General features: G+C 71.9%; 49 protein-coding genes (2 of these 49 running past the window's edge). 24 read left to right on the top strand and 25 right to left on the bottom strand.

The window, feature by feature from the left end; genetic code table 11:
* Positions 1–223, bottom strand: the 5' portion of a protein-coding gene (locus tag IE207_RS02075; protein WP_190182245.1) for a glycoside hydrolase family 13 protein. Its footprint begins 1,385 nt before the window's first position; the window shows 223 of its 1,608 coding nt (coding positions 1–223); its start codon is at positions 221–223; its stop codon lies off the left edge, out of view.
* Between the two features lie 222 nt (positions 224–445).
* Between IE207_RS02075 and IE207_RS02070 the strand changes: the two genes are divergently transcribed.
* The 5 genes from IE207_RS02070 to IE207_RS02050 are packed head-to-tail and all read left to right on the top strand — an operon-like array spanning position 446 to position 6,245.
* Positions 446–1,720, top strand: coding sequence for an extracellular solute-binding protein (locus IE207_RS02070; protein WP_190182244.1), 1,275 nt, complete (start codon positions 446–448; stop codon positions 1,718–1,720).
* 8 nt (positions 1,721–1,728) lie between these two features.
* Positions 1,729–2,751: a carbohydrate ABC transporter permease gene (locus tag IE207_RS02065; RefSeq protein WP_190182243.1), complete on the top strand. Its 1,023-nt coding sequence runs from the start codon at positions 1,729–1,731 to the stop codon at positions 2,749–2,751.
* Positions 2,748–3,605, top strand: coding sequence for a sugar ABC transporter permease (locus IE207_RS02060; RefSeq protein ID WP_190182242.1), 858 nt, complete (start codon positions 2,748–2,750; stop codon positions 3,603–3,605). Before IE207_RS02065 ends, IE207_RS02060 begins: the two co-directional genes overlap by 4 nt.
* A 46-nt stretch (positions 3,606–3,651) precedes the next feature.
* Positions 3,652–5,241: a glycoside hydrolase family 13 protein gene (locus tag IE207_RS02055; RefSeq protein ID WP_190182241.1), complete on the top strand. Its 1,590-nt coding sequence runs from the start codon at positions 3,652–3,654 to the stop codon at positions 5,239–5,241.
* Entirely contained in the window at positions 5,229–6,245 is a 1,017-nt protein-coding gene (locus IE207_RS02050; RefSeq protein WP_229873241.1) for a LacI family DNA-binding transcriptional regulator, read from the top strand. Before IE207_RS02055 ends, IE207_RS02050 begins: the two co-directional genes overlap by 13 nt.
* Positions 6,246–6,298: 53 nt before the next feature.
* Here the strand turns inward: IE207_RS02050 and IE207_RS02045 are convergent, their stop codons facing one another.
* The 3 genes from IE207_RS02045 to IE207_RS02035 form a co-directional block, all read right to left on the bottom strand.
* Entirely contained in the window at positions 6,299–6,634 is a 336-nt protein-coding gene (locus IE207_RS02045; RefSeq protein ID WP_190182239.1) for an SCO5918 family protein, read from the bottom strand.
* A gap of 48 nt (positions 6,635–6,682) precedes the next feature.
* On the bottom strand, positions 6,683–8,161 hold the full coding sequence (locus tag IE207_RS02040; protein ID WP_190182238.1) for a DEAD/DEAH box helicase: 1,479 nt from the start codon (positions 8,159–8,161) through the stop codon (positions 6,683–6,685).
* A 316-nt stretch (positions 8,162–8,477) separates the two neighbouring features.
* Positions 8,478–8,681 (bottom strand): cold-shock protein, encoded by a 204-nt coding sequence (locus tag IE207_RS02035; protein WP_053678014.1) that lies wholly within the window; start codon positions 8,679–8,681, stop codon positions 8,478–8,480.
* 539 nt (positions 8,682–9,220) lie between these two features.
* Here IE207_RS02035 and IE207_RS02030 point away from each other — a divergent pair.
* Positions 9,221–10,912 carry a carbohydrate-binding module family 20 domain-containing protein gene (locus IE207_RS02030; RefSeq protein WP_190182237.1) on the top strand — a complete coding sequence of 564 codons (1,692 nt, stop codon included), beginning with the start codon at positions 9,221–9,223 and terminating at the stop codon, positions 10,910–10,912.
* Positions 10,913–10,934: 22 nt separating this feature from the next.
* Complete coding sequence (gene pulA, locus IE207_RS02025; protein WP_229873240.1) at positions 10,935–16,286, top strand: pullulanase-type alpha-1,6-glucosidase; 5,352 nt, start codon at positions 10,935–10,937, stop codon at positions 16,284–16,286.
* Positions 16,287–16,341: 55 nt separating this feature from the next.
* Here pulA and IE207_RS02020 read toward each other — a convergent pair whose 3' ends face one another.
* The 7 genes from IE207_RS02020 to IE207_RS01990 all read right to left on the bottom strand — a co-directional run bounded on the left by IE207_RS02020 (position 16,342) and on the right by IE207_RS01990 (position 23,335).
* Entirely contained in the window at positions 16,342–16,869 is a 528-nt protein-coding gene (locus IE207_RS02020; RefSeq protein ID WP_190182236.1) for a GNAT family N-acetyltransferase, read from the bottom strand.
* Between the two features lie 37 nt (positions 16,870–16,906).
* Positions 16,907–17,611 carry a TetR/AcrR family transcriptional regulator gene (locus tag IE207_RS02015; protein WP_190182235.1) on the bottom strand — a complete coding sequence of 235 codons (705 nt, stop codon included), beginning with the start codon at positions 17,609–17,611 and terminating at the stop codon, positions 16,907–16,909.
* Between the two features lie 52 nt (positions 17,612–17,663).
* Positions 17,664–18,707 (bottom strand): PDR/VanB family oxidoreductase, encoded by a 1,044-nt coding sequence (locus IE207_RS02010; protein ID WP_190182234.1) that lies wholly within the window; start codon positions 18,705–18,707, stop codon positions 17,664–17,666.
* Entirely contained in the window at positions 18,704–19,663 is a 960-nt protein-coding gene (locus tag IE207_RS02005) for a metal-dependent hydrolase (RefSeq protein ID WP_190182233.1), read from the bottom strand. Before IE207_RS02005 ends, IE207_RS02010 begins: the two co-directional genes overlap by 4 nt.
* Before the next feature lie 75 nt (positions 19,664–19,738).
* Positions 19,739–21,670 (bottom strand): hypothetical protein, encoded by a 1,932-nt coding sequence (locus IE207_RS02000; protein WP_229873238.1) that lies wholly within the window; start codon positions 21,668–21,670, stop codon positions 19,739–19,741.
* A gap of 122 nt (positions 21,671–21,792) precedes the next feature.
* Entirely contained in the window at positions 21,793–22,593 is an 801-nt protein-coding gene (locus IE207_RS01995) for a tyrosine-protein phosphatase (protein WP_190182232.1), read from the bottom strand.
* Between the two features lie 67 nt (positions 22,594–22,660).
* Positions 22,661–23,335 carry a rhomboid-like protein gene (locus IE207_RS01990; RefSeq protein ID WP_190182231.1) on the bottom strand — a complete coding sequence of 225 codons (675 nt, stop codon included), beginning with the start codon at positions 23,333–23,335 and terminating at the stop codon, positions 22,661–22,663.
* A 65-nt stretch (positions 23,336–23,400) separates the two neighbouring features.
* On the opposite strand from IE207_RS01990, the gene IE207_RS01985 reads away from it, so the two are divergent.
* Both IE207_RS01985 and IE207_RS01980 read left to right on the top strand, forming a co-directional pair.
* Positions 23,401–24,111, top strand: a complete 711-nt coding sequence (locus IE207_RS01985) for a hypothetical protein (RefSeq protein ID WP_229873237.1) — start codon at positions 23,401–23,403, stop codon at positions 24,109–24,111.
* 62 nt (positions 24,112–24,173) lie between these two features.
* Complete coding sequence (locus IE207_RS01980) at positions 24,174–25,652, top strand: PepSY-associated TM helix domain-containing protein (protein ID WP_190182230.1); 1,479 nt, start codon at positions 24,174–24,176, stop codon at positions 25,650–25,652.
* Positions 25,653–25,721: 69 nt separating this feature from the next.
* Here the strand turns inward: IE207_RS01980 and IE207_RS01975 are convergent, their stop codons facing one another.
* Positions 25,722–26,315: a winged helix-turn-helix domain-containing protein gene (locus tag IE207_RS01975; protein ID WP_190182229.1), complete on the bottom strand. Its 594-nt coding sequence runs from the start codon at positions 26,313–26,315 to the stop codon at positions 25,722–25,724.
* A gap of 542 nt (positions 26,316–26,857) precedes the next feature.
* A complete protein-coding gene (gene glnII / locus IE207_RS01970) occupies positions 26,858–27,877 on the bottom strand; it encodes a glutamine synthetase (protein ID WP_190182228.1) in 1,020 nt (339 codons plus the stop codon).
* 210 nt (positions 27,878–28,087) lie between these two features.
* Here glnII and IE207_RS01965 point away from each other — a divergent pair, with 210 nt between their 5' ends.
* Positions 28,088–29,020: a Gfo/Idh/MocA family protein gene (locus tag IE207_RS01965; RefSeq protein WP_190182740.1), complete on the top strand. Its 933-nt coding sequence runs from the start codon at positions 28,088–28,090 to the stop codon at positions 29,018–29,020.
* A gap of 58 nt (positions 29,021–29,078) precedes the next feature.
* Here IE207_RS01965 and IE207_RS01960 read toward each other — a convergent pair whose 3' ends face one another.
* Together IE207_RS01960 and IE207_RS01955 are read right to left on the bottom strand one after the other, a co-directional pair.
* Positions 29,079–29,600, bottom strand: coding sequence for a hypothetical protein (locus tag IE207_RS01960; protein WP_229873236.1), 522 nt, complete (start codon positions 29,598–29,600; stop codon positions 29,079–29,081).
* A 157-nt stretch (positions 29,601–29,757) separates the two neighbouring features.
* A complete protein-coding gene (locus IE207_RS01955; RefSeq protein ID WP_190182227.1) occupies positions 29,758–30,126 on the bottom strand; it encodes an ArsC/Spx/MgsR family protein in 369 nt (122 codons plus the stop codon).
* Positions 30,127–30,233: 107 nt separating this feature from the next.
* Between IE207_RS01955 and IE207_RS01950 the strand changes: the two genes are divergently transcribed.
* A complete protein-coding gene (locus tag IE207_RS01950) occupies positions 30,234–30,488 on the top strand; it encodes a hypothetical protein (protein ID WP_190182226.1) in 255 nt (84 codons plus the stop codon).
* Between the two features lie 35 nt (positions 30,489–30,523).
* Here the strand turns inward: IE207_RS01950 and IE207_RS01945 are convergent, their stop codons facing one another.
* Entirely contained in the window at positions 30,524–31,618 is a 1,095-nt protein-coding gene (locus IE207_RS01945) for a PP2C family protein-serine/threonine phosphatase (RefSeq protein ID WP_229873235.1), read from the bottom strand.
* A 79-nt stretch (positions 31,619–31,697) separates the two neighbouring features.
* Between IE207_RS01945 and IE207_RS01940 the strand changes: the two genes are divergently transcribed.
* From IE207_RS01940 to IE207_RS01930, 3 genes are all read left to right on the top strand, one after another.
* Positions 31,698–32,399 carry a VIT1/CCC1 transporter family protein gene (locus tag IE207_RS01940; RefSeq protein WP_190182225.1) on the top strand — a complete coding sequence of 234 codons (702 nt, stop codon included), beginning with the start codon at positions 31,698–31,700 and terminating at the stop codon, positions 32,397–32,399.
* Between the two features lie 41 nt (positions 32,400–32,440).
* Positions 32,441–33,334 carry a TIGR01777 family oxidoreductase gene (locus IE207_RS01935; protein ID WP_190182224.1) on the top strand — a complete coding sequence of 298 codons (894 nt, stop codon included), beginning with the start codon at positions 32,441–32,443 and terminating at the stop codon, positions 33,332–33,334.
* 183 nt (positions 33,335–33,517) lie between these two features.
* Entirely contained in the window at positions 33,518–34,780 is a 1,263-nt protein-coding gene (locus tag IE207_RS01930; RefSeq protein ID WP_190182223.1) for an FAD-dependent oxidoreductase, read from the top strand.
* A gap of 28 nt (positions 34,781–34,808) precedes the next feature.
* Here IE207_RS01930 and IE207_RS01925 read toward each other — a convergent pair whose 3' ends face one another.
* Entirely contained in the window at positions 34,809–36,245 is a 1,437-nt protein-coding gene (locus IE207_RS01925) for an NsdA family TPR-like regulatory protein (protein WP_190182222.1), read from the bottom strand.
* A 279-nt stretch (positions 36,246–36,524) separates the two neighbouring features.
* On the opposite strand from IE207_RS01925, the gene IE207_RS01920 reads away from it, so the two are divergent.
* The 6 genes from IE207_RS01920 to IE207_RS01895 all read left to right on the top strand — a co-directional run bounded on the left by IE207_RS01920 (position 36,525) and on the right by IE207_RS01895 (position 41,188).
* A complete protein-coding gene (locus IE207_RS01920) occupies positions 36,525–37,424 on the top strand; it encodes an HNH endonuclease (protein ID WP_190182221.1) in 900 nt (299 codons plus the stop codon).
* A 172-nt stretch (positions 37,425–37,596) separates the two neighbouring features.
* Positions 37,597–37,851 (top strand): hypothetical protein, encoded by a 255-nt coding sequence (locus tag IE207_RS01915; RefSeq protein ID WP_229873234.1) that lies wholly within the window; start codon positions 37,597–37,599, stop codon positions 37,849–37,851.
* A 75-nt stretch (positions 37,852–37,926) separates the two neighbouring features.
* Positions 37,927–38,724, top strand: coding sequence for a lipoyl(octanoyl) transferase LipB (gene lipB, locus IE207_RS01910; protein ID WP_190182220.1), 798 nt, complete (start codon positions 37,927–37,929; stop codon positions 38,722–38,724).
* Between the two features lie 108 nt (positions 38,725–38,832).
* Positions 38,833–39,786: a lipoyl synthase gene (gene lipA / locus IE207_RS01905; RefSeq protein WP_190182219.1), complete on the top strand. Its 954-nt coding sequence runs from the start codon at positions 38,833–38,835 to the stop codon at positions 39,784–39,786.
* A gap of 495 nt (positions 39,787–40,281) precedes the next feature.
* Positions 40,282–40,479 (top strand): SCO2195 family GlnR-regulated protein, encoded by a 198-nt coding sequence (locus IE207_RS01900; protein WP_136215599.1) that lies wholly within the window; start codon positions 40,282–40,284, stop codon positions 40,477–40,479.
* Positions 40,480–40,489: 10 nt separating this feature from the next.
* The gene (locus IE207_RS01895) at positions 40,490–41,188 is read left to right on the top strand and encodes a DUF4191 domain-containing protein (RefSeq protein ID WP_190182218.1); all 699 of its coding nucleotides are present in this window, start codon (positions 40,490–40,492) and stop codon (positions 41,186–41,188) included.
* Positions 41,189–41,304: 116 nt separating this feature from the next.
* On the opposite strand, the gene IE207_RS01890 is transcribed toward IE207_RS01895, so the two are convergent.
* Positions 41,305–41,772, bottom strand: a complete 468-nt coding sequence (locus IE207_RS01890) for an RDD family protein (protein WP_190182217.1) — start codon at positions 41,770–41,772, stop codon at positions 41,305–41,307.
* Between the two features lie 185 nt (positions 41,773–41,957).
* Here IE207_RS01890 and glnA point away from each other — a divergent pair, with 185 nt between their 5' ends.
* Positions 41,958–43,367 (top strand): type I glutamate--ammonia ligase, encoded by a 1,410-nt coding sequence (glnA, locus tag IE207_RS01885; RefSeq protein WP_190182216.1) that lies wholly within the window; start codon positions 41,958–41,960, stop codon positions 43,365–43,367.
* 147 nt (positions 43,368–43,514) lie between these two features.
* On the opposite strand, the gene IE207_RS01880 is transcribed toward glnA, so the two are convergent.
* Positions 43,515–44,177 (bottom strand): TetR/AcrR family transcriptional regulator, encoded by a 663-nt coding sequence (locus IE207_RS01880; RefSeq protein WP_190182215.1) that lies wholly within the window; start codon positions 44,175–44,177, stop codon positions 43,515–43,517.
* A gap of 86 nt (positions 44,178–44,263) precedes the next feature.
* On the opposite strand from IE207_RS01880, the gene IE207_RS01875 reads away from it, so the two are divergent.
* Positions 44,264–45,034: an SDR family NAD(P)-dependent oxidoreductase gene (locus tag IE207_RS01875; RefSeq protein ID WP_190182214.1), complete on the top strand. Its 771-nt coding sequence runs from the start codon at positions 44,264–44,266 to the stop codon at positions 45,032–45,034.
* Positions 45,035–45,056: 22 nt separating this feature from the next.
* Here IE207_RS01875 and IE207_RS01870 read toward each other — a convergent pair whose 3' ends face one another.
* From IE207_RS01870 to IE207_RS01845, 6 genes are all read right to left on the bottom strand, one after another.
* A complete protein-coding gene (locus IE207_RS01870; RefSeq protein ID WP_190182213.1) occupies positions 45,057–45,575 on the bottom strand; it encodes a DUF4240 domain-containing protein in 519 nt (172 codons plus the stop codon).
* A 199-nt stretch (positions 45,576–45,774) separates the two neighbouring features.
* Positions 45,775–48,456 carry a pyruvate dehydrogenase (acetyl-transferring), homodimeric type gene (gene aceE, locus IE207_RS01865; protein ID WP_190182212.1) on the bottom strand — a complete coding sequence of 894 codons (2,682 nt, stop codon included), beginning with the start codon at positions 48,454–48,456 and terminating at the stop codon, positions 45,775–45,777.
* A 219-nt stretch (positions 48,457–48,675) separates the two neighbouring features.
* Positions 48,676–49,299, bottom strand: a complete 624-nt coding sequence (locus tag IE207_RS01860; protein WP_190182736.1) for a GntR family transcriptional regulator — start codon at positions 49,297–49,299, stop codon at positions 48,676–48,678.
* Positions 49,300–49,527: 228 nt separating this feature from the next.
* Positions 49,528–51,333 (bottom strand): 2-oxoglutarate dehydrogenase, E2 component, dihydrolipoamide succinyltransferase, encoded by a 1,806-nt coding sequence (gene sucB, locus IE207_RS01855; RefSeq protein WP_190182211.1) that lies wholly within the window; start codon positions 51,331–51,333, stop codon positions 49,528–49,530.
* A gap of 54 nt (positions 51,334–51,387) precedes the next feature.
* Complete coding sequence (gene lpdA / locus IE207_RS01850) at positions 51,388–52,776, bottom strand: dihydrolipoyl dehydrogenase (protein WP_190182210.1); 1,389 nt, start codon at positions 52,774–52,776, stop codon at positions 51,388–51,390.
* Positions 52,777–53,099: 323 nt separating this feature from the next.
* Positions 53,100–54,641 (bottom strand): leucyl aminopeptidase, encoded by a 1,542-nt coding sequence (locus IE207_RS01845; RefSeq protein WP_190182209.1) that lies wholly within the window; start codon positions 54,639–54,641, stop codon positions 53,100–53,102.
* A gap of 353 nt (positions 54,642–54,994) precedes the next feature.
* Between IE207_RS01845 and IE207_RS01840 the strand changes: the two genes are divergently transcribed.
* Positions 54,995–57,028 carry a hypothetical protein gene (locus IE207_RS01840; RefSeq protein ID WP_190182208.1) on the top strand — a complete coding sequence of 678 codons (2,034 nt, stop codon included), beginning with the start codon at positions 54,995–54,997 and terminating at the stop codon, positions 57,026–57,028.
* Between the two features lie 127 nt (positions 57,029–57,155).
* A protein-coding gene (gene pelF / locus IE207_RS01835) for a GT4 family glycosyltransferase PelF (RefSeq protein WP_190182207.1) crosses the window boundary here: on the top strand, positions 57,156–57,671 show its start. 999 nt of this gene lie beyond the right edge of the window; the window shows 516 of its 1,515 coding nt (coding positions 1–516); the start codon lies at positions 57,156–57,158; its stop codon lies beyond the right edge, outside the window.

The raw sequence follows: 57,671 nt of genomic DNA, 5'->3' as shown, positions 1-57,671 counted from the left end.
GCGAGACGTAGAAGGGGGTCAGCCACAGGGCGTCGACCCCGAGCCGGGCCAGGTGCGGGAGCCGCTCGCGGACGCCGCGCAGGTCGCCCACGCCGTCGCCGTCGCTGTCGGCGAAGGACCGTACGTACACCTGATAGATGACGGCATCGCGCCACCAGCCGCCGTTCGCGGTCCCGTCGCTGGAAGCGCTTGCAAGCCGGGACGCGGTCAGCTCATGGGTCATATCGGGGTCAACGCGAGCACCCGCCCCCTGGTTGCGGGCCCGACGACTCGAAGGTGGGGCGAACCAACAGCAAGCGGCGGCAACCGTACGGACACACGGATGTAACGATCACCAGCACTTGCAGAAAGTTGCCGCAAGGTCTTTCGGTCGGCTTTCAGTCTTGTTACGTTCCTGGCAACTCGGGACCGCGAGGAAGCGGCCGGGATCATCGAAGGAGTTCATATGCGGCGTGGCATAGCGGCCACCGCGCTGGTCGCGACCCTGGCGCTCGCGGCGACGGCTTGCGGTGGGGACACCAAGGACAACGGCGGCGACACCCAGTCCGGCGGCGAACTCTCCGGGACCGTCACGTGGTGGGACACCTCCAACGACGCGGAGAAGGCCAGCTTCCAGAAGATCGCCGAGGCGTTCACCGCGAAGCACCCGAAGGTCACCGTCAAGTACGTCAACGTGCCCTATGGCGACGCCCAGAACAAGGTCAAGAACGCCTTCAGCAGCGGTTCCGAAGCCCCTGACGTGATCCGCGCCGACGTCGGCTGGGTCGCCGACTTCGCCTCGCTCGGCTACCTGGACGAGGTCCCCGCCGACACGGTGAAGAAGGTCGACGCCGAGTTCCTGCCGCAGGCCGCCGCCAGCGGCAAGTACGAGGGCAAGACCTACGCCGTCCCCCAGGTCATCGACACCCTCGGCCTGTTCTACAACAAGAAGATGCTCGCCGATGCCGGCGTTCAGCCCCCCAAGACGCTGGAGGAGGTCAAGACCGCCGCCGCCGCCATCAAGGCCAAGACCGGCAAGGCCGGCCTCTACCTGCGCGGCGACGACTCCTACTGGTTCCTGCCGCTGATCTACGGCGAGGGCGGCGACCTCGTCGACGCGAAGAACAAGACGGTCACCGTCGACAACCCGGCGGGCGTCAAGGCCTTCAAGACGGCCCGTGACCTGGTCACCTCCGGCGCGGCGATCACCAACGCCACCGACGGCTGGACCAACATGCAGACCGCCTTCAAGTCGGGCGAAGCCGCCATGATGATCAACGGTCCGTGGGCCGTGGCCGACACCTACGCGGGCGACCAGTTCAAGGACAAGACCAACCTCGGCGTCGCGCCCGTCCCGGCCGGCTCCGTCAAGGCCGGCTCCCCGCAGGGCGGCCACGACCTCGCCGTCTACGCCGGTTCCAAGAACCGCGCCGCCTCGCACGCCTTCGTCGAGTACATGACCTCGCAGGAGGTGCAGGTCCAGTCCGCGAAGGAGCTGAGCCTGCTGCCGACCCGCACGGCCGCCTACGAGCAGCCGGACGTCAAGTCCAGCGAGATGGTCCAGTTCTTCAAGCCGGCCGTGGACAAGGCCGTCGAGCGCGCCTGGATCCCGGAGAACGGCTCGCTCTTCGAGCCGCTCAAGGTCGAATACACCAAGGCCGTCACCGGCGCGGCGACCCCCGAGGACGCGGCCAAGGCGGCCGGCGTCGAGTTCCGCAAGATCCTCAAGGGCTGGAAGTAGAAGAGAAGATGGCTGCTCACACCAGCCAGTCGGTGGCGAAGGCCGCGGACGACGAGGGGCCTGACGCCCCCGCCGTCCGCGGCCGGAGCCGCATGACTGACAAGCGCGGCGGAGCGAGGCGCGCCCTCGCCACCCACTGGTACGCCTGGGCCATGATCGCCCCGGTGGTGCTCGTGCTCGGCGTGATCATCGGCTGGCCGCTCGTGCGGGGCGTCTACCTCTCGCTGACCGACGCCAACGAACGCAACGTCGCCCGCACCATCGGCGCCAACCACATCGAGGCGACGTACAAGTTCGTCGGTCTCGACAACTACGCGGACGTCCTCGCCGACCCGGTGTTCCTGCAGCGGCTGGTGTGGACCATCACCTGGACCGTCCTGTGCGTGTCGATCACCTTCGCGCTCGGACTGGCCCTCGCCACCATGCTCAACCGCCAGTTCCGCGGCCGCGCCGCCTACCGCATGGCGCTCATCCTTCCGTGGGCCGTCCCCGGCTTCGTGTCCGTCTTCGCCTGGCGGTTCCTCTTCAACCGCGACAGCGGCATCCTCAACAAACTCCTCGACGGAGGCGGGATCTCCGCGATCCCGTGGCTCGACGACCCGACCTGGGCCAAGGTCTCCGTCATCGCCGTCAACGTCTGGCTCGGCGTCCCCTTCATGATGGTCGCCCTGCTCGGCGGACTGCAGTCCATCCCCGGCGAGCTGTACGAGGCCGCCGAGATGGACGGGGCCGCGCCCTGGCAGCGGTTCCGGCACATCACGCTGCCCGGGCTGCGGGCGGTGAGCATGACCGTGATCCTGCTCTCCACCATCTGGACCTTCAACATGTTCCCGGTGATCTTCCTGCTGACGCGGGGCGGACCCGGCGACTCAACGGAGATCCTCGTGACCCAGGCCTTCCGCGAGGCCTTCGTGTCCAGCCCGCGCGACTTCGCCGGCTCCGCGACCTGGGGCGTGCTGATCCTCGCCCTGCTCATGATCTTCGCGCTGGTCTACCGGCGCTCGCTGCGCAAGCAGGGAGAGGTGTGGTGACCGTGACGACCGACGTTTCCGTGCGCAAGCGGGGCGAGCGCTCACCGCTCGCGTCGACAGGTCTGCACGCCACCCTGATCGTCGCCTCCGTGATCGCCGTCTTCCCGGTGCTGTGGGTCGTGCTGACCTCCATCAAGCCCGCGAAGCACGCCATCTCCACGGACTTCGTGAAGGAACCCACCCTCGACAACTACCGCTACCTGGTGGAGTCGACCTCCTTCTTCACCTGGTTCGGCAACTCCGTCCTCGTCGCCGGCATCACCACGGTCCTCGGCGTGTTCATCGCCGCCACCACCGGATACGCGGTCAGCCGGTTCAAGTTCCCCGGCATGAAGCCGCTGATGTGGACCCTGCTGATCACGCAGATGTTCCCGATGGCCATCCTCATCGTCCCGCTGTACAACCTCATGGGACAGCTCGGACTGCTCAACCAGCCCCTCGGCCTGATCATCACCTACCTGACCATCGCCGTGCCGTTCTGCGCCTGGATGATGAAGGGCTTCTTCGACACCATCCCGGTGGAGATCGACGAATCCGGCCGCGTCGACGGGCTCAACCCCTTCGGCACCTTCTGGCGCCTCATCCTGCCCCTCGCCAAGCCCGGCCTCGCCGTCACCGGCTTCTACGCCTTCATCACCGCGTGGGGCGAAGTCGCCTACGCCTCCGCGTTCATGGTCGGCGACGAGCACCTCACCCTCGCCGGGGGCCTGCAGACCTTCGTCACCCAGTACACCTCCAACTGGGGTGCGATGAGCGCCGCTTCCGTCCTCATCGCCATCCCCGCGGCGTTCTTCTTCCTCTTCGCCCAGCGTCACCTCGTCGCCGGTATGACAGCGGGCGCGACCAAGGGCTGACCACCCTGCCCGCTTCCCGTTCCGGCCCGACCTCTCCAAGGACACCATGACCCAGCACCTCGCCGACGCACTCCCCGCCACGACCGCCACGCGGCCCGGCTGGTGGAGAGAAGCGGTGATCTACCAGGTCTATCCGCGCAGCTTCGCCGACTCCAACGGGGACGGCATGGGGGACCTCGAAGGCATCCGCAGCAGGCTGCCCTACTTGATGGAACTGGGCGTCGACGCCGTCTGGCTCAGCCCCTTCTACGCCTCCCCGCAGGCCGACGCCGGCTACGACGTGGCCGACTACCGGGCCATCGACCCCATGTTCGGCACCCTGCACGACGCCGACGCCGTGGTCCGCGAAGCCCACGCCCTGGGCCTGCGCATCATCGTCGACCTCGTCCCCAACCACTGCTCCGACCAGCACGAATGGTTCAAGCAGGCACTGCGCGAGGGGCCGGGCAGCCCGCTGCGCGAACGCTTCCACTTCCGGCCCGGGCGCGGGCCCGGCGGCTCACTGCCCCCGAACGACTGGGAGTCGATCTTCGGCGGGCCGGCCTGGACCCGGGTGGCGGACGGGCAGTGGTACCTGCACCTGTTCGCGCCCGAGCAGCCCGACTTCAACTGGGAACACCCCGCCGTCCAGGACGAGTTCCGCTCCATCCTGCGCTTCTGGCTGGACCTGGGCACCGACGGCTTCCGCATCGACGTCGCCCACGGCCTGGTCAAGGCCCCCGGCCTGCCCGACCTCGGCCGCGACGAGCAGCTCAAGCTGCTCGGCAACCAGGTGCTGCCGTTCTTCGACCAGGACGGGGTCCACGAGATCTACCGCTCCTGGCGCAAGGTGCTCGACGAGTACGCCGGCGACCGCATCGGCGTCGCCGAGGCGTGGACCCCGAGCGCGGAGCGGACGGCCATGTACCTGCGGCCCGACGAGCTGCACCAGGCCTTCAACTTCCACTACCTGAACACCGGCTGGGACGCCGTCGCGCTGCGCGGCGCCATCGACGACTCGCTGGACGCGATGCGGCCGGTGGGGGCGCCGACGACGTGGGTGCTGTCCAACCACGACGTCGTACGGCACCGGACCCGGTTCGGGAGCCTGGCCCGGGCGCGGGCCGCCGCGCTGCTGATGCTGGCGCTGCCGGGGTCGGCGTACGTGTACCAGGGCGAGGAACTGGGCCTGCCGGAGGTGGTGGACCTCCCGGATTCCGTGCGCCAGGACCCGTCGTTCTTCAAGGAGAACGGCCAGGACGGACTCCGCGACGGCTGCCGCGTGCCGATCCCGTGGTCCGGGACCGAGGCCCCGTACGGCTTCGGCGACGGTGGCAGCTGGCTGCCGCAGCCGGCCGACTGGGCGGGGCTGAGCGTCGAGGCGCAGACCGGCGACCCCTCCTCCACGCTGGAGCTGTACCGGGCGGCGCTGCGGATCCGCCGGGAGCGGGCCGAGCTCGGGGCGGGCGACGCGGTGCAGTGGCTGGACGCGCCCACCGGCGTACTGGCCTTCCGCCGGGGCGGGTTCGTGTGCACGGTCAACACGACGGGCGAGGCCGTACGGATGACCCCGCCCGGCACGGTGCTCCTCGCCAGCGGCGACGTGGCGGACCCGGGCGTCCTGGAAGCCGACACGGCGGTGTGGTGGCAGGGGTGAACTCCCCGCTCCGGCTGACGGACATCGCCGCGCAGGCCCGGGTCAGCGAGGCGACCGTCAGCCGTGTGGTCAACGGCAGGGCGGGCGTGGCGGCCGGCACCCGGCACAGGGTGCTGGCCGCCATGGACCTGCTGGGCTACGAGCGGCCGGTGCGGCTCAAGCGGCGCAGCAACGGCCTGGTGGGGCTGCTGATACCGGAGCTCACCAACCCCATCTTCCCCGCGTTCGCGCAGGTCATCGAGCAGGCGCTGGCGGGGCACGGGTACACGCCGGTGCTGTGCACGCAGACGCCGGGCGGGGCCACCGAGGACGAGCTGGTGGAGCAGCTGGAGGAGCGGGGGGTCACGGGGATCGTCTTCCTGTCGGGGCTGCACGCGGACTCGACGCTGGACCCTTCGCGCTACCAGCGGCTGTCCTCAAGGGGCGTCCCCTTCGTCCTGATCAACGGCTTCAACGAGCACGTCAACGCCCCGTTCATCTCCCCGGACGACCGGGCGGCCGCCGACATGGCCGTACGCCACCTGGAGGACCTGGGCCACCGGCGGATCGGGCTGGCGATCGGGCCGACGCGCTACGTCCCCTCGGCCCGCAAGGAGGCGGCGTTCGCCACCGCCGTGCCGGGGGCGGAGGGGCAGGGCCTGATCCAGCGCACGCTGTTCACGGTGGAGGGCGGGCACGCGGCGGGGGGCGCGCTGCTGGACCGCGGCTGCACGGGCATCGTGTGCGGCAGCGACCCGATGGCGCTCGGGGTGATCCGCGCGGCCAGGGAACGGGGCCTGCGCGTCCCCGAGGACGTGTCGGTGGTCGGCTACGACGACTCCCCGCTGATCGCCTTCACGGACCCCCCGCTGACGACGGTCCGCCAGCCGGTCCGCGCGATGGCCACGGCGGCGGTGGGAGCCCTCCTCGAAGCGGTGGCCGGCACCCCGGTCCAGCGCACGGAGTACGTCTTCCAACCGGAACTGGTGGTCCGTGGCTCGACGGGCCAGGCGCGGGCGCTGTAGCGCCCCCGCCCGGCCCCGGTGTGCCGCCGTGCGGCACACCGGCGCGCAGAGCGCTACACCGTCTGCAACCCGTCCGACACCGCCCCCGCAGAGGTCAGGCCGAGGAGGGCCGAGGCCGTCTGGAGGGGGGTGAGGGGGGTGGCCGGGCGGAGCGGGGTGGCGGAACGGCACGTGAAGCCGAGGGCCTTCATGGCCCGGGTGACCTCCGCGGAGCTGAAATCGCGGCGGTCCTGGCGGGTGACGGCCTCACCCACCTGCTTCACGGGGTACTGGCGTCGCCCGATGATGACGGAGTCGCCGGTGACCGGTTCGGGCTTGACGCCCTTCATCGCGTCCAGCACACCGTTCTTGGTGAGCTCGAACGGGAAACGGGCGATGACGCAGCGCATGGGACCTCACAGGGTGGGAGGGAACTGCCGGGAGGGGTGTGAGTCGTCCTAGGCGGCTGCGCCGAAGGACCGGCGGCGGCCGCGGCGGGCCGCGCCGCCGCGGCTGGTGCGCGCGGCAGCAGGCGCCGTGATGGTGACGGGAACGCCCGACGGGGCCTGGGCGCCGGTGATGCGGTTCAGTTCGGCCTCGCCGGAGCGCACCTGGGTCGTCTGGGGGGTGATCCCGGCGGCGGCCATCAGCCGCACCATGTCCCGGCGCTGGTTCGGGGTGACCAGGGTGACGACGCTGCCCGACTCCCCGGCGCGGGCGGTGCGGCCGCCACGGTGGAGGTAGTCCTTCGGGTCGGTCGGCGGGTCGACGTTGACGACGAGGTCGAGGTTGTCGACGTGGATGCCCCGGGCCGCGACGTTGGTCGCCACCAGGACGGTGACGTGCCCGGTCTTGAACTGCGCGAGGGTGCGGGTGCGCTGCGGCTGGGACTTGCCGCCGTGCAGCGCCGCCGCCCGTACACCGCTGTTCAGCAGGTCCTGCGTCAGGCGGTCCACCGCGTGCTTGGTGTCCAGGAACATGATCACGCGTCCGTCGCGGGCGGCGATCTCGGTCGTGGTGGCCTGCTTGTCGGCGCCGTGGACGTGGAGCACGTGGTGCTCCATCGTCGTGACCGCGCCGGCCGAGGGGTCGACGGAGTGCACCACGGGGTCGGTCAGGTAGCGGCGGACCAGCAGGTCGACGTTGCGGTCCAGCGTCGCGGAGAACAGCATCCGCTGTCCCTCCGGGCGCACTTGGTCGAGGAGGGCCGTGACCTGCGGCATGAAGCCCATGTCGGCCATCTGGTCGGCCTCGTCGAGCACGGTGATGCCCACCTGGTTCAGCCGGCAGTCACCCCGTTCGATGAGGTCCGCGAGCCGGCCCGGGGTCGCGACGACGACTTCGGCGCCGCCGCGCAGCGCGCTCGCCTGCCGGCCGATGGACATGCCGCCGACGACGGTGGCCAGCCGCAGTTTCAGCGAGCGGGCGTAGGGCGTCAGGGCGTCGGTGACCTGCTGCGCCAGTTCGCGGGTGGGTACGAGGACGAGCGCGAGCGGCTGACGGGGTTCGGCGCGCTGTCCCGCGGTGCGGGCCAGCATCGCGAGACCGAAGGCCAGGGTCTTGCCCGAGCCGGTGCGGCCGCGGCCCAAGGCGTCGCGTCCGGCGAGGGTGTTGGGGAGCGTCGCGCCCTGGATCGGGAACGGCACGCAGACCCCCTCGGCGGTGAGGGCGGCCAGCAGCTGCTCCGGCATGTCCAGGTCGGCGAAGGCCTCGACGGCCGGGAGCGCCGGCGTGTGGGTGACGGGCAGGGCGAATTCGCCCTGGAGCGCGGAGGGACGGCGGCCGTAGCCGCCGCCACCCGAGCGGCCGGTGCCTGCCGAGCGGCCCGCGCCGCCGGAGCGGGCGGGGGCCGGGGAGCCGAATCGGCTGCCGCGGCCGGCGGAGCCGGCGCTGGTGCGGGTGCGGGAAGAGCGGTCGTTCGTGCGTGTGCGGTTCATGCTGAACCTTCCTCGATACGGGGCGGCACGCGTCGAGGAAATTCAGCGGCGAAATAGTCGCGCGAATTCACAGGAACGAGCCGATTGAATGCGGACGGCGGTGGCGGCGTCGAATGCCGACCGAAATGCCGTGGTGCGGGGCGCCGTCGTGGATGCCGGGGTGCGACCGCTTTTCGGGCGGGAAATCCGGGGGGAGACAGGCGCCCCGTGCGTGCTCGCGCGGGCCGTCGGAGGCGGGCGGAGGCGGGGGGTAACGCAACGAGCTGGGGCCCGCACCCCAAGGTGCGGGCCCCAGCTGCGTGGTGATGCGTCAGCGTCAGGCGGTGACGATGTTCTCGGCGGTCGGGCCCTTCTGGCCCTGCGCGATGTCGAAGCTCACCTTCTGGCCTTCCTGGAGCTCACGGAAGCCCTGGGAGGCGATGTTCGAGTAGTGGGCGAACACGTCGGGACCGCCGCCCTCCTGCTCGATGAAGCCGAAGCCCTTTTCCGCGTTGAACCACTTCACGGTGCCATTAGCCATGTTGAATCTCCTTCGGGGCACAGCCCAGAGTCCGCACTGTGCGGATCTCAAGTCGCCGCGATGATCGCCCTCCCGGAAAATTCCGGCACACACGAGCCTTCCGCCGGATTTTCGTCCGGCGGTGGGGCTGAAAGTTTTGGGAACCACAACTGCAACTGAAATCACAGTAGCACGGTATGGCGGAGCAGGCGGCGGAAAAATGCCCGGTTGCGCCAGGAGGGGGGAAATGCTCATCGGGCCCGCTCCGCAATTCTGTGCTTGCCGCGACAGGTATGGGAAAAATTCGGGGGCGGATTTCCCGCAATATTCGGGGGCCGCGGCGGTCGGTGCGCGGGCGTGGCGGGGTGCCGGGCCCACCGACCCGCCCGGTGGGGCGCGGGAGCGTGCTCCCGGGGGCGACACGCGTAGGAAACATTTCTGCAATGTCTTGCGCAAGGTCTTGCAGGTGGTCCGTCCGGCACCTACGGTCGCTGCAATCCCCGCCTGTTCGATGCCTGTTCCCCGTCTGTTCTGCGCCTCTTCCGCCAGGAGGACCCCCCATGCCCGCAACCCCGCGCGTCCCCAGAGCCCTGCTCGCCGGCGCCGTGCTCGCCGCCGCGAGCGTCACGATGACCGCTCCCGACGCGGTGGCCGCCGCGCCCGGGGTGAAGGACGTCACCGCCGTGATGTTCGAGTGGCGGTTCGATTCCGTCGCCAAGGCCTGCCGGGAGGCCCTGGGGCCCGCCGGGTACGGGTACGTGCAGGTCTCGCCGCCGCAGGAGCACATACGGGGCGCGCAGTGGTGGACCTCGTACCAGCCCGTCAGTTACAAGATCGCCGGGCGGCTCGGGGACCGGGCCGCCTTCAAGGGCATGGTGGACGCCTGTCACGCCGCCGGGGTGAAGGTCGTCGCCGACTCCGTCATCAACCACATGGCCGCCGGCGACGGGACCGGCACGGGGGGTTCTTCGTACACGAAGTACGACTACCCCGGCCTGTACTCCGGCTCCGACATGGACGACTGCCGGGCGACGATCTCGAACTACACCGACCGCGCCGACGTCCAGAACTGCGAGCTCGTTCAGCTGGCCGACCTGGACACCGGCGAGGACCACGTGCGGGGGCAGATCGCCGGGTACCTCAACGACCTGCTCTCCCTCGGCGTCGACGGCTTCCGGATCGACGCGGCCAAGCACGTGCCCGCCGCCGACCTCGCCGCGGTCAAGTCCCGGCTGACCAACCCGAACGCCTACTGGAAGCAGGAGGCGATCTACGGGGCGGGGGAGGCCGTCCAGCCGAACGAGTACCTCGGCAACGGCGACGTCCAGGAGTTCCGCTACGGCCGCGACCTCAAGCGGGTCTTCGAGAACGAGAACCTGGCGTACCTCAAGAACTTCGGCGAGGCCTGGGGGTACATGCCCAGCGGGCAGGCGGCCGTGTTCGTCGACAACCACGACACCGAACGCGGCGGCGACACCCTCAACTACAAGTACGGCGCCGACTACACCCTCGCCAACGTGTTCATGCTGGCCTGGCCCTACGGCTCACCCGACGTGCACTCCGGCTACGAGTGGACCGACAAGGACGCCGGTCCGCCGAACGGCGGGACCGTCAACTCCTGTTACTCCGACGGCTGGAAGTGCCAGCACGCCTGGCGGGAGATCTCCTCCATGGTCGCCTTCCGCAATACGGCGCGCGGCCAGGCCGTCACCGACTGGTGGGACAACGGCGCGGACCAGATCGCCTTCGGGCGCGGGGCGAAGGCGTACGTCGCGATCAACCACGAGACCTCGGCCCTGACCCGGACCTTCCAGACCTCCCTCCCGGCCGGCGCCTACTGCGACGTGCAGAGCGGGCGGACGGTCACCGTCGGCGCGTCCGGGCAGTTCACGGCGACCCTCGGCGCGAACACGGCCGTCGCGCTGCACGTCGGGGCCCGCAGCTGCGCGGGGGCCGCCCCGGCCGGCGCCTCGTTCGCCGTGAACGCCACCACCGTCCCGGGCCAGAACATCTACGTCACCGGTGACCAGAGCGCCCTCGGCAACTGGAACACCGGCAGCGCCCCGCTGCTCGATCCGGCGGCGTACCCCGTCTGGAAGCTCGACGTCACCCTCCCGGCCGGGACCGCCTTCGCGTACAAGTACCTCCGCAAGGACGCGGCCGGGAACGTCACCTGGGAGAGCGGTTCCAACCGCACCGCCACCGTGCCCGCCGACGGCAAGGTCACGCTGACCGACGCCTGGCGCGGCTGACCCCCTTCCAAGGAGATCCGCAGTGATACGCCCCGTCGTCGCAGGAGTGCTCGCGGCCGCCCTGGCCGTGACGTTCCTGCCCGCCCTTCCGGCGGCGGCCGCCGCCAAGGCGCCACCGCCCCCGCCCCCGGACGCGAAACTCGCGGCCGAGCCCGCCCGCCACGACCTGACCCGGGAGCAGTTCTACTTCGTCCTGCCCGACCGGTTCGCGAACGGCGACCCGCGCAACGACCGGGGCGGCCTGACCGGCTCCCGGCTGGAGACCGGCCTGGACCCGACGGACAAGGGCTTCTACCAGGGCGGTGACCTCAAGGGGCTGACGGACCGGCTCGACTACATCAAGGGGCTCGGCACCACCGCCATCTGGATGGCGCCGATCTTCAAGAACCAGCCGGTGCAGGGCACGGGCAACGACGTCTCGGCCGGCTACCACGGCTACTGGATCACCGACTTCACGCAGGTCGACCCGCACTTCGGCACCAACGCCGACCTGGAGCGCCTCATCGACAAGGCGCACCAGAAGGGGATGAAGGTCTTCTTCGACGTCATCACCAACCACACCGCCGACGTCGTGGACTACCGGGAGGGCTCCCACGACTACCTCTCGAAGGGCGCCTTCCCGTACCTGACCAAGGACGGGGTGCCCTTCGACGACCACGACTACGCCGACGGGAAGCGGAAGTTCCCCGCGACCGGCCCCGGCTCCTTCCCGCGCACCCCCTTCGTCCCCGAGGCGAAGAAGAACCTCAAGTCCCCGGCCTGGCTGAACGATCCGTCGATGTACCACAACCGCGGCGACTCGACCTTCGCGGGCGAGTCCGCCGAGCAGGGCGACTTCTCCGGCCTGGACGACCTGTGGACCGAGCGTCCCGAGGTCGTCAGCGGCATGGAGAAGATCTACGAGAAGTGGGTCGCGGACTTCCGTGTGGACGGCTTCCGCATCGACACCGTCAAGCACGTCGACACCGGGTTCTGGACCCAGTGGGCGACCGCGCTCGACGCGTACGCGGCCCGGCACGGCCGGAAGAACTTCTTCATGTTCGGCGAGGTGTACTCCGCCGACACCGCCGTCACCTCCCCCTACGTGACCCGCGGCCGCCTCGACGCCACCCTCGACTTCCCGCTCCAGGACGCGATCCGCGCCTACGCCTCCCAGGGCGCGGCGGCCGGGCGGCTGGCCTCCGTGTTCGGCGACGACTACCGGTACACCACCGACAAGGCCAACGCCTACGAGCAGGTGACCTTCCTCGGCAACCACGACATGGGCCGCTTCGGTTCCTTCCTGGAACAGGACCGGCCCGCGGCGACGGAGCAGGAACTGCTCGCCCGCTACCGCCTCGCCAACGAACTGATGTTCCTCTCCCGCGGCAACCCGGTGGTCTACTCCGGCGACGAGCAGGGCTTCACAGGCTCCGGCGGTGACAAGGACGCCCGCCAGCCGCTGTTCGCGACGCGCATCGCCGACTACCTGGACGACGACCAGCTCGGCACCGCCCGCACCCACGCGAGCGACGCCTACGATCCGCAGCACCCGCTCTACCGGCAGATCAGCGCCCTCTCGAAGCTGACCAAGGACCACCCCGCCCTGCGCGACGGCATCCAGAGCGAGCGGCTCGCCGACGGCTCCGTGTACGCCTTCGCCCGTACGGACGCCCGCAGCCGCACCGAGTACCTGGTGGCCGCCAACAACGGCGACCAGCCCCGCACCGTCACGCTCGACGCCCCGGCCGGCGCCCTCTACCGCACCCTGTACGGCGGCTCCGCCACCCTCCGCGCCGACGCCGCCGGGAAGCTCACCGTCACCGTCCCCGCCCTCGGCTCGGTGGTCCTCCAGGGCGCCACGCCCCTGCCGGCCCCCGCCGGCCGGCCCGCCGTCACCCTCAAGGCCCCGGCGGCGGCCACCGGCACCGTCGAGCTCACCGCCGACGTCACCGGCGGCGCCCTCGACCGCGTCGTCTTCGCCGCCCAGAGCGGCACCGGGCCGTGGCAGGTCCTCGGCTCCGCCGACCACGCCCCGTACAAGGTCACCCAGTACGTGACTGCGCCCGCCGGCACCCCCCTGCGCTACAAGGCCGTCGTCATCGACGCCTCCGGCCGTACCGCGAGCGCCATGGCCGCCTCCACGGCCGGGCAGGCCCCTCCCGTGGACGTCCCCACCGCCACCGCGCGCGACTACGCCGTCGTGCACTACCACCGGCCCGACGGCGACTACACGAACTGGCGGCTGTACGCCTGGGGCGACCTCGCGGACGGGGAGGCGACGCCCTGGCCCGCCGGACACGACTTCACCGGCCGTGACGCGTACGGCGCCTTCGCCCACGTCCGGCTGAGGCCCGGCGCGTCCTCCCTCGGCTACCTCGTGATCGACAAGGACGGCACCAAGGACGTCTCCGCCGACCGCACCCTTGACGTGACGAAAACCGGCGAAGTCTGGCTCGAACAGGGCCAGGAAGCCGTCCGCACCGACCGCCCCGCCTACCCGCCCCAGGACACCACCAAGGCGGTCCTCCACTACCAGCGCCCCGACGGCGCCTATGACGGCTGGGGCCTGCACGTCTGGACCGGGGCCGCGAACCCGACCGACTGGTCCCAGCCGCTCACGCCCACCCGCACCGACTCCTTCGGCGCGATCTACGAGGTCCCCCTCGCCGCCGGCGCCACCAGCCTGAGCTACATCCTCCACAAGGGCGACGAGAAGGACCTCCCCACCGACCAGTCCCTCGACCTGAGGGCCACCGGCCACGAGGTGTGGATGCTGGGCGGCCGCGAGAAGTACCTCCTGCCGCAGCCCGCCGGTTCTGCCGCCGCCCTGGACCTCACCAAGGCCGAGGCCGTCTGGATCGACCGCGACACCGTCGCCTGGAACGCCCCCGCGGCCGCCGCCTCCGTACAGCTCCTCGCCTCCCGCGAAGGCGCCGTCACCGCGGCCGACGGCATCCTCCACGAGGCCGGCGCGCAGTGGCTGCGGCTGAACCGCTCCCAGCTCACCGCCACCCAGAAGCAGAAGTTCCCGCACCTGGCCTCGTACGCCGCCTACACCGTCGACCCCCGCGACCGCGACCGCGTCCGGGGTGCCCTGCGCGGCCAGCTCGTCGCGAGCGCCCGCGCCGCGAACGGCGCCGTCCTGGCCGCGACCGGAGTGCAGCTCGCCGGGGTCCTGGACGACCTGTACGCCACCACCACCCCCCTCGGCCCCGTCTTCAAGGACGGCCGCCCCACCCTGTCGGTGTGGGCGCCCACCGCCCAGCAGGTCTGCCTCGAACTCGACGGCCGGACCGTCGCCATGCACCGCGACGACACCACCGGCGTCTGGTCGGTGCGCGGCGAGCGGAGCTGGAGCGGCAAGCGCTACCGCTACGCCGTCACCGTCTGGGCCCCGGCCGTCCGCCAGGTGGTCCGCAACCTGGTCACCGACCCGTACTCCACCGCCCTGACCACCGATTCGACCCACAGCCTGGTCGCGGACCTCGCCGACCCGAAGCTGGCGCCGCCCGGCTGGCGCGAGCTGCGCAAGCCCGCGCCCGTGCCCTTCACCTCCGCGCAGATCCAGGAACTCCACATCCGGGACTTCTCGATCGCGGACCGCACCTCCGCCCACCCCGGCCAGTACCTGGCCTTCACCGACACCGGCTCGGCCGGCGTGCGGCACCTGCGCGAACTGGCCGCGTCGGGCACCTCGTACGTGCACCTCCTGCCGGCCTTCGACATCGCCACCATCCCCGAGAAGCCGTCCGACCGCACCGAACCGGCCTGCGACCTCAAGGTCTACGCCCCCGATTCGGAGCAGCAGCAGGCCTGCGTGGCGGCCGCGGCCGCCAAGGACGCCTACAACTGGGGCTACGACCCGCTGCACTACACGGTGCCCGAGGGCTCGTACGCCAGTGACCCCGAGGGCACCGCCCGCACCGTGGAGTTCCGGCGCATGGTGCAGTCGCTGAACGGGGCCGGGCTGCGCACCGTCATGGACGTGGTCTACAACCACACGGCGGCGTCGGGCCAGTCGGACAAGTCCGTCCTGGACCGCATCGTCCCCGGCTACTACCAGCGGCTGCTCGCCGACGGCAGCGTCGCCACCTCCAGCTGCTGCTCCAACACGGCCACCGAGAACGCCATGATGGGCCGTCTCGTCGTGGACTCCGTCGTCACCTGGGCCAAGCAGTACAAGGTCGACGGTTTCCGCTTCGACCTGATGGGCCACCACCCGAAGGCCAACATCCTCGCCGTGCGCGCCGCCCTCGACGCGCTGACCGTCGAGAAGGACGGCGTCGACGGCAAGAAGGTCATCCTCTACGGGGAGGGCTGGAACTTCGGCGAAGTCGCCGACGACGCCCGCTTCGTGCAGGCCACGCAGAAGAACATGGCCGGCACCGGGATCGCCACCTTCTCCGACCGCGCCCGTGACGCGGTCCGGGGCGGCGGCCCCTTCGACGACGACCCCCGAGTCCAGGGCTTCGCCTCCGGCCTGTTCACCGACCCCAACACGGCCCCCGCGAGCGGGAGCCCCGAGCAGCAGCGGGCCCGGCTCCTGCACGACCAGGACCTGATCAAGGTCGGGCTGACCGGCAACCTCGCCCCGTACACCTTCACCGACACCACCGGCCGCCGCACCAAGGGCTCCGAGCTCGACTACAACGGCGCCCCGGCCGGGTACGCGGCCGCCCCCGGCGACGCCCTCGCGTACGCCGACGCCCACGACAACGAATCGCTGGCCGACGCCCTGACGTACAAACTCCCCGCCGGGACACCGGCCGCCGACCGGGCCCGGATGCAGGTCCTGGCCCTGGCCGTCACCACCCTCTCGCAGGGCCCGTCCCTGTCGCAGGCCGGCACCGACCTGCTCCGCTCGAAGTCCCTGGACCGCAACTCCTTCGACAGCGGCGACTGGTTCAACGCCATCCACTGGGACTGCCACGACGGCAACGGCTTCGGCCGGGGCCTGCCGCCCGCCGCCGACAACCGGGCCAAGTGGCCTTATGCGAAGCCGCTGCTGACCACTGCGCCCCCCGGCTGCGCCGAGATCGACGGCGCCTCGGCCGCCTACCGCGACCTGCTGCGCATCCGCACGACGGAACCCGCCTTCGCGCTCACCACGGCAGAAGCGGTCCAGTCGGGCGTGGCGTTCCCGCTGTCGGGGACGGCGGAGACACCCGGCGTGATCACGATGACCGCGGGGGACCTGGTGGTGGTCTTCAACGCCACGCCCACCGCGCAGAACCAGCGCGTGACGGCACTCGCGGGCACCGCCTACACCCTGCACCCGGTGCAGGCGGCCGGCGCCGACAGCACGGTCAAGCAGGCGACGTACGACGCCGCCACCGGCGAGTTCAAGGCCCCGGCCCGCACGGTCGCGGTCTTCACCCGGGGTCGCCACTGACGGACCGCCGTCCCGGGCCGGCCCGAGGTGGTGGCGCGCCGCCGCGCCACCCACCTCAGGCCACGTCCAGGCGCCGCTCCAGCAGGATCACCCCGTACACCCGGCCGTCCGCGGCCTGCTTGGACGGGCACTCGCCGACGACCCGGTAGCCCGCGTCCCGGTAATAGCCCAGCAGCCGCGGATTGGTCGAGACGCAGTCCAGCCGCGAGCGCTCGCGCCCCGTCCGGGCGATCCGCCACTCGGCGTGTTCGAGTATGCGACGGCCGGCGCCCGAGGGCGCGGCCTCGCGCTCCACCATCAGCCGGTGCACGTAGCCGGCCACGGGCGGCTGCACGCCCCAGGCCTCTTCGTCGGACCACCACAGCTCGTACGCGCCGACGACGCGGCCGTCGGCGTCCTCCGCCAGCCACACCTCACCGTCGCGCATCCGCGCACGGAAGTGCGCCACGTCCTTCTCGCCGGGCTTCCACTGGTCGATCCCGTTCTTGCGCATCCACCGGGCGGCCTGGTCGTACAGCTTCACCAGCGTGCCGGCGTCCTTCTCCCCGGCCTGCCGGAACAACATCCCGTCGTCAATGATCACGCGGGCATTATCACGCGGCGCCCGCGCCACGTCATGATCACCGGGAGCCGGGAACCAGCGCCGCCAGGCGTCCCACGAGCACGCCGAACGGCCCGTCGGCCGGCTCCGAGGAGAGGATGCGCACCAGGATCTGGGCCATCTCCTCGTCGTAGGCGGCGCTCACGGCGGCCAACGCGGCGAAGTCGTGCACCAGTTGGAGTTCCAGCTCGGAGCGCGGGATGCGGCGCCCGTCCAGCCAGATCAGCGCCGTGGACTCGGCGAGCGACACCCACGACCGCACGACGAGCTCCAGCCGCGCGGGCGGAGCGTCGGGCGAGACGCCCAGGTGCTTGAGGATCTCCTCGTACGCGGCCTGCCGCACCTCGTCGATCATCGCGTTGGCGCGGCTGCTGCCGACCGCCGGACCGCCCCGCATCAACGCCGAGAACCCGGGCCCGTGGTCGTCGACGAACGCGAAGAACCGCCCCATCACCCTCAGCAGCCGCGCCCCGAGCGGCCCCTCCTGCGGCTCCACGAACCGCAGCGCCAGCTCGTCGGCCGCCCGGCGCAGCGCCGCCTCGTACAGGCTCAGCTTGCCGGGAAAGTAGTGGTAGACGAGCGGCCGCGATATGCCCGCGGCCGCCGCGATCTCGTCGATCGACACATCGTCGGGAGACCGGTGGCTGAACAGCTCCAGGGCCACCCCTATCAGCTGTTGCCGCCGCTCCTCGACACCCATCCTGCGCCGCACCCCGGTTGTCATGCGGACACCCTACTTCCACTCCGGGGCAGCCCCCGGCGGGGTGTGCGCGCCGCTACAAGTCCAGGACCAGGCGCTCCGATGCGGCGCGGGAGACGCACAGGAGCATGGAGTCCTCGCGCTCGGCGTCGGTGAGGAGGTCGTCGCGGTGTTCCACCTCCCCTGCCAGCACCCGGTGCCGGCAGGTTCCGCAGAAACCCTGCCCGCAGGAGTACGGGGTGGCGGGCAGGGCGCGGTGCACCGCGGCCAGGGCGCTCTCGTCCGCCGCTACCTCCACCGCGGCGCCGGAGCGGTGCAGTTCGATCGTGAAGGCCTTCGCCCCGCCCGTGGGCGTCGAGGCGGTGAAGCGTTCCAGGTGCACCGCCGACGGATCCGCGGCGGCGGCCAGGACCGCGTCCATCAGCGGCTCCGGGCCGCAGCAGTAGACCGGGACGCCGGTGGCCGCGGCGAGCCGGCCCAAGTCCGGCAGGCCCGCTTCGTCCTCGGGGACGAGCGTCACCCGGTCCCCGTACGGAGCGAGTTCCGCGAGGAACGGCATCGAGGCGCGGGTACGGCCGCCGTAGAGCAGCGTCCAGTCGGCTCGCGCCGCGGTGGCCGCCCGCAGCATCGGCAGGATCGGGGTGATGCCGATCCCGCCCGCCACGAACACGTACGCCGGGGCGGTCACCAGGGGGAACCTGTTGCGGGGCGCCCGCACCCGCAGCACGGCGCCTTCCACCAGGTGGGCGTGCGCCTCGGCGGAGCCGCCGCGGCCGCCCTCGACGAGCCGGACCGCGATCGTGTAGCGGCCCTTGTCCGCGGGGTCGCCGCACAGGCTGTACTGGCGCACCAGCCCCGAGGGCAGTACGACGTCGACGTGCGCCCCCGGGGCCCAGGCGGGCAGTTCCGGTGACTCCAGGGTCAGTTGGACGACGCCCTGCGCGGGCTCGCTCCGCGCGACGACCGTGGCCCGCAGCAGCCTGCGCGGGGAATGGCCCGAGACCGGGTTCTCCAGGGCCGGCAGCGGCCACAGGGGGGAGCGCCGGATGCGGCGGCGCAGGGCGCGCCGGGTCAGGAGCGCCGCGCCCGCGGCGGCCGTGAGGGTCAGGGCGCGCCTCATGCCCGCACCCCGCCGTGCGGGCCGTGTGCTCCGTGCGCGCCGTTCGCTGCGTGCGCGCCGTTCGCGCCGGGAGAGGTGGCGAGGTAGGCCACGGCCTGGGCCGTCGAGCCCTCCTGCGAAGGGTGGTAGCTACGGGAGAGATAGGCCGGGATGGACTTGAGCATCGAGCCCGTGGAAGGGAGCACGCCCTGCTGCCCGGCCCGGAAGAGCTGGCCCAGGGAGGCTTTGGCGGCAGGGAGTTCGGGGTCGTTCTCCATGAAGTAGCGGGCGCCGCGCTGCCACAGGAACGTCAGGGCCGCGAAGGCCGTCGCCCAGGTCCGCACCCGGCGGCGGTAGCCGCCGTCGACGTGCATGAAGAGGTCGAAGGCCACCGAGCGGTGTTCCACCTCCTCCGCCCCGTGCCAGCGCAGCAGGTCCAGCATCATCGGATCGGCGCCCCGGCGGTCGAGTTCGTCCGCGTTCAGGACCCAGTTGCCGAGGAACGCGGTGTAGTGCTCGACCGCCGCGATGATCGCGACCCGTTCCATCAGCCACCACTTGCGGGCCCTGCCCGGGGGCAGGGTCCGGTCGCCGAGCAGCTTCTCGAAGAACCAGTCGACCTGCGCCGTGTACGGGGTCGGGTCCAGGCCGAGCCGTTTCAGGTGCGGCAGTACGTCGTCGTGTGCGGCGGCGTGCATGGCCTCCTGGCCGATGAAGCCGACCACGTCCGCCCGCAGCCGCTCGTCCGTGATGAGCGGGAGCACCTGCTTGTAGACGTGGACGAACCAGCGCTCCCCGGCGGGCAGCAGCAGGTGCAGGACGTTGATGGTGTGTCCGGCGAACGGGTCGCCGGGCAGCCAGTGGAGCGGGGTGTCCTCCCAGGAGAAGGACACGTTCCGCGGCTGGAGGCCCCTGCGGTCGTACAAGCCTATGTGTTCCGACGCCACGGGGGCGGGAGCGTGCGGCGTATTAGACATGCTGTCAATGTACTGAGGGGTAGCGGGGAGCAGAACCCCTGTGCGCCGGGATTTTCCACCCCCGCGTGCCTGCGGTCAGCGCAGGGCTTCCGCCTTCGTGCCGTCCGTCAGCCTGCCCGAGAGGTCCACCTGGGCGCCCTGCGCAGCCTTCACCGCGAGGCGGTTCCCGTTCGCGCTCCCGTTCACTCCGCCGCCCGACGCCGAGAGGGAGCTGAACTGGGCGCTGCCCGCGGCCACCACGTACCACTGGCCCGCCTTCGACTTCCACAGCACGCCCGCCAGTACCCGGGGCTCCCGCGGACCGCACGCCGGGGAGCCCTCCGCCTTGGCCGCCTGGGCCGCGAGCGGCGCCCCCGGAGCCAGGAACTGGGCCTGGACCCGGTCCGCGGTGCCCTGCCAGGTCTCCGCCCGGCTGCACAGCCAGGTCGCCGTCCCGTCGCCCTCGGGTAGCGGCTGCTTGGCGTACGTCCAGGCGTTGACGCTGCGGACCCCGTGCGAGCGGACCGACGGCAGCAGGCACGCGGTCCGGGACCACTCGCCCAGCTCGGCCGGCTCCGTCACGTCCCGCTCGGCGCCCGGCGCGCCCGAGGTCAGGCGGGCCGGGGTCAGTTCGCCCAGGTCCGTCACCAGCCGGGTCGCGCCGTCGCCGGTCAGGGCCAGCGCGTTCCAGCTCGTACAGCTGCCCGCCGGGGCGGGTCCGGGCACCGGCGGCGTCGTCCCGTCCGGGGTCAGTTTCAGCACCGACGGGGATTCACCCGGCTTGAGCAGGTCCCGCAGCGAGGCACCGAGCACCCAGGGGGCGGTCAGGTAGCGGACGTTGCCGTCGACCCGGCTGAGCACCAGGGCGGTCGCGGTGTCCGCCGAAGCCCCGTCCGTACGGGCGAAGTCGAGGGCGGCTCCGGCGGTCCCACTGCGCGGCTCGGCGTACCGGACCACGCGCAGCCCGTCGTACAGCAGGACCACCACCGCCTGGTCCACAGCGCCCGCGAACAGCAGCTGCGGCGGGCCCATCGGCGGTCCCGACGGCGTGCCCGGGGTGGCCGAGACGACCACCGCGCGGCCGGGGCGCGCCCACACGGCGAGCGCCCGGCGCAGCAGCGCGGTGTCGCCCGAGCGGTCGCCGCGGGCCGGCCAGGCCGAGAAGTCCGTACGGGAGGAGGTGCGCCAGAGCGTCGGCGAGACCCGGACCAGCTGACCGGGGTCCAGCGCCTGCTCCGCCACGGCGTTCTTCGCGTACGGCGGGGCGGCGGGTCCGTCCGACCCCCAGCCGCCGCCCGGCAGCGCCAGCAGTGCGCCGCACACCGCGAGGGCGGCCGCGGCGGCGATCCCGGCCCGCGTGAACCGGCGCCGCCGCAACAGGTCGGTGGGCCGGGCCTGGAGCACGCACGGATCGAACTCCGGCGAGGCGAAGAGGGCGTCGTGCACCGGGTCCCCGGACTCCGCGACCGCCCCCGTCGGGTTGGCCACCCCGGCGTCGGCGAGCACCCTCAGGACGTCCGGCTCCGTCAGCCCCTCCAGCGCCCGCAGCACGCAGGCCGCCCGCCCGGGACCGCTCAGGGTGGTCAGCCACTGGTCCAGCGCCAGCTCCTCGGCGCCGCCCGAGCGCGGGAACAGCCGCAGCCCCCACACCTGGGGGAGGACCCGGGGCAATTGCCCGCGCAGCGGCAGGGCCCGGAAGGTGAACGGGACACCCGCCTCCAGGGCGGAGCGCAAGACCCGCAGCCGCACGTACGGGTACCCCGACTCGGGGCCCTCCAGCCCGCCCCGCTGCGCCGGGACCCCGCCGCGCACGGCGGAGGCGTCGCTGCCGCGCCGGCCGCGCGGCAGGGCCCGCTGGGTCAGCGAGTGGGCGGTGAGCACCCGCCGGTTGCGCCCGAGGGAGGGCGGCAGCACCAGGTAGGCGAGCCGCACCAGCCGCGGGTAGTGCTCGACGATGGCGGCCTCGGCCTGCTCCAGGCCGGGCGTCAGGGGAGGCTGGGGGCGGGTGGCGGTATCCGGCGCAGTCACGTTCAGCAGAACGAGCGAATCGTCGGATGGTCACCCGCTTCCAGCGCACCCGTTCGGGCGGTTCCGCGCGGCGGCCGGGTGACCTGGTTCGCCTCGCAACCGCTCCGGCCGCGTGCCCGGCCTCAGGCGATCAGGCGGCCCCGCAGCGCGTCGACGGTGTCGTCGGGAACGCCGAGCCCCTCCCGCACGTACTTCTCCATGGAGCCGTAGCGGGCGGCGACCTCCTCCAGCGCCGTCTCCAGGTACGAGGGGAAGACCCCGATCAGCGCCAGTGCGATCTCCGGGTCGCCGCCGGCCGCCGTGAAGCCCTCGATCATCGGCGCGAACGCCCGCTTGACCGCCGGGTTCACCGACATGTACTCGTCCATCAGGGTGCCGTCGTCCGCGCCGAGCAGGGACAGGATGACCGTCGCGCCCCACCCGGTACGGTCCTTGCCGGCGGTGCAGTGGAACAGCAGCGGCCCCGCCTGCGGATCGGCCGCCTCGGTGAGCAGCAGCCGGTAGGCGCTCTGTGCGGAGGCCGAGTTCACGAAGGACCGGTAGACCTCCCCGAAGATGACCTGCGCCTTGCCGCCGCCCAGGTGCTCCTCGGCCACCACCGGGTCGGCCATCAGGTCCTTGAGCTGCGCGGCCGGAGGCATCTTGCCTATCCCCGCGTGCATCTTGTCCGCCAGCACGTCACTGATCAGCAGCCGCGCGCCCGTCGGCAGCCGGTCCGGGTGGTCCGCGCGCTCGGCGTCGCTGCGGAAGTCGATGACCGTACGGATCCCCAGCGCGGCAACCGCCGGATCCGCGTCCAGGTCGAGCCGGTCGAGCGCGCCGGAGCGCAGGACCATCCCGGGGCGGACGCTACGGCCGCCCGCGAGCGGGGTACCGCCGAGGTCGCGGAGGTTCGCGACGGTGGTGGACGGGGTGGCGGTCATCGGGTGGCTCCAGTCTCCGGCTGCGGGGAGGAGAGGGGTGGGGGCGGGACGTGGGGAGTTACTCGTGTCATGCGGGTCGGTCTAGACCGATTTTCTGATGATTCGCTCCGGAAAGACAATCGACGGCCAGCGAGATGCCCAAGCCGAGCCCGAGCGCGACGAGGTGCCCGGCGTCGGTGAAGGTGCGCCCGCGCTTGACCACCGGTCGCGCGGCGAGGACGAGCAACCCCACCCGCGCGGCGCCCCGCACGCGCCCGCGCGGCAGCGCCGAGGTGAGGGCGCCGAGCACGGTGTTGAACCCATAACTGGTGCCGACGTCCAAAGCGCGCCGGGTCTCCCGGTCCGCCCTGCCCCGCAGTGCCCCGTAGACGAGCAGGGTCGCCGCCGCGTGCCCGAACAGGAACACGGCAGCCGTCCACCAGGCGCCGTACGCGTACTCGGCGTACCCGAGCACCGCGACCAGCAGCAGCGCGTAGGGCAGCGGCATCGGCTCCTCGACGGTGAAGGCGCTGCCCAGCAGCGTCTCCCAGCGGCCCGCGTCCAGGTTGTCGACATTCGTCGAGCAACGGCGCACCAGCCGGTCCCGCGTCTCGGGGCCCAGCCGCTCCAGCGCGTGGGCGCCGAGCTGGACCCCGACGGTGTAGACGACGCCCAGCGGCACCGGCCACGAGGACGGCGGCCACGTCGTCGGCAACGACGGCTTCGACGGCGACGGTGACTTCCACCACGGCGGCTGTTTCACCCGTCCATGATCGGACACGGCCTCCCGGCGGAAGGCGGCGGGGTCCATGCGAGCATGACCCGGACATGTCTGATTCCCGCGCGCCGGTGCGTGCCCTGCGGGCCGCGATGTTCGCGGCGGTGTGCGTCGCTTTGGGCGCGGTGGGGCATTCGTACATGTCCGGGATGGATGTTCCCACTACGGGGCTAATCGGTTCCTTCGGGGTGATCGGGGTCCTCGCCTGGGTCGCCGCCGGGCGGCGGCGGGGCCCGTTCGCGATCACCGCCGCGCTGCTCGCCGCGCAGGGCGCCATGCACCTGGTCTTCACCGCGAGCCAGGCGGCCGCACCGGGTTCCACCCCGGCCGCGACGCCCGCGCACCACCACATGCCGGGCATGGACATGAGCGGCATGAGTGCCATGGCCACCGACACCACGGGCATGGCGGGTATGACCGGCATGACCGGTCACGGCCACGGCGGCATCGGCATGATCGCCGCGCACGTCCTGGCAGGGGTGTTCTGCGCGGCCTGGCTGGCCAGGGGCGAGGCGGCCGTCTTCCGGCTCGCCGCGGCCCTCGGAGCCACCGCGCTCGTGGCGGCCCGGCCGCTGGCCCGCGCGCTGGTACTCCTGCGGACCCGGGTGGTCCCCGTGCCGGCGCCGCCCGTGTACTGGGCCCCGTACGAACGGCCGCGCCGGCTGCGCGGTGCCGTACCCGCCCACACCGTCATCCGGCGCGGGCCCCCCGTCCGGCGAGACACCCGAGCCACGGCCCCCGGCCGGCCCGCCACCGCCTGAACGACGCGTGCGGCGGAGCCCGGGGCCGGTCACCCATGTCTTCGCCAACTTTCAGGACACCCATGTCTCTTGACGAGTTCCAGGCCGGCCCCACGGGCACGGCCGAAGCGCCTTCCGAAGAACCTTCCGAAGCACCTCTGGACCCACCGGCCGACGCGTCGGGCCCGCGCACCCCGGGAGCCTGGGCCGCGCTGCGTCCGCTGCTCCTGCGGATGCACTTCTACGCCGGGCTGCTCATAGCCCCGCTGCTGTTCACCGCCGCCGCCACCGGGCTGCTGTACGCCGGCTCCTGGCAGGCCGAGAAGATCCTCTACTCCGAGGAGCTGACCGTCGCCCGCGTGGGCGAGCACACCCTGTCGCTCGGCGACCAGGTCCAGGCTGCCAAGAAGGCCGCGCCGCAGGGCAAGGTCGTGGCCGTCTGGCCCGCGCCGGACGCCGAGGCGACCACCCGGGTGATCATGGACAGTCCGGGCCTCGCGGAGGACGAGAACCTGACCGTCTTCGTCGACCCCTACACGGCGGACGTACGCGGGCAGCTCACCACCGCCGGTGACGCGCTGCCGCTGCGCGCCTGGCTGAGCGGGCTCCATGCCGACCTGCGGCTCGGCGCGTTCGGCCGGAACTACAGCGAGCTCGCGGCCAGCTGGCTGTGGGTGGTCGCGCTGGGCGGCCTCGCGCTGTGGATCGGCCGCCGCCGCAGCCGCAGGGCCCGTCTGGTCCTGCCCGACCGCGCCGCGACCGGCCGACGCAGGACCCTCTCCTGGCACGGGGCGGTGGGGCTGTGGGCCGCCGCCGGACTCGTCGCCCTCTCCGCCACCGGCCTGACCTGGTCGAAGTACGCCGGTGAGAACATCGGGCAGCTCCGGGAAGGCCTCGGGGGCGCCACCCCGTCCGTCTCCGCCGCGCTGTCCGGGAGCGCCGGCGCCGACGGCGGGGACGAGCACGCGGGACACGTCATGACCGAGGGCATGGAGATGCCCCCGCCGCCGCCCACCGCGGACGTCGGAATCGACCGGGCCGTGGCCGCGGCCCGGGCGGCGGGCGTCACCGAGTCGCTGCGCGTGACGCTGCCCGCCAAGGGCGACGGTTACGTCATCAAGGAGGCGGACAAGCAGGTGCCCGTGCACCTGGACTCCGTCGCCGTCGACCCGGCCGACGGGAAGGTCATCGACGAACTGCGCTTCGCCGACTACCCGCTGCTCGCCCAGCTGACCCGCTTCGGCATCGACCTGCACATGGGTCTGACGTTCGGAATCGTCAACCAGCTGGCGCTGGCGGCGCTGGCCGTGGCGCTGATGTTCCTCGTCTTCTGGGGCTACCGGATGTGGTGGCTGCGCCGGCCCACCAAGGAGCGCAAGCTCTCCGCGGGCCGCGCCCACCCGCGCGGGGCGTGGCGCAAGCTGCCCGTGACGGTGCTGCTGCCGCTCGCCGCGGTGACGGCGGTGGTGGGCTGGTTCGTGCCGATGCTGGGCATCAGCCTGCTGGTGTTCCTGGCCGTCGACGTACTGCTCGGCATCGTCGCCCGCCGCGTAGCGGCCTAGTGGGCGGGCCCGTGCGCGCCTCCTCGCGCGCACGGGCCCACCCCTTGGGCCCCTTGCCGGTCCGCCGGTTCAGGGGGCGTACTTGTAGCCCACCCGGCGTACGGTCTGGATTGCGTCGCGGTGCGCGGCGCCCAGCTTGCGGCGCAGGCGGGCGATGTGGACGTCGACCGTCCGGCCGTCGCCGACGTGGCCGTAGCCCCAGACCGTGGTGACCAGCTGGTCCCGGCTGTGCACCCGGTGCGGATGCGCCACCAGGTGGGCCAGCAGCTCGAACTCGAGGTACGTCAGGTCCAGCACCTGGCCGTCGACTTCGGCGGTGCGCTGCGCCGAGTCGATCCGTACGAGGGCGTCGCCCGTGACGTCAGGCGCCGCGGGGGTGGTCCTCGGCGGGGCGGGAACGGAATGCGGGGCGAAGGCGATCGGCGGCTGCTGGTCGGCCGGTACGAGGACCAGGTAGCCGACCATCGGCGGGTTTCCGGGGAGCGCCGGCAGCGTGTGCTGGGGCGCGGGCAGCCAGGTGGCGCCGGGCGGGAGCAGCTCCGCCACCCGGGCCACCTCGTCGCGGTCCACGGCGCGCAGCCGGTGGCGGGGACTGGGCGGATGGCTCAGGGCAGCGGAGGTCGCAGCGGAGGCGGCAGAAATGACGGAGCGGGTGTTCGCCATGAGTGGTCAGCTCTTTCACGCGGAGTGGTCGGCAGGAGACGTACGTACGTGGTCGTTCGTCGTCGTTGTCGTACCGCGCAGACCGAAGGCCTCGGGAAGGTCCGGTGGTCGGGTCCCTGGAGGCTTTAGAGGGCCGGCGCGTTCTCCGCGCGGCAACACACCCGATCGAAATCGTGGTCCTGACGGGACGGCCAGAACGGCTCCAGGTCGCTGCGACCTGACGGGGTGTTCGAGTGGCTGGCCATGGGCGTCATTCAAGCAGATGTCCGGCGCTCGGGGCAGGGTGCGTCTCACTTCGTGGAGCGGTATCTCATATTCCGCAGCCCTGGCCTTGCGATAACGCTATAAACCGGGCAAATCCTCGGGCGCCGAACCGGGCCGGGCGGCCTCGTCCCAGCCCTCCGTATCGCATGCTGGGCAGATCCGTCCCGGCCGCCCGGCGACGACGGCGCCCGCCGGACCGGGTGCGGTCGGCGGGCGCGGCGGCGTCCGGCAGCGTTCCGGGGGAGCGTTCCCGAAGCGTCCGGGGTGTCCGGGGTGGGTCAGACGAGGCCGTCCTTCTCCAGTCCGGTGCAGCAGGTGTCGGTGATCAGTCGGGTCACCACGTACGGGTCCACGTTCGCGTTCGGACGGCGGTCCTCGATGTAGCCCTTGCCGTCCTTCTCCACCTGCCACGGGATGCGGACCGAAGCGCCGCGGTCGGAGACCCCGTAGCTGAACTCGTTCCAAGGCGCGGTCTCGTGCAGGCCCGTCAAGCGCTCGTCGATCCCGGCGCCGTAGTTCTTCACGTGGTCCATCGGCTTGGACCCCTCGCCCAGGGCCTCGCACGCCGAGATGATCGCGCGGTAGTCCTCGCGCATCGCCTTCGTGGAGAAGTTGGTGTGCGCGCCCGCGCCGTTCCAGTCGCCCTTGACCGGCTTCGGGTTCAGCGTCGCGGAGACGTTGAACTCCTCGGCCGTGCGGTACAGCAGCCAGCGGGCGATCCACAGCTGGTCGGAGACCTCCAGCGGACCGACCGGACCGACCTGGAATTCCCACTGGCCCGGCATGACCTCGGCGTTGATGCCGCAGATGCTCAGACCCGCCGCCAGGCAGTGGTCCAGGTGCTTCTCGACGATCTCGCGCCCGAAGATCTCGTCCGAGCCGACGCCGCAGTAGTAGCCGCCCTGCGCGGCCGGGAAGCCGTTCACCGGGAAGCCGAGCGGGCGCGTTCCGTCGAAGAAGGTGTACTCCTGCTCGATGCCGAAGATCGGTTCCTGCCCGGCGAACCTCTCCGCGACCGGGCGCAGCAGGGCGCGGGTGTTCGACTCGTGCGGGGTCATGTCGATGTTCAGCACCTCGCACAGGACCAGGACGCTGCTTCCGCCGCGGATGGGGTCCGGGCAGGAGAAGACGGGCTGCAGCACGCGGTCGGAGGCGTGGCCTTCGGCCTGGTTGGTGCTGGAACCGTCGAAGCCCCAGACCGGCAGGGCCTCCCCGTCGGCGAGGATCCTCGTCTTGGAGCGCAGCTTCGCCGTCGGCTCGGTGCCGTCGATCCAGATGTACTCAGCCTTGTAGCTCACGGGCCCTATCCTTCGGTACGTCGCTCCGGCGCAGACCCTGTCTGTACCGCCTGCTCATCGCAGCGTGCCCCTTGGCGATTTCTCTTCCGTTGCCCGTGTGTGAACCCCGTGTTACCGAGGTTTACACCGCAGGTGGGCGTGGCTGTGCGGGTCGAAGGCGGGACACCCGTTCGGGTGGGGCAGACTGGGCAGGTGAGCGTTTCGTACGATTTGAACCCGTCCGTTGATCCCGCCCCACCGGCCGGCGACGGCCCCCGCCCCAGGGTCGGCCTGCTCGGTACCGGTCCCTGGGCGCGCCGCACCCACGCCCCGGCCCTCGCCGCGCACGCCGGGTCCGACTTCGCCGGAGTGTGGGGCCGGCGCCCCGAAGCGGCGGCCGAGCTGGCGCGTGCGCACGGCGTGAAGGTGTACGAAGACCCCGACGCGCTGTTCGCGGACTGTGACGCCGTGGCCTTCGCCCTGCCGCCGGACGTCCAGGCACCGCTGGCCGTGCGCGCCGCCGAAGCCGGATGCCACCTGCTGCTCGACAAGCCCGTCGCGACGACCGTGGCGCAGGCCCGCGCCGTCGCGGACGCCGCCGCACGCAACGCGGTGGCCTCCGTCGTCTTCCTCACCCTGCGCTTCGCGGAGCCGACCGCGACCTGGATCGACGAGCAGGCCGGGCGGAGCGGGTGGTTCACCGCCTCCGCCCACTGGCTCGGCGCGGTCTTCCCGCCCGGCGGGGAGTCCAGCCCGTACGCCGACTCGCCCTGGCGCAAGGCCAAGGGCGGCCTGTGGGACGTCGGGCCGCACGCCCTGTCCGTACTGATCCCGGTGCTCGGGGACGTCACCGCCGTCTCCGCCACGCGGGGCGCCTGCGACGTGGTCCAGCTGGCCCTGCGCCACGCCTCGGGCGCGGTCAGCACGGCCGTGCTCAGCCTGGGCGCGCCGCCTGCCGCGGCGGGAGTCGGCCTCGAGCTGCGCGGCACCGAAGGCGTCTTCGGCCTGCCCGACTGGAGCGACGTGCCGGGCGCGTACGGCCGGGCGCTGGACGCGCTGCTCACCGCGGCCCGGACGAAGGTGGCGGATGCGCGGGACGCGGCGTTCGGGGCCCGGCTGACGGAGATCCTGGCGGAGGCGGAGCGCCTGGCGGCGGGGGCCTGACGGGCTGCCGCCCGTAGCCGGTCTCCCGCTCGTCGTGGGCGGTGGTTCGCGCGCCCGGCTACTTGATGAGGGCGTTGGCCACGATGACCAGCACGCCGATCCCGGCGTCCGCCAGGCCGATGAGCGGCGCGGTGCTCCGCCGGTAGCCGACCCGCACGGCCGAGAGGGTGCCCCAGCCGAACAGCAGCGCGGTGTTCAGGGCGAGCCCGACGCCGGTGACCCGGTTCTCGGGCCACCCCGTGAGCCCCGCGAGCAGCAGCAGCGCGACGCTGGGCAGCGTGGCCGCCACCATGGGCCACTCCTGCCACATGGCACGCCCGAGCCCCCGCCACCGGTGGCCGGGGAAGTCGGGCTGATGGGTGGTCATGTGGTGGGCGTAGCCGTGCGCGAGCCCCGCCGTGACCGCGGTGATCAGGACCCAGGTGGCGTCGTAGAACGGCGAGTAGTGCTCGCCGGTCCGCTCCAGCGCGGCCAGCAGCCCACTGGCGAGCACGGTCCCGTACACCCCGCTGAACCGCCAGCCGGCGTGCTGGCGGGGCGGGGGAGGTGAAAAGGCGCGTTCCTGCGGTGATGCGGTCACAGTGGCCCTTCATATCGTATTGGGGTGGTCTGTACTCCTTTGTCGCGATCCAGGGTAGGGGGTCGTGCATGGGCCCCGGGTAAGCGCGGGCGGGCCTGGTGCTGTGACCCGGGGGGCACCGGGTCGCGACGCCCGGCAAACCCTCCCGGCCACAGCACTAGCGGCGGGAGAGGGCGTCCCGGACCGCTTCCTCCGAGCGGGCCACCACGGCGGTGCCGTCCTCGGCGGTGATGATGGGGCGCTGGATCAGCTTCGGGTGCGCCGACAGACGGGCGATCCACCGCGAGCGCGCCTCCTCGGTCCCCTCGCGCGGCAGTTCCCGTACGCCGGTCTCCTTCGCCAGCGGATCCGAGGTACGGGTGATGTCCCAGGGCTCCAGGCCGAGCCGGTCCAGAACCTCGCGGATCTCGGCCTCGGACGGTACGTCTTCCAGGTAGCGGCGCACCGTGTACTCGGCGCCCTCCGCGTCCAGCAGGGTCAGTGCGCTGCGGCACTTGGAACAGGCGGGATTGATCCAGATCTCCATGCCTCCCAGCGTAGCCAGGCGCCGTCTGGCCAGGGCCGATTGTCAGTGGGCCCCCGTAAAATCGAGGGAGCACGACAGGAAGCCAACTACCGTTTGGGAGGCTGTAGATGGCCGCTGCCGCGATCATTTCGATGCCCAAGAGGAAGCCACTGCCGGCCGGGCTGCCGCGCGAGTGGTACGAGAGCCACAACCGCCGTCTCAAGGCGATGCGGCTGGCGATATCCCTGCTCGACACGGGGACCTACGACGCCAAGCGCGCCACCAACCGCAAGATACGGACCATGGCGGTCCGGGTGGGCATCCACCGCCCGTCCAACACCACCTGCCGGATGGTGCGCTCCTTCATCCGCGACGGCGGCTGATCCTCCGGCGGCGGGGACGACCGGTGCGGCGCCGGCTACTTCGGCGCCGCACCGGCCCCCGCCGCCGACAGCACCAGCACCGCCACGTCGTCGCGCGGGCCGCCCTCCGTGAAGGCCAGCAGGTCCTGCCACACCGCGCGCGGCAGCCCCTGCGGGTCCTTCACCAGCACCGGGACCCGCTGGGCCAGCGGATAGAAGTGCCCGGCGGCGTCCCGCGCCTCCGTCACCCCGTCGGTGTGCACGATCAGCCGGTCGCCCGGCAGCAGCGGTACCTCCGTGAGCCGTGGGGGCGCCGGGTCCATGAGCCCCAGACCCAGCGGAGGGCCGGGCTCGGCGGCCAGCTCGCAGGCGACGAAGTCACGGAGCAGCAGCACCGGAGGGTGCCCGCAGGAGACGATCCGCACCACGTCCCGTTCCGGCGGGAACTCCAGCAGTACCGCCGTCGTGAACAGTTCCGTGTGCTTCTCGCCACCGCTCGTCGCGTCCTGCACCAGCCGCCGGTCCAGCCGGGCCGCGACCGCCTCCAGCCCGGGATCGTCGAGCACCGCCTCCCGGAAGGCGCCCAGCAGGGCGGCCACGGTCCCGACCGCGGCCAGCCCGTGCCCCTGTACGTCGCCCACCACCGCCCGCACCCCGAACGGCCCGGCCCGTACGTCGAACAGGTCGCCGCCGACCAGCGTGCCGCGCTGGGCCGCCCGGTAGAGGCCGTCGCAGCGCACCCGGCCCACACGTTCCGGTACTGGGGGCAGCAGCGCCAGCTGCGCCGCCTCGGCGACGGTACGGACACTGACCAGCTGGGCGTCCCGCCGGCGCCGGACCCAGGCGATCACCACGCTGAGCAGGCCGACGGTGGCGACGGTGGCCAGGTCGGCCCCGCGGGCGTGCCCCACGCCCAGCCGGTGGTAGCCGAGCAGCACCAGGACCACGACCGCGAAGGCGGCCGTTCCGGGAGCCCCGTAGGAGAAGGCCGCCACGGCCGGAAGCGCGGCCAGGAAATAGCCGAGCTCCGCGACGCCGGGGGTCAGCCACTGGACGCAGGTCAGCACCACCAGGGCCACCAGGGGCGCGGCCCGGGCCCAGCGCGGTGGCGGCGCACCCCGTAGCCAGCCGGGCTCCTCGCGTCCGTGCATCACCCCTCCACCCTGGCTCCGGCGACCGGCCCCCGCACGCCGGGTGGCCCCGAACGCGTCGACGCCCCACAGTGGCCCCGTGACGGAAACGGCGGACACCCGCAGCGGGGCGATCAGCACCCGGCTGAACTGGCTGCGCGCGGGGGTACTGGGCGCCAACGACGGGATCATCTCCACGGCGGGCCTGGTGGTGGGGGTGGCCGGGGCGACGACCGCGTGGGAGACGATCCTGGCGGCAGGCGTGGCCGGACTGCTGGCCGGCTCGCTGTCGATGGCGGCGGGGGAGTACGTGTCGGTCAGCTCCCAGCGGGACTCCGAGCAGGCCGCGCTGGAGGTGGAGCGCCGGGAACTGGCGCAGGAGCCGGACGCGGAGCTGGAGGAACTGACCGAGCTGCTGGTGGAGCGGGGGCTGAGCCGGGAGCTGGCCCGGGAGGCGGCGGTGCAGCTGACGGAGCGGGACGCGTTGCGGGCGCACGCACGGGTGGAGCTGGGGATCGACCCGGACGAGCTGGTGAACCCTTGGCACGCGGCATGGGCCAGTCTGATCGCCTTCACGGTGGGGGCGGTGCTGCCGTTGCTCGCCATCGTCCTGCCGGGGCCTTCGGCGAGGGTGCCGGTCACGGTGGCGGCCGTACTGACGGCACTGATGCTGTGCGGAGCCGCCGGCGCCCGCCTGGGCGGCGCCCCGCCGGGCCGCGCCGTGCTCCGCAACGTGCTCGGCGGCGCCCTGGCCATGGCCGTCACCTACGCGGTGGGAACCCTCCTGGGCGACACGGCCTGACCCCCCGGCCCGCCGGCCGGCGGGTCCCGCACACTGGGCCCATGCGAATCGCCGTCACCGGATCAAGCGGGCTCATCGGTCGTGCCCTCGTGCGGGACCTGCTGGCCGACGGCCACCAGGTCGTGCGGCTCGTGCGGCGGGCCGCCGCACGGGACGGGGAGGCGGTGTGGGATCCCGCCGGGGGATACGTGGACCCGGTCGGGCTGGCCGGCTGCGCGGCCGTCGTGCACCTGGCCGGCGCCGGGGTCGGGGACCGCCGCTGGACGGCCGCGTACAAGCGGGAGATCCGCGACAGCCGCGTGCTCGGCACCGCCACCATCGCCCGGGCCGTCGCGGCGATGGAGGAGCCCCCGGCCGTACTCGTCAGCGGGAGCGCCGTCGGCTACTACGGCGACACCGCCGACCGCACCGTCGACGAGGACGCCCCGGCGGGGGAGGGGTTCCTGCCCTCGGTGTGCGTGGAGTGGGAGGCCGCCGCCGCGCCCGCCCGGGCCGCCGGGATCCGTACCGTGTTCGCCCGTACCGGCCTGGTCGTCTCCGCCGAGGGCGGGGCCTGGGGCAAGCTCTTCCCGGTCTTCCGCGCCGGACTCGGCGGCCGGCTCGGCGACGGCCGCCAGTACTGGTCGCACATCTCCATGCACGACGAGGTCGCCGCCCTGCGCCACCTCATCGACACCCCGGACCTCACCGGCCCCGTCAACCTCACCGCCCCCGAGCCGCTGACGAACCGTGAGGTCACCGCCGCCATGGGCCGCGTCCTGCGCCGCCCGGCCGTGTTCGCCATCCCGGCCCCGGCGATGCGCGTGTTGCTCGGGGAGTTCGCCCAGGACGTGCTCGGCAGCCAGCGGGTGCGGCCCACCCGCCTGCTGGAGTCCGGTTTCGTCTTCCGCCACCCGGACATCGACGATGCGATCCGCGCGGCCCTGGCCGGGTAGGCCCGGAGCCCGTTCCCGGCGGTCCGGGGGAGCGCCGACCGTCCATGTGCGACCGTTCGTGACCCACATGCGACCGTCATGCGACCGGAGTTGTGCGCAATACCCCACACGACTTGGGTTCTGCTGTAGCCGGAGTGGGGAAGGAGGACCCCACACAGCCGCGCCGACCTCGGGGAGGGGCACGTGCTCAGCAGCGCACACCATGCGGACGTCGTCATCGTAGGAGCCGGAGTCTCAGGACTCGCGGCCGCACAGCACCTGATCGCCCAGGGGGTCACCGTCACCGTGCTGGAGTCCGCCGACGACCCCGGCGGCCGCATGGCCACCGAGTCGGCCGACGGATTCCGGCTCGACCGGGTCGGCCAGCTCCTGAACACCTCGTACACCGAACCCGCCCGCACCCCGGGCCTGGAGGCCCTCACCCTGCGCACCTTCGCGCCCGGCGTCCTCGTCCACGGCGCCGACGGCAGGCAGCAGCGCGCCGGGGCCCTCACCCCCGCCCGCGCCCTGGCCAGCGGCTCCCTCGACCAGGCCCGGCTCAGCGCGGCCCTCGCCCGGCTCGCCGCCCAGCCCGAGGAACGCCTGCTCGCCCGGCCCGAACGCACCGCCCTCGCCGCCCTCACCTCGCGCGGCCTGCCCCCGCGCACCCTGAACGGCGTGCTGCGCCCGCTCCTGGCCGCCCTGCTGCGCGACCCGGACCTCACCACCTCCAGCCGCGTCGCCGACCTCGCCCTGCGAGGCTTCGCCCGGGGCCGGCTGGCCGTGCCCGAGGGCGGCGCGGCGACCCTGCCCGCCCTGCTCGCCGCGGCCCTGCCGCCCGGCACCGTACGCACCGGGGTCCGCGTCCGGTCGGTGGCGACCAACCTGGTCACCACCGAGCAGCACGGGGACTTCGGCTGCCGCTCCGCCGTCCTCGCCACCGGCGCCCGGGCCGCCGCCGGGCTGCTGCCCGGGCTGCGGGTGCCCGACTTCCACGAGGTCACCGTCCTGCACCACGCGACGCCCGCCGCCCTGCCCTGGGACGGCTCGCTGCTCCTGGACGCCGACCCGAAGTGGCCCGTCGCCCACACCACCGTGATGAGCGCGGTCGACCCGACGCGCGCCCCGGCCGGGCGGAGCCTGGTCACCACCACCGTGCACGGACCGCCGCCGCCCCCGCGGACGGTCGCCTCCCGCCTGGCCCGGCTCTACGAGACCTCGACCCGGGACTGGGAACTGCTCGCCGTCCACCACACCCCGGAGGCGGTACCCGCCATGCCGCCGCCGTACGACATGCGGCGCCCGGTACGGGTACTCGCCGGGCTGTACGTGTGCGGGGACCACCGGGACTCCAACACCGTCCAGGGCGCCCTGCACTCCGCCCGCCGCGCCGCCGCCGCCGTCCTGCGCGACTTCGGCATCCCGGTACCCGCCGCGACCGAGCACCCGCTGCGGGCGGCGGCCTGAACCCCGCGGCGCCCCGCCGGGTCGCGGCTCACGCCAGCGCCGCGACCCGGTCCCGGTAGGTCCGTACCGCCTGGGCGTCCCGGTACGGCTCCAGCCGCCGCTCGAAGTCGCGTACGTACTCCACCGCGCGCACCGAGCGCATCTCCATCGCCTGCTGCGCCGCCTCCGCGCCGAGCGCGCACGCCTGGTCCAGCTCACCGAGCCCCAGCCGGGCCGTCGCCAGCACCACCCGGCAGAACAGCCGCGAGCGCGCGTAGGCGGGAGCCCGCAGCTGGAGGGAGCGCTCGGCGTGCTGCGCCGAGGCCCGGTACTGCTGGAGGTCCCGGTGGCAGTGCCCGAACTCGTCGGCGAGCTGCGCCTCGTCGAAGTCCCGCGCCCAGGGCGGTACGTCGTCCCCCGGGCGGGCCGCCCCCAGCGCCCGTTCGGCCCGCACCAGCGAGGCCGTCGCGGCGCGTACCTCGCCGAGCACCGCGTGCCCGCGCGCCTCCGCCGAGTGCAGCAGCGCCTGCACCACCGGCGGCGGCCCCGAACCCACGCCCTGCTGGGCGACCCTGGCCAACTGCACCGCCTCCCGCCCGTGGCCGAGGTAGACGGCCTGCCGGCTCATCGTGACCAGCACGTACGAGCCGTACGGCCGGTCCCCGGCGGCCTGCGCGAGGCGCAGTGCCTGCACGAAGTACCGCTGGGCCAGCCCGTGGGCGGCGATGTCGTACGAGGTCCAGCCCGCGAGCCGGGTCAGATCGGCGGCGGCGGCGAACAGCCGCCGCCCGGTGGTCTCCCCGTAGGTCCCGCGGAGCATGGGCTCCGCCTCGTGCTCCAGGTACCGCACCAGGGCCTGGCGGGCGTGCCCGCCGCCGTAGGCGTGGTCCAGCGTCCGGAACAGTTCGCTCACCGAGCGCAGGGCCGCGATGTCACCGCCCGTCACGCGCTGCCCGGGCCCGCGGTCGACCTGCCGCTGCCGCGGCACCGTGGTGCGGCCCTGCAGCGGGACGCGGGCGGCGGCCTCCACGCCCCGCCCGACCCGCTCGTCGGCGCGGCCGATCAGCCAGTCCCGGCTGGGGACGACCAGCCCGGCGGGGGTGAAGGCGATCTTGCGCAGCTCGGCGTGGGAACCGGAGTCCTTGCGCCACAGCCCGCTCGCGATGTCGACGGCCTCCTCGGGGGTGGCCGCGAACTCCAGCCCCGCGTAGACGGGCGCGCACGCGTCCAGCCCCAGGTCCTGCGCCGACAGCCGCCGCCCCAGGCGCCGGGTGAAGACCTCCGCGATCAGCGCGGGGGTGGTCCCGCGCGGCTGCTGCCCGCGCAGCCAGCGGGTCACGGAGGTCTTGTCGTACCGCAGATCGAGACCGTGCTCCAGGCCGAGCTGGTCGACGCGGCGGGCGAGCCCGGCGTTGGAGAACCCGGCTTCGGCGATCAGCGCCGCGAGCTGCCGGTTGGGGACACGCTGGGCAGGTCGTTCCGTCATCGGCTCCACGGTTCCTGACGTGACGGACCGGAGTCACCGGCCCTGTGAACGGCGTGAATGTAGCGACGAACTCCGCCCGTACCGCCCGCTCTGTCCCACATTCATCCGATCGTGTGCAGAACGCCCCTGAGGGTGGACAAACCCACGTGACCAGGAAGTATCCAAGCAGCCAATATGACTCCTCTCCGCCCGTCACCCCCGAGCGCCGTGACGCCACCGACCGGGTGCCGGCGTGGATTCGCCGCGTCCCTGGACCGGGACAAGCCGCCGGAACCCGGCATGTTCCGCGAGGACCACTGCGCGAACTGCGCCGCGACGCTGGACATGGCCAACCGGATGCTGTTCTGCGGCAAGGGCTGCCAGGAGCAGGCAAAGCTCGTCCGCTACCTCCGCACCGGCATCGACAAGGGCAAATTCCTGCCGGTCGCCCTGAGGTACGGGATCGGCCGAGACGAGAACGAGGCGAAAGCGGTCTGCTCGAAGCTGCGGTTCGCCCTGCGCGGCGGGTACAACCGGTCGACGAACCGCAGCGAGCGGGCTGCCGTGATCGAGCGGGACGGGGGACGCTGCCGACGCTGCGGGGAGCCGGGAGCGGAAGTCGATCACATCAGCGGAGATGGCGGCGGGATGCTCAACAGGCAGCTGTTGTGCGTGAATTGCCATGACGAGAAGACGTTGCGCGGCATGCCTGGGATCCGTGGACTGCAAGGCAGCGACCGCGAGCCGACCTGGAGCAGCGCTCTGCGCGACCTTGTCCGCCGGCAGCCGCAGGCCGGCAGCTTGATCAAGGCACGGGTTCTCCCACGGGATCCTGTGCGGTGGTGCGACACCACCCAGTGGGACTCGGTCCGCAGCAGGCTCAAGTCCGAACGGCAAGCGCGGCTCAGGGAGTCCCTCAAGGCGCTGTACGACGGCGAGGTGCCGGACTTCGCGCCGCGCACGCCGTGGGACGCCAAGGTCGCCGGGGCTCGCGAGCACCACGCGGTGGTCCATGACGAGACCCCGTGCGCCGACAGCGACTGCTCGGAGTGCCGTCCGCGGAGCTTCGCCGACGGCGACATGTGGGACGACCCGGCGGACGCGTCCGCATGGACCGAGGCCTGGTTGGACGACCCGGACGTTCACGCCGGGTACGGGGAGGGCTCGTACTTCGCCGAGTCGGCCGCCGAGGACGACTGACGGCGTCCGAACGCTGACCGGCACGTCATGGCCGAGGCGAAGGGTACGCGTGCCGGCCCTAGCACCCGGTAGCGGCCTTGCGCGCAGGTCGGGGCCCCGCCCACTCGTCCGTGTGTACAAACGGGTGGGCCCTTTACGGATGGGTCTGGTCCGCCCGCATAGGCTGCCGGGCATGACACGCCGCACCGCCGGGGCGCCGTTCCGCGGCGACTGCGCAGAATCCGCCGCCCCGCTGCCCGCGCCCGAGCTGACCGAGGCCGAGTGCCGCCGGTGCGGTACGTACATCGCGGGGCTCGACGGGCGGTACGCGTGCGGGGTGTGCGGGTGGGTCAACGACCACTCCGAGGGGCACCGGCGGCTGCCGCGCGCCGACGAGGACCCGGACCGGCCGCCCAGGGGGAGGCGGCGGCCGAAGCCGGGGCCCTGAGGGGCCGCGCGGGGACCGCCGTACCCTTGCTGGTGCGATACGTGCACACAGCAGGTTCAACGAGGAGGCGCTGCGGTGACTGACCTTCGGTTTGTCCATCTGGGCTTCGGGCCGGATTACGTCGAGTACACCGAGGCCTGGGAAGAGCAGCGCCGCGTCCACTCCGCCCGCTTCGCGGACGAGATCGTGGACACCTGCCTGCTGCTGGAGCACCAGCCCGTCTATACGGCCGGCCGGCGCACCGACGCCGGCGAGCGGCCCCTGGACGGCACGCCCGTGGTCGACGTGGACCGGGGCGGGAAGATCACCTGGCACGGCCCCGGCCAGCTGGTCGGCTACCCGATCATGAAGCTGCCCCGGCCGGTCGACGTCGTCGCCCACGTCCGCCGCCTGGAGGACGCCCTGATCCGCACCGCCGCCGACTTCGGCCTGGAGACCACCAGGGTGGAGGGCCGCAGCGGGGTGTGGGTGCTCGGCGACCCGGTGGAGGAGCGCCCCCGGATCGGCGGCCTCTCCCTGGACTTCGACCCCCGCCTCCACGACGAGGAGTTCGACCCCCGGCTGAACGGCCCCGAGTACGCCCCCTCCAACGCCGGCCAGCGCCGCGAGGACCGCAAGCTCGCGGCCATCGGCATCCGGGTCGCCAAGGGCGTCACCATGCACGGCTTCGCCCTCAACGTGAACCCCGACAACACCTGGTTCGACCGGATCGTGCCCTGCGGCATCCGGGATGCCGGTGTGACCTCCCTCTCGTACGAACTGGGCCGCGAGATCACCATCGCCGAGGTGCTGCCCGTCGTGGAGCGCCACCTCAAGGAGGTACTGGAGCAGGCGGAGCTGAGGCCCCGGGAGACAGAGCCGGCCGCCGGCTGACGCCCGGGAATGGGTCCGGCGGCCCCCGGGTTGCCCGACGTAAGAGCGTATGAAATTACGGGCGTACCCTGGTGGACGCCGAAGAATCGAAGTCACAGGGAGCCGGTCGTGTCCGCAGTCGCACCCGACGGACGCAAGATGCTGCGCCTGGAGGTCCGTAACAGCCAGACCCCCATCGAGCGCAAGCCCGAGTGGATCAAGACCCGGGCGAAGATGGGTCCCGAGTACACCAAGATGCAGGCCCTGGTGAAGGGCGAAGGACTGCACACGGTCTGCCAGGAAGCCGGCTGTCCCAACATCTACGAATGCTGGGAGGACCGCGAGGCCACCTTCCTCATCGGTGGCGACCAGTGCACCCGGCGCTGTGACTTCTGCCAGATCGACACCGGCAAGCCCGAGGCCCTCGACCGCGACGAGCCGCGCCGCGTCGGCGAGTCCGTCGTCACGATGGACCTGAACTACGCCACCATCACGGGCGTCGCCCGCGACGACCTGGCCGACGGCGGCGCGTGGCTGTACGCCGAGACCGTGCGCCAGATCCACCAGCAGACGGCCGGCCGCGAGGGCGGCCACACCAAGGTCGAGCTGCTGGCCCCCGACTTCAACGCGGTGCCGGAGCTGCTGGAGGAGGTCTTCGCCTCCCGTCCCGAGGTCTTCGCGCACAACGTCGAGACGGTGCCGCGCATCTTCAAGCGGATCCGTCCGGGCTTCCGCTACGAGCGCTCGCTGGACGTGATCACCCGGGCGCGCGCCTACGGCCTGGTCACCAAGTCGAACCTCATCCTCGGCATGGGCGAGGAGCGCGAGGAGGTCACGCAGGCGCTCAAGGACCTCCACGAGGCGGGCTGCGAGCTCATCACCATCACCCAGTACCTGCGGCCCTCGCCGCGCCACCACCCCGTCGAGCGCTGGGTGAAGCCGGCGGAGTTCGTGGAGCTGGCGAAGGAGGCCGAGGAGATCGGCTTCTCCGGCGTGATGTCCGGCCCGCTGGTCAGGTCGTCCTACAGGGCAGGCCGCCTCTACCAGCAGGCCATGGAGAAGCGCAGCCGAGCTGGAGCGTAGGTTGCGGGTCCGCCCGAGGTACGAGGGCGGGCACGCGGCCGGAGCGGTAGCGAGGCGGAGCTCGACCGGGGGTACGCGGAAGCGCAGCCGAGCTGGAGCGTAGGTTGCGGGTCCGCCCGAGGTACGAGGGCGGGGCACGCGGCCGGAGCGGTAGCGAGGCGGAGCTCGACCTGGGGTACGCGGAAGCGCAGCCGAGGCGGGGCTCGATCCGGCTGCGACAAGCGCGCGAACGCCTGACGGCCGACCGTGTGAAGTCCCGCACAAATGGCTACCAACGGGTAACACCGCTACGACGCGGCCCCTAGGCTCTTCATCAGAGCCTGGCGGGCCGCGTCGGCTTGTACAACGTGTCGGTCACATTTGACCGGCCGGTCATGCCCTGGTAACACCGTTCAGTGACGCTTGGTCCACGCACCGCACACACCTACGCACGCCGTCTCCACCCGTGAGCACCGTCCCGTGAGCACTGTGAGCACCGTGAAAGGGATCGACATCATGCAGGCCGCGCCCGTACGCGCCATCGCCATCCCGACCTTCTCCGACGCCTTCCGCGGCATCGAGTCGCTGCTGATGAGCGGCGCCCGCCGCAACGCGTGGACCGCGGTCCTCGAAGACCGCCGCAGGGCCAAGGACCGCGTCGAGACCGAACACGTACTGGAGGCCGCGGCGACCCGGACCCCGCAGGCCACGTAAACTTCGCCTTATGGCGAGGAAGTCAAACGCAGAGACTGCTGCGAACCCCGGGCGACTGAAGCAGATCGCCCTCACGTACAAGATGACGCGCAAGGCCGACCCGAAGGTCGCTCTGATCGTCGCGGGCGTGGGAATCGTCACCTTCGGTGTCTTTCTTGCGATCGGCTTCCTGATCGACCACCCGGTCTACCTGGGCATCCTGGGCTTCCTGGTGGCGTTCCTCGCGATGGCGATCGTCTTCGGGCGACGGGCCGAGCGGGCTGCCTTCGGGCAGATGGAGGGACAGCCGGGCGCGGCCGCGGCCGTACTGGACAACGTGGGGCGGGGCTGGACGACCACCCCGGCCGTCGCGATGAACCGCAGCCAGGACATCGTCCACCGGGCCGTAGGCAAGGCCGGAGTGGTGCTGATCGCGGAGGGCAACCCGAACCGGGTCAAGAGCCTGCTCGCGGCTGAGCGCCGGAAGATGGCCCGGATCCTGCCCGACGTCCCGGTCCACGACTTCATCGTCGGCACCGGCGAGGGCGAGGTGCCGCTCAAGAAGATCCGTACGACGCTGCTCAAGCTCCCGCGCGTCCTGGCCGGCCCGCAGATCACCCAGGTCAACGACCGCCTCCGGGCCATGGGCGACCTGATGAGCAACATGCCGGTGCCGAAGGGACCGATGCCGAAGGGCATGCGCATGCCGCGCGGCGGCAAGATGCGCTGAGCGCGGCCCTTCCCGCACGCGAAGTGAAGCGGGGCGCCCCCCGAACCGTCCGGTTCGGGGGGCGCCCCGTTTTCGTTCCGGTGCCGGCCGCTTCGTATGCGATCCGCCCGTCTGCCTTACATGCGCACCTGGACGGCGCGGGAGAGGCGGTCGTGGAGGCCGCGGCCGTCGCGGTCCCAGACCAGGGCCGGGATGACGAGGGCCAGCAGGACCGTGCGGAGCAGGACGCGGAGGACGCCGAGGCGGCCGCCGTCCTCCGCGGCCACCCGGAGGCCGAGGATCCGCTTGCCGGGGGTGAATCCCACGGTGGCGACCGTCAGGAACGACAGGGTCACGAAGAGGGCCAGGGTCCAGTTGCGGGTGGCGGCCATGTCGCCGTGCGTGATCAGCCCGTAGGCGATCAGCTGGCAGCCGACCCAGTCGATGGCGACGGCGCCGAGCCGGCGTCCGAAGCGCGCCACCGACCCGGGCCCCGACTGGGGCAGGCCGAGGCGCTGGCCGCGGTAGCCGAAGTCGACGCCCATCTCCTCGGCGGCCGCGCGGGGGCCGGAGAGCCAGGATCCGATTGCTTGCCTGTTGTCCACTCGACCACGGTACCGGTGGCGCTCCATGCGACCTGGACGGGGCCCTGGTTAACTTGTGCGAAACAAATGGGTCATGCTTGAGAAATCCCGTGTGCTTATGGTCGGGTCAGCGTGCGGCACCGCACTGACGCGCCACGAGCTATAAAGCCCGTCCCTGCCCCGGGGCCGGGAGTAGGAGGAGTTGGATGTTCCAGAACGCCGACGAAGTGAAGCAGTACATCGAGGAGAACGACGTCAAGTTCGTCGACGTCCGCTTCTGTGACCTGCCTGGTGTGATGCAGCACTTCACCATCCCGGCGCGGGCGTTCGACCCGGCGGAGGAGCTCGCCTTCGACGGTTCCTCGATCCGCGGGTTCCAGGCCATCCACGAGTCCGACATGGCTCTGCGTGCCGACATCAGCACCGCGCGTCTGGACCCGTTCCGCCGTGACAAGACGCTGAACATCAACTTCTTCATCCACGACCCGATCACGGGCGAGGCCTACAGCCGCGACCCGCGCAACATCGCGAAGAAGGCCGAGGCGTACCTCGCCTCCACCGGCATCGCCGACACCGCGTACTTCGGGCCGGAGGCGGAGTTCTACGTCTTCGACAGCGTCCGCTTCGCGACCACCGCGAACGAGTCGTTCTACCACATCGACTCCGAGGCCGGCGCCTGGAACACCGGTTCCGAGGAGAACAACCGCGGCTACAAGGTCCGCTACAAGGGCGGCTACTTCCCCGTCGCCCCGGTCGACCACTTCGCGGACCTGCGCGCGGAGATCTCCCTGGAGCTCGACGCCCAGGGCCTCCAGGTCGAGCGCCAGCACCACGAGGTCGGCACCGGTGGCCAGGCCGAGATCAACTACAAGTTCAACACGCTGCTGGCCGCGGCCGACGACCTGATGCTCTTCAAGTACATCGTGAAGAACGTCGCCTGGCGCAACGGCAAGACCGCGACCTTCATGCCGAAGCCGATCTTCGGTGACAACGGTTCGGGCATGCACGTCCACCAGTCCCTGTGGAACGGCGGCGAGCCGCTGTTCTACGACGAGGCCGGCTACGCGGGCCTTTCGGACACCGCCCGCTACTACATCGGCGGCATCCTCAAGCACGCCCCGTCGCTGCTGGCGTTCACCAACCCGACGGTGAACTCCTACCACCGCCTGGTGCCCGGCTTCGAGGCCCCGGTCAACATGGTGTACTCGCAGCGCAACCGCTCCGCGGCCATGCGCATCCCGATCACCGGCTCGAACCCGAAGGCCAAGCGCGTCGAGTTCCGCGCCCCGGACCCGTCCTCGAACCCGTACCTGGCGTTCGCGGCCCTCCTGCTGGCCGGTCTCGACGGCGTCAAGAACAAGATCGAGCCGATGGAGCCGATCGACAAGGACCTCTACGAGCTCTCCCCGGACGAGCACGCGAGCGTCCCGCAGGTCCCGACCAGCCTCGAGGACGTCCTCAAGGCCCTGGAGGAGGACCACGAGTACCTCCTGGCCGGCGGTGTCTTCACCCCCGACCTGATCGAGACCTGGATCGACTACAAGCGCACGCACGAGATCGCCCCGATCGCGCAGCGCCCGCACCCGCACGAGTTCGAGCTCTACTTCGACATCTAAGAACAGGCCCCGAGGCCCGTCCGCCCTTGGCTCAGGCCGAGGGTGGGCACAACGGCCGGACCGGAGGCGACAGCAAACGACAGAGGCCGCCCGCGCGAACCGCGCGGGCGGCCTCTGTGTCGTCCCGGCGCCTCCGGTGAAGTGCGCTCAGTCCGAGGGGCGCAGGAGGGGCATCGCGCCGGTGAGGGCGTGGAGGCAGCGGAGGGCGATTTCGGCGGGGGAGCCGGGGCCGGAGGTGGGGGCGTCGGTCGCGGACCAGAGCTCCAGGGCGATCCGGATGGAGTCGGTCGCGGCCGCGGCCAGCAGGCGGATCTCCAGGGGGTCGGCGTCCGGGCCGGCCAGGCGGGCGATGACCGGGACCAGGCGTTCCTCGGAGTCCTGGTTGACCCGGTACCAGACGCCGCGCAGGGCCTCGTCGGTCGCCGCCGCGCGGAGCAGGCCGCGAGTGACCTCCAGGCCCTCCTCGATGGACTGGAGGTCGCTCAGGGAGCGGGTCACGGCGCGGTCCAGCGCCTGCGCGAGGGGGGTGGCGGGGTCCTCCTCGGCGAGGAGCGCGCGCCAGGCGTCGCCGCCGCCCGCCAGCAGTGGGGCCACGGCCTCCTGCTTGTTGCGGAAGTAGCGGTAGAAGGTGCGCAGGGCCACACCGGCCCGGTGGGCGATGTCCTCGGCGGTGGTGCCGTCCGGGCCGTGCTCGCCGAAGAGTTCGCAGGCCGCGCGGGCGATGTCGAGCTGGGTGGCGGCCTTGCGGCGTTCGGTCAGCGACTGCGCTGCGGGGCCGGCCTGGGGGGAGTACGGACGAGGGGATCTCACGGATGAAGCCTACCGCCCGGACCTTCCTGCCTTGCATGTTTTGACATGCTGGCAAAACGTGTCATCGCGCGGGTACGCTTACGCCCATGAACCGTTACGAAGGACGTCGCGTCCTCATCACCGGCGGTGGCTCCGGCATCGGCCAGGCCACCGTCCACCGCATCCTCGCCGAGGGCGGCCGCGTCCACACCGTGGACGTCAACGAAGCCGGCCTCAAGGCCACCGCCGAGCAGGCCGCCGCCGACGGGCACGCGGACCGCCTGACCACCGCCGTGCTCGACATATCCGACGAGCAGTCGGTGAAGACGGGCGTCACCGCCGGCGTCGGCGCGCTCGGCGGGCTGGACGTCCTCGTCAACGCCGCGGGCATCCTGCGCTCCGCGCACACCCACCAGACCACCCTCGACCTCTGGAACAAGGTCATCTCGGTCAACCTGACCGGCACCTTCCTGATGATCCGCGAGTCCCTCCCGGCCCTGCTGGACGGCGACCGGCCGGTCGTCGTCAACTTCAGCTCGACCTCGGCGTCCTTCGCGCACCCCTACATGTCCGCCTACGCGGCCAGCAAGGGCGGCATCCAGTCGATGACCCACGCCCTCGCCGCCGAATACAGCAAGCAGGGCCTGCGCTTCGTCTCCGTCGCCCCGGGCTCCATCGAGAGCGGCATGACCACGGGCAACGGCCCCGGCCTGCCCGAGGACACCGACTGGAGCCTGTTCACCAAGCTCGCCCCGGCCCTCGGCCAGGGCTTCGCCGGCCCGCAGACCGTGGCCGGCGTCGTCGCGATGCTGGGCTCCGAGGACGGCGCCTTCATCACCGGCACCGAGATCCGCATCGACGGCGGCACCCACTACTAGGCCGTCCCTACTGGATCTTGCCCTAGGCCCGGAAGCGGTCCCACAGCCGGGGGAAGCGTTCCGCGAGGACGGCTTCGTTCTCGAAGTCCAGCGGCGCGCCCTCCGGCTCGGCCGGTTGCAGCGCGACGCCCAGGTCCGGCGCCACCGCGCCCGTCAGCTGTTCGTACGCCTCGTCGGCCGCGTACCCCAGCTCCTCGCCGTCCCCGTCGATCTCCTCGTCGAAGTCGTCCAGCAGCTCCGCCAACGAGTCCGGGTCGTGCACCCCGCCCTCGAAGACCTCCCGCCCCTGGCCGATCAGCCAGCACCGGAAGTAGTCGAAGGCGTCGTCGCTGGCACCGTCGAGCAGCACCCAGGCGGCGCCCCACAGGTCCCACGTGTACGCCCGGTTGTACCGGGACTCGAAATGCCGCGCGAAGTCCAGCACGGAGTCCGGGTCGAGTTGCGCGAGGCGCTCCACGAGCAGCTCGGCGTGCTCCTCGGGGTCGCCCTCGGCGGCCTCGCGGGTACGGTCGACGATCTCCCAGAACTCCGTCTCGTCCATCACGGCTCCAGCATCACGGGTCGGCCCCCGCGCCGCCACCGCTCATACGGCCAAAGGCCGGTGAACGCCCCCCGCGTGGCCGCAAAAAGGGCGGCACGAGCGGCCGCAGGAGGTCATCGCGAGAACCGGGCGCGGAAAACGCGTGAGGCGGTCCGCCCCCTCACGGGGCGGACCGCCTCAACGGCGCGGCAGGCGGGGCCTACAGGCCGTAGCGCTCCCGGGCCTCCTTGATGGCGGACGCCGGGACCTCGCCGCGGCGGGCGAGCTGGGCCAGCGCGGCCACCACGATCGACTGCGGGTCGACACCGAAGTGCCGGCGGGCGCCCTCGCGCGTGTCGGACAGGCCGAAGCCGTCCGTACCCAGCGAGGTCCAGTCCTGCTCGACCCACTGGCTGATCTGGTCCGGGACCTGACGCATCCAGTCGGAGACGGCCAGCACCGGGCTGGTGACGCCCTCCAGGGCGCGCGTGACGTACGGGGTGCGGACCTCGCCGCGCAGCAGCGCCTCGTCGCACTCCAGCGCGTCGCGCCGCAGCTCGCCCCAGGAGGTGGCGGACCAGACGTCGGCGGCCACGTTCCAGTCGGCGGCGAGCAGCTTCTGCGCCTCCAGGACCCAGTGGATCGCCGTGCCCGAGGCCATGAGCTGGATCTTCGGGGCGTCGGCGGCCGGGGCGGACTCCAGCGAGGAGGCCTCGTTGAAGCGGTAGAGGCCGCGCAGGATGCCTTCCTCCACGCCCTCCGGCATGGCCGGCTGGACCTTCGGCTCGTTGTAGACCGTCAGGTAGTAGAAGACGTCTTCCGGCTTCTCGCCGTACATGCGGCGCAGACCGTCCTTGACGATCACCGCGATCTCGTACGCGAAGGCCGGGTCGTAGTTCAGCGACGCCGGGTTCGTGGACGCGATCAGGTGCGAGTGGCCGTCCGCGTGCTGGAGCCCCTCTCCGGTGAGGGTCGTACGGCCCGCGGTGGCGCCGACGATGAAGCCCTTGCCGAGCTGGTCGGCGAGCTGCCACATCTGGTCGGCGGTGCGCTGCCAGCCGAACATCGAGTAGAAGATGTAGAAGGGGATCATCGGCTCGCCGTGCGTCGCGTACGACGTGCAGGCGGCGATGAAGTCGGCCATGGCGCCGGCCTCGGTGATCCCCTCGTTGAGGATCTGGCCGTCCTTGGCTTCCTTGTAGTACATGAGCTGGTCGCGGTCGACCGGCTCGTACGTCTGACCCAGCGGCGAGTAGATGCCGGCCGACGGGAAGAGGGACTCCATACCGAAGGTGCGGGCCTCGTCGGGGACGATCGGCACCCAGCGCTTGCCGGTCTCCTTGTCCCGCATCAGGTCCTTGACGAGCCGGACGAAGGCCATGGTGGTGGCCATCTCCTGCTTGCCGGAGCCCTTGAGCAGCGGGGCGAAGGAACGCTCGGCCGGCGCGGGCAGGGCCACGTGGTGGACCTTGCGGGCGGGGGCCGGGCCGCCGAGGGCCGCGCGGCGCTCGTTCAGGTAGCGGACCTCGGGGCTGTCCGCGCCCGGGTGGCCGTACGGGACCTGGCCGTCGGCGAAGGCGCTGTCGGGGATCGGGAGGCCGAGGAGGTCGCGCATGTCCTTGAACTCGTCGATCGTCAGCTTCTTCATCTGGTGGTTCGCGTTCTTCGACTCGAACCCGGCGCCCAGCGTGTAGCCCTTGACGGTCTGCGCGAGGATGACGGTCGGCGCGCCCTTGTGCTCCAGGGCGGCCTTGTACGCGGCGTACACCTTGCGGGGCTCGTGGCCGCCGCGGGAGCTGTGGAAGCACTCGGCGATCTTCGCGTCGGACAGTACGGCCGCCAGCTGCACGAGCTCGGCGTTGGCACCGAAGAAGTGCTGCCGGATGTAGGCCACGTCGCGGGTCGCGTACGTCTGGAACTGCGCGTCGGGTACCTCGCGCAGGCGGCGTACCAGGGCGCCCGTGGTGTCGAGCTGGAACAGCTCGTCCCAGGCGGAGCCCCACAGCGACTTGATGACGTTCCAGCCGGCGCCGCGGAACTGGGCCTCCAGCTCCTGGACCACGCGGAAGTTGGCGCGGACCGGACCGTCGAGGCGCTGCAGGTTGCAGTTGATGACGAAGGTCAGGTTGTCGAGCCGCTCGCGGGAGGCGAGGGCCAGGGCGGCGGTCGACTCGGGCTCGTCCATCTCGCCGTCGCCGAGGAAGGCCCAGACGTGCGAGTTGGCGGTGTCCTTGATGCTCCGGTTCTGCAGGTAGCGGTTGAAGCGCGCCTGGTAGATCGCGGAGAGCGGGCCGAGGCCCATGGACACCGTCGGGAACTCCCACAGCCAGGGCAGGCGCCGCGGGTGCGGGTAGGACGGCAGGCCGTTGCCGCCGGACTCCTGGCGGAAGTTGTCGAGCTGCTGCTCGGAGACGCGTCCGTCGAGGAAGGCGCGGGCGTAGATGCCGGGGGAGGCGTGGCCCTGGATGTAGAGCTGGTCGCCCGATCCGTCGGCCTCCTTCCCGCGGAAGAAGTGCTGGAAGCCGGTCTCGTAGAGCCAGGCCGCCGAGGCGAAGGTGGCGATGTGGCCGCCGACGCCGTACTTGGAGCCGCGGGTCACCATGGCGGCCGCGTTCCAGCGGTTCCAGGCGGTGATCTTGGCTTCCATCTCCATGTCACCGGGGAACTCGGGCTCCGCGGCGGTGGGGATGGTGTTGACGTAGTCCGTCTCCAGCAGCTTCGGCAGGGCGAGGCCGGCGGCCTCGGCGTGCTGGAGGGTGCGGCGGAGCAGGTATTCGGCGCGGCGCGTACCGGCGGCCTGTGCGACGGCGTCGAGGGAGGCCGCCCATTCGGCGGTCTCCTCGGTGTCGCGGTCCGGGAGCTGGTCGAGCTCGCTCGGAAGCTTTCCTACGGGGTCGGACATCGGTGTGCGCCGCCTTCCGGACAAAGGAGAGGTGGTGAAGAAATCCCTGACGGGCAGGACAGGGTCGGCGGACCCGGGTAGGGGTCCGGGTCGACTGTAAGTCGCTGATCGATGATCGATCAAACGAAAGTGGCGAAGAAGTGTCGATCCGGCGAAAGTCGGCACCGCGTGCCATGAAAATGGGCACCCGGTGCCGGTCAAACCGGGACAAGCCGACCGTCAGGCCCGGGGTGCGCACCCCAGGACGTGCCGCTTCACCAGCACGCCGATGTCCGGATCCTGATTGCGGAAGGCTTCCACGAGAGCCGCGTGCTCCTCCGCGTACGACTTCTGCACCGTTCCCAGCCACCGGATGGACAGGGCGGTGAACACCTCGATGCCCAGGCTCTCCCACGTGTGCAGCAGCACGCTGTTGCCGGCGGCCCGCACCAGCTCGCGGTGGAAGCCCACGGTGTGCCGTACCTGGGCCGTCCCGTCCTCGGCCCGGTCCGCCTCCCACAGGGCCGCCACGTGCGGCTCCAGCGCCGTGCAGTCCGCCGCCAGCCGCGGCGCCGCCAGCTCGGCCGCGATCTGCTCCAGACCGGCCCGGACCGGGTAGATCTCCTCCAGGTCGGCGGCGGAGAGGTTGCGTACGCGGACGCCCTTGTTCGGCGCCGACTCGATCAGCCGCAGCGTCTCCAGCTCGCGCAGGGCCTCTCGGACGGGCGTCTGGCTGACCTCCAGTTCGACGGCGATCCGCCGCTCGACGATCCGCTCGCCGGGCTTCCAGCGGCCGCTGACGATCCCCTCCACGATGTGCTCGCGGATCTGCTCGCGCAGCGAGTGCACGACGGGTGGGGTGATCATCGGCGCTTCATCTCCTGGGGGCGCGCGGGGCTGATGCGTAGACAATACGGCGGTGTCGGCCGACGCGAAGCGTTCCTGGTCAGGGACCCGGGGTGAGGCTCGTTACAAGACGGGCGGGGCGCCGGGACCGGGGAAGCGCCGGGACCGACGACGGCGCCCCCGCCCGGAAGGTTCCGGACGGGGGCGCCGTGCGCGACAGCTGTGCGGCTACCGCCGCGGGCGGCCCTACAGGCCGAGCTCGACCTCGAACTCGCCTGCCTCGAGGATGGCCTTGACGGCCGAGAGGTACCGGGCCGCGTCCGCGCCGTCCACCAGGCGGTGGTCGTAGGACAGGGTCAGGTACGTCATGTCGCGGACGCCGATGACGGTGCCCTCGGGGGTCTCGATGACCATCGGGCGCTTGACGGTGGCACCGATGCCCAGGATGGCGACCTGGTTCGGCGGCACGATCACCGTGTCGAACAGCGCACCGCGCGAGCCGGTGTTGCTGATGGTGAAGGTCGCGCCCGACAGCTCGTCCGGCGTGATCTTGTTGCCGCGGACCTTGGCGGCCAGGTCGGCGGTCGCCTTGGAGATGCCCGCCAGGTTGAGGTCACCGGCACCCTTGATGACCGGGGTCATCAGGCCCTTCTCGGAGTCGACGGCGATGCCGATGTTCTCCGAGTCGAAGTAGGTGATGGTGCCCTCGTCGTCGTTGATCCGGGCGTTGACGACCGCGTGGGCCTTGAGCGCCTGGGCAGCGGCCTTGACGAAGAACGGCATCGGCGAGAGCTTGACGCCCTCACGGGCCTGGAAGGAGGCCTTGGCCTTCTCACGCAGCTTCATGATCTTGGTGACGTCCACCTCGACCACGGAGCTGAGCTGAGCCTGCGTGTGCAGGGCCTTCATCATGTTGTCGCCGATGACCTTGCGCATGCGGGTCATCTTGACCGTCTGACCGCGCAGCTCCGACACCGCGGCCGGAGCCTGGGTGGCGGCCGGGGCGGCAGCGGCTGCGGCCGGAGCCGGAGCGGCGGCGGCCTTGGCGGCCTCGGCGGCGGCCAGGACGTCCTGCTTGCGGATACGGCCACCGACACCGGTGCCGGAGACCGTGGACAGGTTGACGCCGGACTCCGAGGCGAGCTTGCGCACCAGCGGGGTCACGTACGCGCCCTCGTCACCGGCAGCCGGGGCCGGGGCAGCGACCGGAGCCGGAGCCGGGGCGGCCGGGGCCGGGGCAGCGGCCGGAGCCGGAGCGGCAGCCGGAGCAGCGGCCGGGGCGGCAGCCGGGGCGGCCGGAGCCGGAGCGGCAGCCGGGGCGGCCGGAGCCGGAGCGGCAGCCGGGGCGGCCGGAGCCGGAGCGGCAGCCGGGGCCGGGGCGGCCGGAGCCGGAGCGGCGGCCGGGGCGGCACCGGCGACGCCGATGACGGCCAGACGGGCGCCGACCTCGGCGGTCTCGTCCTCGCCGACCAGGATCTCCAGCAGGGTGCCGGCGACCGGCGCGGGGATCTCGGTGTCGACCTTGTCGGTGGAGACCTCGAGCAGCGGCTCGTCGGCCTCGACGGACTCGCCGACCTGCTTGAGCCAGCGGGTGACGGTGCCCTCGGTGACGGACTCGCCCAGCGCGGGCAGCACGACATCGGTGCCCTCGGCGGAACCGCCGCCGGCGGCCGCCTCGGCCGTCGGGGCCGGAGCCGGGGTCTCGACCTCGGTCGACGGGGCGGCCTGCGGGGCCTCGGGGGCCTGCGGGGCCTCCGGCGCCGGGGCGGCGGCGGTCTCGGCGGCCGGAGCGGCAGCCTCGGCCGGCGCGCCCGAGCCGTCGTCGATGACGGCCAGCTCGGCGCCGACCTCGACGGTCTCGTCCTCGGCGACCTTGATGGAGGCCAGGATGCCGGCGACGGGCGACGGGATCTCGGTGTCGACCTTGTCGGTCGAGACCTCGAGCAGCGGCTCGTCAGCCTCGACGCGCTCGCCCTCGGCCTTCAGCCAGCGGGTGACAGTGCCCTCAGTGACGCTCTCGCCGAGCGCCGGAAGGGTTACGGAAACCGACATGGTTTCTGTTGCTCCTTACGAAAGTGCGGAAGTGGTCGTCGCGCCCGTGACGAATCAGTCGTGGGAGTGAAGCGGCTTGCCGGCCAGGGCCAGGTGGGCCTCGCCGAGCGCTTCGTTCTGGGTCGGGTGCGCGTGGATGAGCTGCGCGACCTCGGCCGGCAGGGCCTCCCAGTTGTAGATCAGCTGGGCCTCGCCGACCTGCTCGCCCATCCGGTCACCGACCATGTGGACGCCGACCACGGCACCGTCCTTGACCTGGACCAGCTTGATCTCGCCCGCGGTCTTGAGGATCTTGCTCTTGCCGTTGCCGGCCAGGTTGTACTTCAGCGCCACGACCTTGTCCGCACCGTAGATCTCCTTGGCCTTGGCCTCGGTGATGCCGACGGAGGCGACCTCGGGGTGGCAGTACGTGACGCGGGGGACACCGTCGTAGTCGATCGGGACGGTCTTGAGACCGGCCAGACGCTCCGCCACCAGGATGCCCTCGGCGAAGCCGACGTGCGCGAGCTGGAGGGTCGGGACGAGGTCGCCGACGGCCGAGATGGTCGGCACGTTGGTCTGCATGTACTCGTCGACCAGGACGTAGCCGCGGTCCATCGCGACGCCCTGCTCCTCGTACCCCAGCCCCTGCGAGACGGGGCCGCGGCCGATGGCGACCAGCAGCACCTCGGCCTCGAAGGTCTTGCCGTCGGCCAGGGTGACGCGCACACCGTTCTCGGTGTACTCGGCCTTGTCGAAGAAGGTGCCCAGGTTGAACTTGATGCCGCGCTTGCGGAACGCGCGCTCCAGGAGCTTGGAGCTGTTCTCGTCCTCGACCGGCACGAGGTGCTTGAGGCCCTCGACGACGGTGACGTCGCTGCCGAAGGACTTCCACGCCGAGGCGAACTCGACGCCGATCACGCCGCCGCCGAGGATGATCGCGGACTCGGGCACGCGGTCCAGGACCAGCGCGTGGTCGGAGGAGATGATGCGGTTGCCGTCGATGTTCAGGCCCGGCAGCGACTTCGGCACGGAGCCGGTCGCCAGCAGGACGTGGCGGCCCTGGATACGCTGACCGTTCACATCGACGGACGTCGGGGAGGAGAGACGGCCCTCACCCTCGATGTACGTCACCTTGCGGGAGGCGACGAGACCCTGCAGGCCCTTGTACAGGCCCGAAATGACGTCGTCCTTGTACTTGTGCACGCCCGCGATGTCGATGCCCTCGAACGAGGCCTTGACACCGAACTGGGCGGCTTCGCGCGCCTGGTCCGCGATCTCACCGGCGTGCAGCAGAGCCTTCGTGGGGATGCAGCCGTTGTGCAGGCAGGTGCCACCGAGCTTGTTCTTCTCGATCAGCGCAACGTCGAGACCCAGCTGGGAGGCGCGCAGCGCGGCGGCGTAACCGCCACTGCCACCGCCGAGGATCACTAGGTCGAAAACGGTGCTGGCGTCGTTCGCCACGTCACGTCCTCCATGCATGTGCGCCGGGCACCGGTCCTCTGTGACCGGGCGGCGGCTGGTATTCGGCCGCTTGTTTCTTCGGCCCTGTGGTGGGGGCCCTGTCCTGCCGAGAACCCATCTTCGCATTTGTCGGGGGAACGCGGGACGCCGGGCCCCGGCTGGGTACGGTGGTTCTGCCGGAATCCCGGTTACCAGTGCGTAGAAAACCACTGATCGTCGAGATTTCGTCCAGAGCGAACGGGCGGACGAGTCGGCGCGCGGACGAGCGGAAGCGCCCCGGGACCTCGCGGGGTCCCGGGGCGCGTGATCACGTGGCGGTGGCGTCAGCCGAGGTCGCCCGTGGCGGTGCGCTCGGCCAGCCGCACCAGGGTGCGCACGGCGGAGCCGGTGCCGCCCTTGGGGGTGTAGCCGTAAGGGGCGCCCTCGTGGAAGGCGGGGCCCGCGATGTCGAGGTGGGCCCAGGTGATGCCCTCGCCGACGAACTCCTGGAGGAAGAGGCCGGCCACCAGGCCGCCGCCCATCCGGACACCCATGTTGGCGATGTCGGCGGTGGGGGAGTCCATGGTCTTGCGCAGGTCCTCGGGGAGCGGCATCGGCCAGGCGGCCTCGCCGACCTCTTCCGCGATCTCGTGGATCGAGGTGCGGAAGGCGTCGTCGTTCGCCATGATCCCGAAGGTGCGGTCGCCCAGCGCCAGCACCATCGCGCCGGTCAGGGTCGCGACGTCGACGATCGCGTCCGGGTTCTCCTCACTGGCGCGGGTCAGCGCGTCGCCCAGGACCAGGCGGCCCTCGGCGTCGGTGTTGAGGACCTCGACGGTCTTGCCGCTGTACATGCGCAGCACGTCACCGGGCTTGGTGGCGGAGCCGGAGGGCATGTTCTCGGCGAGCGCGAGCCAGCCGGTGACGTTGACCTGGAGGCCCAGCTTGGCGGCCGCGACGACCGAGGCGAACACCGCGGCGGCGCCGGCCATGTCGCACTTCATCGTCTCGTTGTGGCCGGCCGGCTTGAGGGAGATGCCGCCCGAGTCGTAGGTGATGCCCTTGCCGACGAAGGCGAGGGTCTTCTCCGCCTTGGGGTGGGTGTAGGACAGCTTCACCAGGCGCGGCGGGTTCTCGGAGCCCTTGCCGACGCCCATGATGCCGCCGAAGCCACCCTTGACCAGGGCCTTCTCGTCCAGCACCTGGACCTTGACGCCGTTCTCCTTCGCGGTCGCGGTGGCGACGGCGGCGAAGGCCTCGGGGGTGAGGTCGTTCGGCGGGGTGTTGACCAGGTCGCGCGCGATGTTGACCTCGGTCGCGACGACGGTGGCGCGCTCGGCGGCCGCCTTGTGCTCCTTGTCGCGCGGCTTGGCGCCGAGCAGGGTGACCTCGGCCAGCGGCTGCTTCGGGCCGCCGTTCTTCGCGCGGTTCTTCGCGACCTTGTCCTCGCCGCCCTGGTAGGCGGTGAAGGCGTACGCACCGAGCAACGCGCCCTCGGCGACGGCGGTCACGGCGGAGGCGTCGTCCAGGGGAAGGGCGAACGCGGCCTTCTTCGCGCCGTGCAGGGCGCGCGCTGCGCTGCCGGCGGCGCGGCGCAGGGCCTCCTCGTCGTACGACTCGTCCTGCTCCGGTACGGAGCCGAGCCCGACGGCCAGCACGACCGGGACCTTGAGACCGGCGGGCGCGGGCAGCTTGGTGACCTCGCCTTCGGCGCCCGAGGCGCCCATGGCGTCGAGCACGGCGGCCAGCTTTCCGTCGAACGCCTTGTCCACGGCCTCGGCGCCCGCGGCGACGACGGGCCCCTTCGGGCCCTTCGCCACACCGACCACGAGGGCGTCGGCGCGGAGCGTCGCCGCGCCGGCAGTGCTGAGAGTCAGAGCAGTCACGGTGGTGAAGTCTCGCTTCCGTTTGTGTATGTGTGCGCTGCGGTCGCGTCAGGGTCGCCGGCCGCTCCGCAGCGATCGTATTCGGGCGCGGCGGCACCCGGAAAAGAGCCTACGCGTACGCGGTCGTCCGTACGTCACTCGAAGGTTTGGCAAGTTGTTCGACGGGACCACTGACAGGTTCACCCATCTGTGGTCTCTGTTCCAGGTTTGCGCTTTAGACCTGACGAGGTCCGAGAGACTCGAGCCACTCTCGCAAGGGGGCGTGGGGTCCCTTTGCATGATTTCCACAGAGCCTCCCCGGTCGGCCGTCCGCCATGGCCGTCGCCGAGGGAGCCTGCGGGGGGAAGGCCGAAATGGTCAGCAAGAACAAGAACCGGATGAACAGGCTTGCCGCGGCGATGGCCGCGACGGCGCTGATGTCCGTGGCGGTGCCCGCGGCGACCGCCCAGGCGGCCACCGTCGTACCGCGCATCGACCTGAGGGTGCTGGTCGTCGACGACGGCGGCAGCTCGGTCGCGGCGATCACCGCCGAACTCCGGGACACCGGAGTCCCCTACACCCGCGTCGACCTGGGCAGCGGCAGCCGCCCGGTGATCAACGCGGCTTTCCTGAGCGACACCGTCGACGGCCGGCCGCGCGCCAAGTTCCAGGGGGTCGTCCTGCCCAACGAGAACCCCTTCGGCGCGGGCTCCGCCGAATCCGCCGCGCTCACCGCCTACGAGACGGCGTACGGAATCCGCCAGGTGGACGCCTACACCTGGGCGCACCCCGAAGTCGGCCTGGAATACACCGACAACGGCGGCTACAGCGGCACGCTGGACGGCACCCAGGCCGCCGTCACCACCGCGGGCAAGGCCGGCCCCTTCGGCTACCTCGGGGGTCAAGTCACCTTCGAGGACAACTCGCCGCTGATCCCGGAGAGCTACGGGTTCATCGCCAAGCCCCGCACCGGCTACACCAGCTACCTCGACGCCCCCGTCGGCTCCGGACGGGCCTCGCTCGTCGGCGAGTACGCCCACGACGGGCGCAGCGAACTGGTCGTGACCTTCGGCTACAACCAGTACCAGCAGCAGTTCCGGCTGCTGGCCCGGGGCATCGTCGATTGGCTGACCCAGGGCGTCCACCTCGGCCAGGAGCGCAACTACTTCGCGGTCCACGTCGACGACGTCTTCGCCCCGGACGCCCGTTGGGACAAAGCCCTCAACTGCACGCCCGGCGACTACGCGTGCGCGGGCGGCGAGGGCAAGGAGAGCACCATCCGGATGAGCGCCGCCGACGCCCAGTACGCGGTGCAGTGGCAGCAGAGCAAGAACTTCAAGCTCGACATGCTCTTCAACGCCGGCGCCGGGGAGGAGTGGAAGACGGAGAACGGCGGCACCGACGCCCTGACCGCCCAGCTCATCGCCGACCGGGCCCAGTTCCGCTGGATGAACCACACCTACACCCACCTCTTCCTCGGCTGCGTCCAGGACGTCACCACCGTGCCCTGGAGCTGCACGAAGAACGCCCAGGGCGCCGTCAACTGGATGAGCCGCGCGGACATCTCCGCCCAGATCCGCGACAACAACAACTGGGCCGCGTCCAAGGGCATCACCACCGACCGCTCCGAGATCGTCACCGGCGAGCACTCCGGTCTCAAGACCCTGCCGCAGCAGACCGTGGACAACCCGAACCTGTCGGGCGCGTTCGCCGACAACGGGATCAAGTGGGCGGGCAGCGACAGCTCGCGCGAACCCGGGCAGCGCGCGGTCGGCGCCGCCCTGACCGTCCCCCGCTACCCGATGAACGTGTACTACAACACGGGCACCAACGCGGAGATGGCCGACGAGTACAACTGGATCTACACCAGCCGCGCCCAGGGCGGCAGCGGCGCCTGCGAGGACAACCCGGCGACCTCCACCTGTCTTGCGGCCCCGCTCGACGCCGGCACCGGCTACCTCGACTACATCGTCCCCACCGAGGCCCGCACCGCCCTGCGCCACGTCCTGAACAACGACCCGCGCCCGCACTACGTCCACCAGTCCAACCTCGCCGAGGACCGCACCCTGTACCCGGTCCTCAACCAGGTCCTCGACACCTACCGCGCCCTGTACGCCCCCAGCGCCCCGATCGTGAACCAGAGCATGAAGGACAGCGGCGTCGAGCTCGGCCGCCGCGCCGCCTGGGACGCCGCCCTCGCCGCCAACAAGGTCACCGCCTACCGCATCGGCAAGGACGTCACCGTCAAGGCGCCCTCCGGCGTGGCCGCACCCGTCACCGCCCCCGTCGGGACCAAGAAGCAGCTCCTGCTCGGCACCGCCGACTTCGGCACCGCGTACGCCGGCACCCGCTCCGCGTGGACGTCCCCGGAGCCCCTGCAGTCGGCGGTCACGCTCAAGCTGGCCTGACGGCCGCCCCCGGCCCTCCGCCCGGCCGGAACCGCTCCATCGGCACACGAAACGCAGCACCACCTTGCGCCGGCGCTCCGCGAACCACGGGCGCCGGCCCCTTTTCCGTCCTGGGGGGACACACCGCATGAGCCATGGGCGTCATGTCACCATGCTCACCGAAGGCACCTACCCGCACGTCCACGGGGGCGTCAGCACCTGGTGCGACCAGCTGGTCCGGGGAATGCCGGAGGTCGACTTCAACGTCATAGCCCTGACCGGCTCCGGACGCGAGCCGGTCACCTGGCAACTGCCCCACAACGTCTACCGGCACACCGCCGTACCGCTGTGGGGGCCGCCGCCGCCCCGCACCCTCCGCTCGGCCCTGCGCGGCAAGGCCCGGCGCAGTTTCACCGACACCTACGAAGCGTTCCTGCTGTCGCTGCTCGACCCCACGCGCGGCGGATTCTCCGAAGCCCTGCGCGAACTGGCCCTGCTGGCCCGCTCGGGCCGCCTCGCCCCCGCCCTGCGCTCCGAGTCCGTCCTGCGGCTCCTGATGGACCTGTGGACCCGCCCCGGCACGGGCACCGCAGATGCCGCGCCCACCATCCACGACGCGCTCACCGCCACCGACCTGCTGGAACACGCTCTGCGCCCGCTCGGC

Origin of the sequence: Streptomyces cirratus, assembly GCF_014650775.1 — a bacterium.
GTDB classification, from domain to species: Bacteria; Actinomycetota; Actinomycetes; order Streptomycetales; family Streptomycetaceae; genus Streptomyces; species Streptomyces cirratus.
The sequence above is the reverse complement of the archived record's forward strand: the minus strand, read 5'-3'. Positions and strand labels throughout refer to the sequence as shown.

Bases quoted from the DNA above. Each gene is read 5' to 3' on its own strand.
- IE207_RS02070 (WP_190182244.1), top strand. From the start codon at position 446: ATGCGGCGTGGCATAGCGGCCACCGCGCTGGTCGCGACCCTGGCGCTC.
- IE207_RS02065 (WP_190182243.1), top strand. From the start codon at position 1,729: ATGGCTGCTCACACCAGCCAGTCGGTGGCGAAGGCCGCGGACGACGAG.
- IE207_RS02055 (WP_190182241.1), top strand. From the start codon at position 3,652: ATGACCCAGCACCTCGCCGACGCACTCCCCGCCACGACCGCCACGCGG.
- IE207_RS02045 (WP_190182239.1), bottom strand. From the start codon at position 6,634: ATGCGCTGCGTCATCGCCCGTTTCCCGTTCGAGCTCACCAAGAACGGT.
- IE207_RS02040 (WP_190182238.1), bottom strand. From the start codon at position 8,161: ATGAACCGCACACGCACGAACGACCGCTCTTCCCGCACCCGCACCAGC.
- IE207_RS02035 (WP_053678014.1), bottom strand. From the start codon at position 8,681: ATGGCTAATGGCACCGTGAAGTGGTTCAACGCGGAAAAGGGCTTCGGC.
- IE207_RS02030 (WP_190182237.1), top strand. From the start codon at position 9,221: ATGCCCGCAACCCCGCGCGTCCCCAGAGCCCTGCTCGCCGGCGCCGTG.
- IE207_RS02015 (WP_190182235.1), bottom strand. From the start codon at position 17,611: ATGACAACCGGGGTGCGGCGCAGGATGGGTGTCGAGGAGCGGCGGCAA.
- IE207_RS02010 (WP_190182234.1), bottom strand. From the start codon at position 18,707: ATGAGGCGCGCCCTGACCCTCACGGCCGCCGCGGGCGCGGCGCTCCTG.
- IE207_RS02005 (WP_190182233.1), bottom strand. From the start codon at position 19,663: ATGTCTAATACGCCGCACGCTCCCGCCCCCGTGGCGTCGGAACACATA.
- IE207_RS01995 (WP_190182232.1), bottom strand. From the start codon at position 22,593: ATGACCGCCACCCCGTCCACCACCGTCGCGAACCTCCGCGACCTCGGC.
- IE207_RS01985 (WP_229873237.1), top strand. From the start codon at position 23,401: ATGTCTGATTCCCGCGCGCCGGTGCGTGCCCTGCGGGCCGCGATGTTC.
- IE207_RS01980 (WP_190182230.1), top strand. From the start codon at position 24,174: ATGTCTCTTGACGAGTTCCAGGCCGGCCCCACGGGCACGGCCGAAGCG.
- IE207_RS01975 (WP_190182229.1), bottom strand. From the start codon at position 26,315: ATGGCGAACACCCGCTCCGTCATTTCTGCCGCCTCCGCTGCGACCTCC.
- IE207_RS01955 (WP_190182227.1), bottom strand. From the start codon at position 30,126: ATGGAGATCTGGATCAATCCCGCCTGTTCCAAGTGCCGCAGCGCACTG.
- IE207_RS01950 (WP_190182226.1), top strand. From the start codon at position 30,234: ATGGCCGCTGCCGCGATCATTTCGATGCCCAAGAGGAAGCCACTGCCG.
- IE207_RS01945 (WP_229873235.1), bottom strand. From the start codon at position 31,618: ATGCACGGACGCGAGGAGCCCGGCTGGCTACGGGGTGCGCCGCCACCG.
- IE207_RS01935 (WP_190182224.1), top strand. From the start codon at position 32,441: ATGCGAATCGCCGTCACCGGATCAAGCGGGCTCATCGGTCGTGCCCTC.
- IE207_RS01925 (WP_190182222.1), bottom strand. From the start codon at position 36,245: ATGACGGAACGACCTGCCCAGCGTGTCCCCAACCGGCAGCTCGCGGCG.
- IE207_RS01920 (WP_190182221.1), top strand. From the start codon at position 36,525: ATGTTCCGCGAGGACCACTGCGCGAACTGCGCCGCGACGCTGGACATG.
- IE207_RS01915 (WP_229873234.1), top strand. From the start codon at position 37,597: ATGACACGCCGCACCGCCGGGGCGCCGTTCCGCGGCGACTGCGCAGAA.
- IE207_RS01900 (WP_136215599.1), top strand. From the start codon at position 40,282: ATGCAGGCCGCGCCCGTACGCGCCATCGCCATCCCGACCTTCTCCGAC.
- IE207_RS01895 (WP_190182218.1), top strand. From the start codon at position 40,490: ATGGCGAGGAAGTCAAACGCAGAGACTGCTGCGAACCCCGGGCGACTG.
- glnA (WP_190182216.1), top strand. From the start codon at position 41,958: ATGTTCCAGAACGCCGACGAAGTGAAGCAGTACATCGAGGAGAACGAC.
- IE207_RS01875 (WP_190182214.1), top strand. From the start codon at position 44,264: ATGAACCGTTACGAAGGACGTCGCGTCCTCATCACCGGCGGTGGCTCC.
- IE207_RS01870 (WP_190182213.1), bottom strand. From the start codon at position 45,575: ATGGACGAGACGGAGTTCTGGGAGATCGTCGACCGTACCCGCGAGGCC.
- aceE (WP_190182212.1), bottom strand. From the start codon at position 48,456: ATGTCCGACCCCGTAGGAAAGCTTCCGAGCGAGCTCGACCAGCTCCCG.
- sucB (WP_190182211.1), bottom strand. From the start codon at position 51,333: ATGTCGGTTTCCGTAACCCTTCCGGCGCTCGGCGAGAGCGTCACTGAG.
- IE207_RS01840 (WP_190182208.1), top strand. From the start codon at position 54,995: ATGGTCAGCAAGAACAAGAACCGGATGAACAGGCTTGCCGCGGCGATG.